Source organism: Pallidibacillus thermolactis (assembly GCF_025660415.1).
GTDB lineage: Bacteria > Bacillota > Bacilli > Bacillales > Caldibacillaceae > Pallidibacillus > Pallidibacillus thermolactis.
The window spans coordinates 115,343-173,013 of the sequence record NZ_JAOUSE010000002.1; the positions used below are offsets into that span (position 1 = coordinate 115,343).

Annotated in this window: 54 protein-coding genes and 1 other annotated feature (2 of these 55 running past the window's edge); of the genes, 2 read left to right on the forward strand and 52 right to left on the reverse strand. The window is 35.9% G+C overall.

The features are described 5' to 3' along the window. The 13 genes from ffh to OEV82_RS01510 form a co-directional block, all read right to left on the reverse strand. Positions 1-364, reverse strand: partial view of a signal recognition particle protein gene (gene ffh, locus OEV82_RS01450; protein WP_173659069.1) — the 5' end (the start) only. 980 nt of this gene lie to the left of the window's left edge; only the first 364 of its 1,344 coding nucleotides appear in the window; its start codon is at positions 362-364; its stop codon lies off the left edge, out of view. Positions 365-375: 11 nt separating this feature from the next. Beyond that, positions 376-714, reverse strand: a complete 339-nt coding sequence (locus OEV82_RS01455) for a putative DNA-binding protein (protein WP_173659072.1) — start codon at positions 712-714, stop codon at positions 376-378. A gap of 208 nt (positions 715-922) precedes the next feature. Beyond that, positions 923-1,936: a signal recognition particle-docking protein FtsY gene (gene ftsY / locus OEV82_RS01460; protein WP_173659074.1), complete on the reverse strand. Its 1,014-nt coding sequence runs from the start codon at positions 1,934-1,936 to the stop codon at positions 923-925. An 82-nt stretch (positions 1,937-2,018) separates the two neighbouring features. Beyond that, positions 2,019-5,579 carry a chromosome segregation protein SMC gene (smc, locus tag OEV82_RS01465; protein ID WP_263060770.1) on the reverse strand — a complete coding sequence of 1,187 codons (3,561 nt, stop codon included), beginning with the start codon at positions 5,577-5,579 and terminating at the stop codon, positions 2,019-2,021. Positions 5,580-5,609: 30 nt separating this feature from the next. After that, positions 5,610-6,359, reverse strand: a complete 750-nt coding sequence (gene rnc, locus OEV82_RS01470) for a ribonuclease III (protein ID WP_173659149.1) — start codon at positions 6,357-6,359, stop codon at positions 5,610-5,612. Between the two features lie 337 nt (positions 6,360-6,696). Further along, positions 6,697-6,936, reverse strand: coding sequence for an acyl carrier protein (locus OEV82_RS01475; protein WP_173659078.1), 240 nt, complete (start codon positions 6,934-6,936; stop codon positions 6,697-6,699). A gap of 99 nt (positions 6,937-7,035) precedes the next feature. Continuing rightward, entirely contained in the window at positions 7,036-7,776 is a 741-nt protein-coding gene (gene fabG, locus OEV82_RS01480; RefSeq protein WP_173659151.1) for a 3-oxoacyl-[acyl-carrier-protein] reductase, read from the reverse strand. Then, entirely contained in the window at positions 7,776-8,723 is a 948-nt protein-coding gene (fabD, locus tag OEV82_RS01485; RefSeq protein ID WP_263060772.1) for an ACP S-malonyltransferase, read from the reverse strand. Before fabD ends, fabG begins: the two co-directional genes overlap by 1 nt. A gap of 34 nt (positions 8,724-8,757) precedes the next feature. Next, positions 8,758-9,741, reverse strand: a complete 984-nt coding sequence (gene plsX, locus OEV82_RS01490; protein ID WP_173659082.1) for a phosphate acyltransferase PlsX — start codon at positions 9,739-9,741, stop codon at positions 8,758-8,760. After that, positions 9,738-10,319, reverse strand: a complete 582-nt coding sequence (gene fapR, locus OEV82_RS01495) for a transcription factor FapR (RefSeq protein WP_173659084.1) — start codon at positions 10,317-10,319, stop codon at positions 9,738-9,740. The genes plsX and fapR overlap by 4 nt, the downstream gene beginning before the upstream one ends. A 143-nt stretch (positions 10,320-10,462) precedes the next feature. Continuing rightward, complete coding sequence (gene recG / locus OEV82_RS01500) at positions 10,463-12,514, reverse strand: ATP-dependent DNA helicase RecG (RefSeq protein ID WP_173659086.1); 2,052 nt, start codon at positions 12,512-12,514, stop codon at positions 10,463-10,465. Positions 12,515-12,730: 216 nt separating this feature from the next. Further along, the gene (locus OEV82_RS01505; protein WP_263060774.1) at positions 12,731-14,404 is read right to left on the reverse strand and encodes a DAK2 domain-containing protein; all 1,674 of its coding nucleotides are present in this window, start codon (positions 14,402-14,404) and stop codon (positions 12,731-12,733) included. Between the two features lie 16 nt (positions 14,405-14,420). Then, positions 14,421-14,783: an Asp23/Gls24 family envelope stress response protein gene (locus OEV82_RS01510; protein ID WP_173659090.1), complete on the reverse strand. Its 363-nt coding sequence runs from the start codon at positions 14,781-14,783 to the stop codon at positions 14,421-14,423. 322 nt (positions 14,784-15,105) lie between these two features. Between OEV82_RS01510 and rpmB the strand changes: the two genes are divergently transcribed. Next, complete coding sequence (gene rpmB, locus OEV82_RS01515) at positions 15,106-15,294, forward strand: 50S ribosomal protein L28 (RefSeq protein WP_173659092.1); 189 nt, start codon at positions 15,106-15,108, stop codon at positions 15,292-15,294. A 134-nt stretch (positions 15,295-15,428) separates the two neighbouring features. Here the strand turns inward: rpmB and spoVM are convergent, their stop codons facing one another. The 16 genes from spoVM to OEV82_RS01595 all read right to left on the reverse strand — a co-directional run bounded on the left by spoVM (position 15,429) and on the right by OEV82_RS01595 (position 32,379). Next, a complete protein-coding gene (gene spoVM / locus OEV82_RS01520; RefSeq protein ID WP_173659153.1) occupies positions 15,429-15,509 on the reverse strand; it encodes a stage V sporulation protein SpoVM in 81 nt (26 codons plus the stop codon). Between the two features lie 151 nt (positions 15,510-15,660). Beyond that, complete coding sequence (locus OEV82_RS01525) at positions 15,661-16,314, reverse strand: thiamine diphosphokinase (protein WP_263060775.1); 654 nt, start codon at positions 16,312-16,314, stop codon at positions 15,661-15,663. Further along, the gene (rpe, locus tag OEV82_RS01530; RefSeq protein ID WP_173659096.1) at positions 16,311-16,973 is read right to left on the reverse strand and encodes a ribulose-phosphate 3-epimerase; all 663 of its coding nucleotides are present in this window, start codon (positions 16,971-16,973) and stop codon (positions 16,311-16,313) included. The genes OEV82_RS01525 and rpe overlap by 4 nt, the downstream gene beginning before the upstream one ends. 2 nt (positions 16,974-16,975) lie before the next feature. Then, positions 16,976-17,857: a ribosome small subunit-dependent GTPase A gene (rsgA, locus tag OEV82_RS01535; protein ID WP_263060776.1), complete on the reverse strand. Its 882-nt coding sequence runs from the start codon at positions 17,855-17,857 to the stop codon at positions 16,976-16,978. 177 nt (positions 17,858-18,034) lie between these two features. Beyond that, complete coding sequence (gene pknB, locus OEV82_RS01540; RefSeq protein WP_173659100.1) at positions 18,035-20,053, reverse strand: Stk1 family PASTA domain-containing Ser/Thr kinase; 2,019 nt, start codon at positions 20,051-20,053, stop codon at positions 18,035-18,037. Between the two features lie 2 nt (positions 20,054-20,055). Then, on the reverse strand, positions 20,056-20,811 hold the full coding sequence (locus tag OEV82_RS01545) for a Stp1/IreP family PP2C-type Ser/Thr phosphatase (protein WP_173659102.1): 756 nt from the start codon (positions 20,809-20,811) through the stop codon (positions 20,056-20,058). Between the two features lie 86 nt (positions 20,812-20,897). After that, positions 20,898-22,238, reverse strand: a complete 1,341-nt coding sequence (gene rsmB / locus OEV82_RS01550) for a 16S rRNA (cytosine(967)-C(5))-methyltransferase RsmB (RefSeq protein WP_263060777.1) — start codon at positions 22,236-22,238, stop codon at positions 20,898-20,900. Beyond that, positions 22,238-23,188, reverse strand: a complete 951-nt coding sequence (gene fmt, locus OEV82_RS01555) for a methionyl-tRNA formyltransferase (RefSeq protein ID WP_173659107.1) — start codon at positions 23,186-23,188, stop codon at positions 22,238-22,240. The genes rsmB and fmt overlap by 1 nt, the downstream gene beginning before the upstream one ends. Further along, positions 23,185-23,664: a peptide deformylase gene (def, locus tag OEV82_RS01560; RefSeq protein ID WP_263060778.1), complete on the reverse strand. Its 480-nt coding sequence runs from the start codon at positions 23,662-23,664 to the stop codon at positions 23,185-23,187. Before def ends, fmt begins: the two co-directional genes overlap by 4 nt. A gap of 47 nt (positions 23,665-23,711) precedes the next feature. Then, positions 23,712-26,135 (reverse strand): primosomal protein N', encoded by a 2,424-nt coding sequence (gene priA / locus OEV82_RS01565; protein WP_173659110.1) that lies wholly within the window; start codon positions 26,133-26,135, stop codon positions 23,712-23,714. 1 nt (position 26,136) lies between these two features. Then, positions 26,137-27,342 carry a bifunctional phosphopantothenoylcysteine decarboxylase/phosphopantothenate--cysteine ligase CoaBC gene (gene coaBC / locus OEV82_RS01570; RefSeq protein WP_173659112.1) on the reverse strand — a complete coding sequence of 402 codons (1,206 nt, stop codon included), beginning with the start codon at positions 27,340-27,342 and terminating at the stop codon, positions 26,137-26,139. Between the two features lie 272 nt (positions 27,343-27,614). Beyond that, positions 27,615-27,821, reverse strand: a complete 207-nt coding sequence (gene rpoZ, locus OEV82_RS01575; RefSeq protein WP_173659114.1) for a DNA-directed RNA polymerase subunit omega — start codon at positions 27,819-27,821, stop codon at positions 27,615-27,617. 2 nt (positions 27,822-27,823) lie between these two features. Next, positions 27,824-28,441 carry a guanylate kinase gene (gmk, locus tag OEV82_RS01580; protein WP_173659116.1) on the reverse strand — a complete coding sequence of 206 codons (618 nt, stop codon included), beginning with the start codon at positions 28,439-28,441 and terminating at the stop codon, positions 27,824-27,826. Between the two features lie 8 nt (positions 28,442-28,449). Continuing rightward, positions 28,450-28,704: an extracellular matrix/biofilm regulator RemA gene (gene remA / locus OEV82_RS01585; RefSeq protein WP_173659118.1), complete on the reverse strand. Its 255-nt coding sequence runs from the start codon at positions 28,702-28,704 to the stop codon at positions 28,450-28,452. Positions 28,705-28,733: 29 nt separating this feature from the next. After that, the gene (locus tag OEV82_RS01590; protein WP_263060779.1) at positions 28,734-29,597 is read right to left on the reverse strand and encodes a YicC/YloC family endoribonuclease; all 864 of its coding nucleotides are present in this window, start codon (positions 29,595-29,597) and stop codon (positions 28,734-28,736) included. Positions 29,598-29,700: 103 nt separating this feature from the next. Then, entirely contained in the window at positions 29,701-32,379 is a 2,679-nt protein-coding gene (locus tag OEV82_RS01595; protein WP_263060780.1) for a cation-translocating P-type ATPase, read from the reverse strand. A 214-nt stretch (positions 32,380-32,593) separates the two neighbouring features. On the opposite strand from OEV82_RS01595, the gene OEV82_RS01600 reads away from it, so the two are divergent. Next, positions 32,594-34,300: an Rqc2 family fibronectin-binding protein gene (locus tag OEV82_RS01600; protein ID WP_173659124.1), complete on the forward strand. Its 1,707-nt coding sequence runs from the start codon at positions 32,594-32,596 to the stop codon at positions 34,298-34,300. A gap of 301 nt (positions 34,301-34,601) precedes the next feature. Here OEV82_RS01600 and pyrE read toward each other — a convergent pair whose 3' ends face one another. The 23 genes from pyrE to ftsA form a co-directional block, all read right to left on the reverse strand. Continuing rightward, positions 34,602-35,225 (reverse strand): orotate phosphoribosyltransferase, encoded by a 624-nt coding sequence (pyrE, locus tag OEV82_RS01605; RefSeq protein WP_173659155.1) that lies wholly within the window; start codon positions 35,223-35,225, stop codon positions 34,602-34,604. A gap of 2 nt (positions 35,226-35,227) precedes the next feature. After that, on the reverse strand, positions 35,228-35,935 hold the full coding sequence (gene pyrF / locus OEV82_RS01610) for an orotidine-5'-phosphate decarboxylase (protein ID WP_173659126.1): 708 nt from the start codon (positions 35,933-35,935) through the stop codon (positions 35,228-35,230). Then, the gene (locus OEV82_RS01615; RefSeq protein WP_173659128.1) at positions 35,935-36,846 is read right to left on the reverse strand and encodes a dihydroorotate dehydrogenase; all 912 of its coding nucleotides are present in this window, start codon (positions 36,844-36,846) and stop codon (positions 35,935-35,937) included. Before OEV82_RS01615 ends, pyrF begins: the two co-directional genes overlap by 1 nt. Then, a complete protein-coding gene (locus OEV82_RS01620) occupies positions 36,843-37,622 on the reverse strand; it encodes a dihydroorotate dehydrogenase electron transfer subunit (RefSeq protein ID WP_263060781.1) in 780 nt (259 codons plus the stop codon). Before OEV82_RS01620 ends, OEV82_RS01615 begins: the two co-directional genes overlap by 4 nt. Continuing rightward, positions 37,619-40,831, reverse strand: coding sequence for a carbamoyl-phosphate synthase large subunit (gene carB / locus OEV82_RS01625; RefSeq protein ID WP_173659137.1), 3,213 nt, complete (start codon positions 40,829-40,831; stop codon positions 37,619-37,621). Before carB ends, OEV82_RS01620 begins: the two co-directional genes overlap by 4 nt. A 73-nt stretch (positions 40,832-40,904) precedes the next feature. Beyond that, complete coding sequence (locus tag OEV82_RS01630) at positions 40,905-42,200, reverse strand: dihydroorotase (RefSeq protein WP_263060782.1); 1,296 nt, start codon at positions 42,198-42,200, stop codon at positions 40,905-40,907. Next, positions 42,166-43,098: an aspartate carbamoyltransferase catalytic subunit gene (locus OEV82_RS01635; protein WP_263060783.1), complete on the reverse strand. Its 933-nt coding sequence runs from the start codon at positions 43,096-43,098 to the stop codon at positions 42,166-42,168. Before OEV82_RS01635 ends, OEV82_RS01630 begins: the two co-directional genes overlap by 35 nt. A 172-nt stretch (positions 43,099-43,270) precedes the next feature. Next, positions 43,271-43,813: a bifunctional pyr operon transcriptional regulator/uracil phosphoribosyltransferase PyrR gene (pyrR, locus tag OEV82_RS01640; protein WP_173659143.1), complete on the reverse strand. Its 543-nt coding sequence runs from the start codon at positions 43,811-43,813 to the stop codon at positions 43,271-43,273. Positions 43,814-44,001: 188 nt separating this feature from the next. Beyond that, positions 44,002-44,913 carry an RluA family pseudouridine synthase gene (locus tag OEV82_RS01645; RefSeq protein ID WP_173659145.1) on the reverse strand — a complete coding sequence of 304 codons (912 nt, stop codon included), beginning with the start codon at positions 44,911-44,913 and terminating at the stop codon, positions 44,002-44,004. After that, the gene (gene lspA / locus OEV82_RS01650) at positions 44,885-45,379 is read right to left on the reverse strand and encodes a signal peptidase II (RefSeq protein ID WP_173659147.1); all 495 of its coding nucleotides are present in this window, start codon (positions 45,377-45,379) and stop codon (positions 44,885-44,887) included. The genes OEV82_RS01645 and lspA overlap by 29 nt, the downstream gene beginning before the upstream one ends. A 147-nt stretch (positions 45,380-45,526) precedes the next feature. After that, positions 45,527-45,844 carry a hypothetical protein gene (locus OEV82_RS01655; RefSeq protein WP_173659533.1) on the reverse strand — a complete coding sequence of 106 codons (318 nt, stop codon included), beginning with the start codon at positions 45,842-45,844 and terminating at the stop codon, positions 45,527-45,529. Between the two features lie 183 nt (positions 45,845-46,027). Beyond that, positions 46,028-48,802 (reverse strand): isoleucine--tRNA ligase, encoded by a 2,775-nt coding sequence (ileS, locus tag OEV82_RS01660; RefSeq protein ID WP_173659535.1) that lies wholly within the window; start codon positions 48,800-48,802, stop codon positions 46,028-46,030. Positions 48,803-48,912: 110 nt separating this feature from the next. Further along, positions 48,913-49,126: a binding site (T-box leader), on the reverse strand. Positions 49,127-49,204: 78 nt separating this feature from the next. Next, on the reverse strand, positions 49,205-49,735 hold the full coding sequence (locus tag OEV82_RS01665; RefSeq protein WP_263060784.1) for a DivIVA domain-containing protein: 531 nt from the start codon (positions 49,733-49,735) through the stop codon (positions 49,205-49,207). A gap of 89 nt (positions 49,736-49,824) precedes the next feature. Next, the gene (locus tag OEV82_RS01670) at positions 49,825-50,598 is read right to left on the reverse strand and encodes a YlmH family RNA-binding protein (RefSeq protein WP_263060785.1); all 774 of its coding nucleotides are present in this window, start codon (positions 50,596-50,598) and stop codon (positions 49,825-49,827) included. A 12-nt stretch (positions 50,599-50,610) separates the two neighbouring features. Beyond that, positions 50,611-50,874: a YggT family protein gene (locus tag OEV82_RS01675; RefSeq protein WP_173659541.1), complete on the reverse strand. Its 264-nt coding sequence runs from the start codon at positions 50,872-50,874 to the stop codon at positions 50,611-50,613. Between the two features lie 3 nt (positions 50,875-50,877). Next, a complete protein-coding gene (locus tag OEV82_RS01680) occupies positions 50,878-51,336 on the reverse strand; it encodes a cell division protein SepF (protein ID WP_173659544.1) in 459 nt (152 codons plus the stop codon). 16 nt (positions 51,337-51,352) lie between these two features. After that, entirely contained in the window at positions 51,353-52,027 is a 675-nt protein-coding gene (locus OEV82_RS01685; protein ID WP_263060786.1) for a YggS family pyridoxal phosphate-dependent enzyme, read from the reverse strand. 2 nt (positions 52,028-52,029) lie between these two features. Continuing rightward, complete coding sequence (gene pgeF / locus OEV82_RS01690; protein ID WP_263060787.1) at positions 52,030-52,851, reverse strand: peptidoglycan editing factor PgeF; 822 nt, start codon at positions 52,849-52,851, stop codon at positions 52,030-52,032. Between the two features lie 217 nt (positions 52,852-53,068). Beyond that, positions 53,069-53,845 carry an RNA polymerase sporulation sigma factor SigG gene (gene sigG, locus OEV82_RS01695; protein ID WP_173659551.1) on the reverse strand — a complete coding sequence of 259 codons (777 nt, stop codon included), beginning with the start codon at positions 53,843-53,845 and terminating at the stop codon, positions 53,069-53,071. 167 nt (positions 53,846-54,012) lie between these two features. After that, complete coding sequence (sigE, locus tag OEV82_RS01700) at positions 54,013-54,735, reverse strand: RNA polymerase sporulation sigma factor SigE (protein WP_173659553.1); 723 nt, start codon at positions 54,733-54,735, stop codon at positions 54,013-54,015. Positions 54,736-54,772: 37 nt separating this feature from the next. Beyond that, positions 54,773-55,696, reverse strand: coding sequence for a sigma-E processing peptidase SpoIIGA (gene spoIIGA, locus OEV82_RS01705; protein ID WP_173659555.1), 924 nt, complete (start codon positions 55,694-55,696; stop codon positions 54,773-54,775). A gap of 327 nt (positions 55,697-56,023) precedes the next feature. Continuing rightward, entirely contained in the window at positions 56,024-57,214 is a 1,191-nt protein-coding gene (gene ftsZ, locus OEV82_RS01710) for a cell division protein FtsZ (RefSeq protein ID WP_173659557.1), read from the reverse strand. A 36-nt stretch (positions 57,215-57,250) separates the two neighbouring features. After that, positions 57,251-57,671, reverse strand: partial view of a cell division protein FtsA gene (gene ftsA / locus OEV82_RS01715; protein WP_263060788.1) — the end only. The gene runs 863 nt beyond the window's last position; the window shows 421 of its 1,284 coding nt (coding positions 864-1,284); its start codon lies beyond the right edge, outside the window; its stop codon occupies positions 57,251-57,253.

Genomic DNA, 57,671 nt, shown 5'->3' on the forward strand with positions numbered 1-57,671 from the left:
CCAACTTACCTGTTGTCGTTGTTTTACCTGCCCCTTGTAGTCCGACCATCATGACAACTGTCGGTGGTTTTGAAGCTGTAGCAATTTTACTTTGTTCTCCACCCATTAATTCTGTCAATTCATCTTTTACGACCTTTATCACTTGTTGACCAGGGGTAAGACTTTTCATGACTTCTTGACCAACAGCCCGTTCACTTACCTTTTTAATAAAGCTTTTAACCACTTTTAAATTGACGTCAGCATATAGTAGTGCAAGTCGAACTTCACGCATCATTTCTTTAACGTCAGATTCAGATACTTTTCCTTTTCCCCGAATTTTTTGCATCGTTTGTTGCAAACGTTCAGATAAACCTTCAAATGCCATCGGACGGCCTCCTAATCTAATTCTTTAATTTCATCTATAATCGATAGAACTTGAGCACGCTCTTTTGGATTTAAACTTGTCTCAACTAATGTTGTTAAGTCATCAAGCAGAGCGTTTCGTTTTTGAAATTTTTCAAAAAGATGGAGCTTTGCTTCATATTCTTCCAGCATTGCTTCCGTTCTTTTTATATTATCATAAACGGCTTGCCGAGAAACATTGTATTCTTCTGCAATTTCTCCTAGGGAAAAATCATCTAAATAATAAAGGGCCATATAGCTTTTTTGTTTAGGAGTGAGTAAAACTTGATAGAAGTCGAATAAAAAATTCATTCTTGTCGTCTTCTCTAACATATGTTCTCCTCCAGTGTTAAGTGAAAAACCTTTACAAATTTATGTTACACAGTAGTTCACCTATTGTCAAATCGATTCACATACAAACTTTTATTTTAGATTCAAAAAGAGGCAAGTAGGAATTTTATGAATGAAAATTAAATTCCACTTGCCATATCACTTACATTTTAGATAAAGTTCATCACTCACCATTTCATGAATATAAAATTTAGAGGTCGCCTCCATCATCGGTTCGTGCATTTTCCTCTTCCACAAGCCCAGCGAATAATCCATAAACATATTGTTCAGGATTAAATTCTTGAAGGTCGTCCATTTTTTCTCCTAAACCAACAAATTTAACTGGGATATGTAATTCTTTGCGTATAGCAATTACAATACCGCCTTTTGCTGTTCCATCAAGCTTTGTCAATACAATACCTGATACGTCCGTAACTTCTTTAAATTGTTTCGCTTGCACCATCGCATTTTGTCCTGTTGTCGCATCTAAAACTAATAAGACTTCATGAGGCGCACCAGGAATTTCTCTTTCAATGACCCGTTTCACTTTCTCTAGTTCTCTCATTAAGTTTACTTTATTTTGTAGCCTTCCAGCGGTGTCACAAAGGAGAATATCGGCATGTCGTGCCCGGGCTGCTTGGATGGCATCATACATGACTGCAGCAGGATCCGATCCTTCTGACTGTTTAATGACATCTACGCCGACTCGTTCACCCCAAACTTCCAATTGTTCGATAGCTCCGGCCCGGAACGTATCTCCAGCAGCAAGAATCACCTTTTTTCCTTCTTGTTTAAATTTATATGCTAATTTACCAATGGTTGTCGTTTTTCCAACTCCGTTAACACCTACAAATAATATAACTGTTAAACCGTCCTGTTGGATATTTAACGTATTAATTTCTTCTTCATCGCCTCTATAAATCTCTACTAATTTTTCAACAATTATATCTCTAACCGCAAGTGGATCTTGAATATTTCTCCTTTTCACTTCCATTTTTAACTCATCAACAAGTTCTAGTACAGTATCAAAACCTACATCGGCTTGGATTAAAATTTCTTCTAATTCTTCAAAGAAATCTTCATCAACTTTGCGATAGCGTGCAACTAGATCATTCACTTTGCTAGAAATATTCTCACGTGTTTTCGTTAATCCATCCTTAAACTTTTCTGTGATTGTATTGGTTTGTTTTGTCAATTTTTCTTTTAACTTATTAAAAAATCCCAATTGTTTCACTTCCTTTATAACTTTTTAAGAGGAACACCGTTTCATAGAAAAAGAAAATCGATGAATAGATATCTCCATGCTACTATACTACCACGGTTTCCTTATCTTCTAAACGGACAGAAACTAATTTGGAAACCCCGGATTCTTGCATCGTTACACCATACAACACATCTGCTTCTTCCATTGTTCCTTTTCGATGGGTAATGACGATGAATTGCGTTTCCTTACTGAAATGTTTCAAATATTGGCTAAATCTATACACATTGGCTTCATCAAGAGCAGCTTCGACTTCATCTAATATACAAAATGGTACAGGTCGTACTTTTAATATTGCAAATAATAATGCGATTGCTGTTAACGCACGTTCACCGCCGGAAAGCAAGTGAAGATTTTGTAGTTTTTTCCCAGGAGGTTGAGCAATAATCTCAACACCAGTGTTTAATAAATCATCAGGATTTGTTAAGCGTAATTCGGCTTGTCCACCACCGAAGAGGGATTTAAATACGGTATCGAATTCAGTTTTTATTCGAGTGAAAGATTCACTAAAACGTTTGATCATTTCCTCATCCATTTCATCGATGACTTGGAATAATGTTTGTTTTGCCGTTTCCAAATCTTGTTTTTGCTCCATTAAAAACTCATATCTTTCAGATACTCGTTTGTATTCATCAATGGCACCTAAATTGACCGTTCCTAACTCTTCGATAGAAAGTTTAATTAACTTTACTTTACGCTTCGCTTCCTCATAACTTATTGATAATGGATATTTTTCTTTTGCACCTTCATATGTGATCAGATATTCTTCTCTCAGAATATTTAAACGGTTTTCTAATTCAACATCTAACCGATTCAGTTTAATTTCTTCGTCCGTCACCATTTGAGAAAGACCTTTATGTTGACGTTTCAATTCCTTTGTTTCTCGTTCTAAGTCTTCGTATTTTTGTTGGATTTCTAAACGTTGCTGACGCCGATGAGCGATTAAATCAATCGTTTGATTTTTGTCAGCTAATTTCTGTTCCGCTACTTGTTGTAATTGGCTTTCCCCAGAATCTTGTGAATTCATTTCATCCATTAATAATTGTAAATCTTGTTCATTTTGTTGTAATTGCCATTTTGCTTCTTCAAAATGTTTTTCTGCATCTGAACGTTGATTTTTTATATGAGTTGCCTGTTCTTCCTTTTTCGCAATTTGGATTTTCAACTCATTAATCTGTTCAATTAGTTCCGATTTTTTTGATTGATCAAGATTTCTTTTAGTTGATAACTCTTGAATCTCTGTATCGATTTCTTTAATTTTTACCGTAATTTCATGAACACGCTGTAAATTTTCTTCCTTTTTACGTTGCAAGTTTTCTAGTTCTTCTCGCAAAGTTTGATCTTCATTATCATATAGGGAAAGTTTCTCATTAATACTACTTTCTTTCCACGTAATTTCCTTCAAGGTGTCGTTTAATTCTAACTCTTGCTTACGGAATTGTTCACCTGCGATTTTTAACTGTTCTATTTTTTCTTCCTGACTACTTAATGCTTGCTTCTTATCCTTTAACTCTTTCTCTAAAATTGCACATTTTTTCTCCATTTCAACAAGTTTGGATCGTAAAGTATCCAATTCTTGTTTTCGACTTAACAGGGAACTTGTCTTTTGTTTTACAGTACCACCCGTCATTGAACCGCCAGGATTTACGACATCCCCTTCCAAAGTGACAACCCGATTCCGATATTGAATGATATGAGCGATTTCATTGGCCCCTTGTAAGTCCTTTGCAACAATGACGTTACCTAATAAGTGACGGACAATATTGGCATATTTTTGATTAAAATTCAGTAATTCAGCCGCAACACCAACAAATGATGGATGGTTCTGAATTTGCTTGATATAACCTTTTGGTATTTCCTTTGGTTTAATTACGGTCATCGGTAAAAAGGTAGCCCGACCATAACGATTTTTTTTCAAAAAGTGGATCGCTTTTCTTGCATCTTCTTCTGTTTGTACGACAATATGTTGAAGACTCGTTCCTAACGCAATATCAATCGCAACAGCATATGTATTATCAACTTGAATGAGTTCAGCAACGGCTCCTTCAATACCGGTCAAGTTTTCTCTTGATTTTAAAACTTCTTTTACTCCCTGATAAAACCCGGCGTAATCATCTTCCATTTCTTCAAGGAGCTCGATCCGTTGTTTTGCCTGCTGAACATATTGTAAAGCTTTGTAATATGTCTTTTCTTCACTTTCATAGGTCCGGAGTAATTGTTCATACTTTTTTTGTTCTTCTCGAAAATCGTGAATCATTTGATTGATTTTTTCTTGAATAACAGATAAATCCTGTTCTAAAGTTTTCTTTTCAGAAAGGATCTCATTGCGATCTTTTATATAACGTTTATTATCATCCGCTAAAGCATCACGCTTGGCTTGGATTTGCCTTGATCTTTGCTCCAAATGTTGAACATCATTGTTAATCGTTGCTTGTTTATTTAAAAGTTCAATATAATCACTTTTTAATGATTCAATTTTTTCTTCAATATCCTCAGAATACGCCTCAAGCAATTTTTGTTTTTCTTTTAATCGTGTTTTATCTTCATTAAGAACCTTAACGATTTCCTTTTGCTGCGTGCTTAATTCTTCTAGTTCCATTTGAAGGTTTGCAAGTTTTTCTTTTCCTTGCGCTATATCTTGTTCAAGTTGTGTTCGATGTTTTTCGTAATTTTTTTTCCGTTCCTTAAGGACTTCTTTACGACCTTCTATTTTCTCCAACTCTTCACTTGTTACAAGTAAAATATGTTGTAATTGTTCAATGGATTCATCCAAAGCCGCTTGTTTATCACGTAATTCTTGTATTTCTGCTTCACTGTTCTGAATCAGTGTAGATAGTTCGATTTCTTTATCACGATTTTCTTCTAACTGCTTTTTTAATGTTTCCCATTGGGTATGAAGTTGTTCAATTTCATAAATTAATAAACTTACTTCATATTTTTCAAGTTCTTCTTTTTTATCTAAATAATCTTGGGCAATTGATGATTGAATTCGTAACGGTTCGATTTGGCTTTCTAATTCATGAATGATATCACGAACTCGATATAAATTCTCTTCTGTCTCTTCTAATTTAACTTCTGCTTTCTTTTTACGCGTCTTATATTTTAAAACACCAGCTGCTTCTTCAAAAATCGCCCGACGTTCTTCTGGTTTACTATTTAATATTTGGTCAACACGTCCTTGACTAATAATGGAAAATGAGTCCCGACCCAATCCTGAATCCATAAGTAAATCAACAATATCCTTCAAACGACATTGTTGTTTATTGATAAAGTATTCACTTTCTCCAGAACGGTATACTCGGCGCATAATACATACTTCATTATAGTCAATAGGCAAAAAATGGTCCTCATTATCTAACGTAATTGAAACTTCTGCAAAATTCAATGGTTTGCGAGAATCGCTTCCGGCAAATATAATGTCTTCCATTTTGCCCCCACGTAAAGACTTAGCAGACTGTTCGCCAAGTACCCACCGAACGGCATCAGTAACATTACTTTTTCCGCTTCCGTTCGGACCTACAACAGCAGTGACACCTGGAACGAAGTCAACTGTTGTTCGCTCTGCGAAAGATTTAAAACCTACCATTTCTAAACGTTTGAGTAGCATAACGTTCCTCCCTTCGCCTAAAATGAATGCTTATTTACTTTGATCATTGTCTGTTGTTTTTTCTTCAAGTGTCGATAGAGCGATATGAGCGGCTTGTTGTTCTGCTTCTTTCTTCGATTTTCCGACTCCTGTTCCATAAGCGGTTCCGCCTATCTTCACTTCAGCAACGAATTCCCGATTATGGGCAGGACCTTTTTCTTCAATAATCAAATATTCAACCGAGCCAAGTCCAAAACGTTGTACATGTTCTTGTAATTGACTTTTAAAATCCATCACATGCGAAAAAGCACCTTGTAGAATTTTTGGAAAAACATGTTTTTCTAAAAAACGAACAACCGTATCCAAACCTTGATCTAAATACATAGCGCCTATAAAAGCTTCAAATGCATCCGCAAGCAAGGCTGGTCTCTGTCTACCGCCTGTTAACTCTTCCCCTTTTCCAAGGCGTAGTAACTCGCTAAATCCAAGTTCTCGTGCAAAAGTAACAAGAGCAGGTTCGCAAACAATGGCTGCTCGCAATTTTGTTAATTCTCCTTCTTCCATAGCTGGATAATGGGTAAAAAGAAAATGAGAGATCGTTAATTCCAAAACGGCATCCCCAAGAAATTCTAAACGTTCATTATCTTGTTCGTGTTTTTTTCGATGCTCATTCACATACGATGAATGGGTAAATGCTTGTATTAATAACGCTTCATTTGAGAATTGAATATTAATTTTTTCCTGGAATTTTTCAAACCTTCTATCTTTATACACTCGATGCGTGGATTTCGATCGTTTCATATTTGCCATAATATACACCTCTTGTCATTTACAAATCAAGTTTAGACTAAAAACAGTCTTTTGGAAAGAGTTTTTTCGTTTCTAGTGTTTCCATAGATGGGGATTTTAAATATGGTGTAGAACAGTTGGCGAGGATATTCCGAAAGTTTACATAATATAATTATGTAATAACACTTTGTACATAAGCATCATTTTTTTTTTTGAAACAATGATCCGTTCAAACCGAAAGAAAACACCCCACTATAAAAGTGAAGTGTTTTCGAGAAATTATACTTCATATATTTGGTTTAAGTGTTAAACACTTATTGTTAACCATAAATCCCTAATTTATGAAAGCTTACTCATTGATTTTGCTTTCTATGTAAGATACAGCATCACCAACTGTGACGATTTTTTCAGAATCTTCATCTGAGAATTGAAGATCGAATTCATCTTCTAGTTCCATGACTAATTCTACAACGTCAAGAGAATCAGCACCTAAATCATCTTTAAAAGTGGCTTCAGGTGTTACTTTTGACTCTTCTACGTCTAAACGGTCTACAATAATTTTTGTCACACGTTCTAATACGTTACTCATGAGTACTTCACCTCCCCTCAAGTAATTTGTACAAGTATACATAATTTTAACGTATTATCCATTATTTTCAAGTCATTCTAGAAAATTTTAATCGCTGATTTACATATACATGCCGCCATTTACATGAATTGTTTGTCCTGTAATATATGCAGCATCATCTGAAGCTAAAAACTTCACTGCTTTGGCAATATCCTTTGGCTCACCAAGTCTAGCTAAAGGAATTAATTTAAATAGTTCTTCTTTTACATCATCAGACAATTGTTCTGTCATATCTGTAGCAATATATCCAGGTGCGACGGCATTAACGGTAATATTGCGAGAAGCCAGCTCCTGAGCTGTCGTTTTTGTTAAACCAATAATTCCTGCTTTTGCAGCGACATAATTTGCTTGTCCCGCATTACCACTAACACCGACAATAGAAGATATATTTACAATACGACCGTATCGCTGTCTCATCATTTGTCTAGTTACAGCTTTCGTTAATAAGAAGACACTTTTTAAGTTCGTGTTGATGACATCATCCCAGTCGTCTTCTTTCATACGCATAATTAAATTATCACGAGTAATACCAGCATTATTGATTAAAATATGTAATGCACCAAAGTGATCAATGGTTTCTTTCACAAGTCGATCAACATCATCACGATTAGCTACATTTGCTTGAACAGCAATACTATCACGTCCAAGTCCTTTAATTTCTTCTACAACTTCATTTGCCTTCTCTACATTACCAGCGAAGTTTACAACAACATTCGCACCATTACGCGCCAATTCTAAAGCAATTTCTCTTCCAATTCCCCGGGAAGCACCGGTAACTATCGCTACTTTTCCTTCAAAAATCATTCATTGTCACCTCGTAATTGTTCAACGGTCTTAATTAGACTAGCTTCATCAAATATGTTATAAATTTTCGCTTTTCGATCAATTTTTCGAACCAATCCGGTTAACACTTTACCAGGTCCGATTTCAATAAATGTATCGACACCTAAATCCATCATAGTACGAATGGATTCTTCCCAACGAACCGGGGAGTACAATTGTTTAATTAATAAATCTTTCATTCGGTCAGCATCGGTTACAGGTTCTGCTGTCACATTAGAAATGACTGGTGTTTTTGCCGATGAGAAATTATGCTTATCTAAAACTTCCTTTAATTTTTGTGAAGCAGATTCCATTAAGCGCGAATGGAAAGGGCCACTTACTTCCAACGGTATTGCCCTTCTTGCTCCATTCTCCTTTGCCAATTGACAAGCTTTTTCCACACCTTCTCTAGTACCGGAAATGACAATTTGCCCAGGACAGTTTAAATTGGCTAATTGAACAGATCCAGTTGTCTCGGTAACTTCATTGGTTATTTCCGTAAGTTTTTCTGCGTCCATTCCTAAAATAGCAGCCATTGTACCTTGTCCATTTGGAACCGCTTCTTCCATAAACTCTCCGCGCTTTCGGACAATTTGAACAGCATCTCGGAAAGAAAGGGAACCGGCAGCAACAAGGGCAGTATACTCACCTAAACTATGTCCTGCAACAAAATCAGCTTCTATATGATATTCTTTTACCTTTTGCAAAATTGCAATGGATGTTGTTAAAAGAGCTGGCTGAGCATTTGTTGTTAAAGTAAGAGATTCCTGCGGACCAGTCATAATTAATTCATATAATGAATCTTGTAACGCATGATCTGCTTCAAGGAATATTTCCTTAACATTTTCATACTTATTGGCTAAATCTTGTCCCATACCAACAGATTGGGATCCTTGTCCAGGAAATAAGAAAGCGATTTTCCCCATCATTTTGCTCCTTTCTTATTATAAATGCGTACAACTATTTATCCTCTATGGCCTCTGTAATTTTTTGTGGTACTTCACCGTTTACCATGTCTCTGGCTTGACGGATAGCTGAGAAAATAGCCTGTTCATCGGAAGAACCGTGCGCTTTTACTACAGGAGCTTGTAAACCGAATAACAATGCTCCCCCATATTCTGAGTAGTCCATTTTATTTTTTAACTCTGCTAGATCATTTTTGATGACAAGAGCGGCCATTTTTGTTTTAAAGCTGCTCATTAAGATTTCTTTTAACATTTTCACTATTGACATTGCCGTTCCTTCGACAGTTTTTAGAATCATATTTCCGGTAAATCCATCGGTTACTGCTACATCACAAACTCCTTCTAGTAAATCTCTCGCTTCCACATTACCAACAAAATGAAAGTTTGCTTTTTCAAACAATTCATAGGCTTGTTTTGTTAGTTCATTTCCCTTATGAGACTCAGTGCCGATATTTAATAATCCGATTCGAGGATTTTGAATCCCCCGAACCTTTTTACTATAAACAGCCCCCATATATGCGTTTTGCAGTAAATGTTTAGGTTTTGCATCCGCATTGGCACCAACATCAAGCAATAGCACACCGTTTCCATCAATCGTCGGTAAAGTAGGAGCAAGTGCTGGTCGTTCAATACCTTTAATTCGTCCTACAACAAATAGTCCTGCTGCCATTAAAGCACCGGTATTACCTGCAGATATACAAGCATCACTACGACCTTCTGCCACTTCTTGTGCAGCTATAACCATAGAAGCGTCTTTTTTTCTCCGTACAGCTCTTACAGGTTCATCATCTCCAGTAATCATGACATCCGTATGGATAATCGAAATTCTTTCATGTTCTATTAAATATTTCGCTATTTGTTGTTTATTTCCTACTAATGTGATGGATAAATCAGGGAAATTATTTACTGCTTTCATTGCACCTTTAACAACTGCTTCAGGTGCATTGTCTCCCCCCATTGCATCAATTGTTATTTTCATTGCTTGTCCACCTTCTCACTTTTTGAACGGTACATAGAAAACTTACCTTTAAAAACGAGTTCTTGATTTACAAAACTTTCAACTACAACAATTGTTCTTCCTTTCGGGTCTTTTTGTTCCACTACTTTTGCCTTTGCAATCACCCGTTCACCCAATTTCACTTGTCGCAAAAATTGTAAATTACTTGATGCTGTCAAAGCAAGTTCATCATTAATCACTGCAACAGCTAACGAATTGGCTTGGGCAAAAAGATGATGTCCTCGTGCAATTTGATTACGACTAAAGACATGTTCTGGCTTAATATCGAGTATTGAGATCGCATGGCGATCTAATTCCATATCAACAATTTCTCCAATGACTTCATCAATCGGTAATGAACGGACCTTTTCTGAAAAATTATGCTGGGCTACGTTTTTAATTCTCTCACGTAACTCAGGTATATTTAATTCTAAACGGTCAAGCCGAATCGTTTGAATACTAACCGAAAATTTTTCTGCCAATTCTTCATCCGTAATAAACGGGTTTTCCTTTAATGTTTGATTAAGAAGTTGTTGCCGTTCTTTTTTACTTAGTTTCATAGTTTCACCTACATATTATGACTAGGTACTAACAGTAGTATATATAACCTGTTTTTTTTATGCAAGAAAAAATTACATTCTTTCTTTTTCATTCTGTTCTTTTATCTAATTTAAACGAATTTTATATGTTTAAGGAAGGTACATTAATCTAGTTTCTCACCATCTAATACACCTGATTGAATAATCATATTCCTTAAGTATTTAAATTCTTCATCTTCCCAAAATTCCTTAGAATGAATAAACTTTTCTGCATCCTGTCTCGCAGTTTCCAAAGCTCGGTAATCATGTACCATATCCGCCACTTTAAATTCCGGCATGCCACTTTGCTTTTTCCCAAAAAAGTCACCGGGTCCCCGTAGCTCTAAATCCCGTTCGCTCAAAACAAAACCATCGTTTGTTTCCGTCATTATTCGCATTCTTTCTTTTCCAACTTCGGTTTTTGGATCCGCTAATAAAATACAATAGGATTGATGTTTACCTCGCCCAACCCTTCCTCTCAATTGATGGAGTTGGGCAAGACCAAAACGTTCAGCATCATAAATGACCATTACTGTTGCGTTTGGTACGTTTACACCTACTTCAACCACCGTTGTGGAAACAAGCACCTGTATTTTATTTTCACTAAACTCTTTCATCACTTGTTCTTTTTCATCAGTATGTAATCTTCCATGCATCAGCCCTACTTGGAAACGTGTACCAAAATAATGAACTAGTTGATGATAAACATCGATCGCATTTTGGACATCGAGTTTTTCCGATTCTTCAATTAACGGACAGATCACATACGCTTGTCTCCCTGCCTGTAATTCTTTTTCCATCATCTGAAGTACTTGTTCAAAATTATTAGGTTTTGCCCAATATGTTTTAATTTCCTTACGCCCTGCAGGCATTTCATCAATAATGGAAACATCCATTTCACCGAAGGCTGTAATCGCTAGCGTTCTTGGTATAGGTGTAGCTGTCATAAATAATGTGTTCGGGTTTTCACCTTTTTCCCTAAGAATGCGACGCTGTTCAACACCAAAACGATGTTGTTCATCCGTGATCACTAAACCGAGTTTGGCAAAGTTCACATCCTCTTGGATTAAAGCATGGGTACCAATAATGATAGGAATCCTGCCAGCTTGTAGACCTTCTAGAATTGCCGTGCGTTCCTTTTTCTTTGTCGAACCGGTGAGCAGAGCCACTTCAACATTAAACGGCTCAAATAAACCCATTAAACTATCCGCATGTTGTTCAGCTAAAATTTCTGTAGGAACCATAAGCGCACCTTGAAAACCAGCAGTGACAGCAGCATATAGACTAATTGCAGCTACAATCGTTTTCCCGGATCCAACATCCCCTTGTAACAGTCGATTCATACGATAAGGAGACTTTAAATCGATTAAGATCTCAGCCAAAACTCGTTTTTGAGCATTTGTTAATGGAAAAGGTAGGTTAGAAATAAAACTTTTCAATTTTTCATTATCATATCGGATCAAAACTCCCTCAGAATTTTCCCTTTGAAACTTTCTAAGTGCTTGAATTTTTAATTGAAATTGTAAAAATTCCTCATAAACAAGTCTACGTCGTCCTTGTTTTAGATCTTGGACGTCTTTCGGAAAATGCATCGCACGAATGGCTTCTTTTCTCGGATATAATCGATACTGCTGTATTAAAAATGCGGGTAGGATTTCTTCTAGTTCATGACCGAACTGATCAAAAGCTGCAGAAATAAATTTACGGATACTATTTACCGTAATATTCCCTTTAACAGAGTATACCGGGCTAAAATCATTGTGGGGTTGATTGTCGTGTCCGATTTTAAATTGTTGAACAGTGATTTGCTGACGATACCGATGCCACTTCCCATTAAGTGTGATTTCTGTATTCATCTTCAGTTTGTTTTTTAAATATGGTTGATTAAAAAATACAGCGGTAATAACGTAACGTTCCACCATAACTTTAACGGTCAACCGGGATTTTTTTCTACCATAGTACTGTATGGTTGGTAAACTAACAATAACACCTTCAACTGTGACACGTTCATCATGATCTACTTCTGCTAAATCACGTATTCGATTATCATCATAACGAAATGGTAAATATAATAATAAATCTTCAACAGTGAAGATATGAAGTTCCTCAAGTAATTTTGCTGTTTCCTCACCAATGCCACGAATGACAGTAACTGGTTGTTTCAACACTTCATTCAATTTTACTAACTCCTTGATTTATTATGTATTTCTTAGTAAAAGTTGGTAATAAATGAAAAAACAAAACATCTTCATAATATGATCATATAACTTTTCATACTTGGATAAATTCGCGATCATTTATCGTTATAAGATGAACTTCAACCATTATTATATTATGAATAGGAAATTATTGAAAACACAAAAAGGGCTGGACAAAAAGTCAGCCCTTTTCAACTATTCAACAGCAAAAATAAAATTGTACAATGGTTGTTGACCATCATGTATTTCTACTTCAACATCTTCATAGTGCTCTTCTACAAATGAAACGATTTGTTCCACCTGTTCAGTTGTCGTTTCTTCTCCTTTTATAATAGTCAAAATTTCACTTTCTTCATCTAACATTTGATGAATTAATTCCTTTGTTGTTTCTAATAGGTTTGAATTGGAAACAACAATTTCTCCTTCTTTTATACCCATGTAGTCGCCTTTTTTGATCGTTAATCCATCGAAATTCGTATCTCGGATAGCATAAGTCACTTGACCGGATTTAACATGGCTTAACGCTTCAACCATAGCCTCTTTATTTTGTTTTAAATCTGCACTTGGATTAAAGGCCAGTAAAGCAGATAAACCTTGTGGTACTGTTCTTGATGGAATAACAACGACTTCTTGTTCAACAAGATCCCGTGCTTGTTCAGCAGCTAATATAATATTTTTATTATTTGGAAGCACAAATACTTTCTCCGCGTTAACTTCTTGAATTGCCTTCACAATATCCTCTGTACTTGGATTCATTGTTTGTCCGCCTTCAATGACAATTTGTGCTCCGATACTTTTGAATAACTCACTGATGCCACTACCCATTGCAACGGTAACAATACCATATTCCGAACGATTTTTAACAGGGGTTGGAGCTTCGACTTTCTTTTCTCCCTCAACAATGGTTGAATGTTGCATGCGCATATTTTCAATTTTTAAATTGATTAATTCACCAAATCGTTGACCGTAGTTTAAAGCATCACCTGGCTGTTCAGTATGTACGTGAACTTTAACAATTTCATCGTCGGCAACAACTAATAAAGAATCCCCTATTTCACTTAAGGCATTTCTAAATTGTTCTTCAGAAAAAGGATTTTCCTTCAATTTATCTTCTTGAAATTTCACCATAAACTCTGTACAATAGCCAAACTGAATATCTTCAGTATCCATGAAGCTTTGCACACTTTTATGATGCTCATTCTTCACAAGCTGTTCCATTGAAACTTCCGGTGTTTCCATATCATCCAATTTTACACCTTTAAGGCTGGCTAAAAAGCCTTCCAAAACAAATACTAATCCTTGTCCACCACTATCAACCACACCGACTTCTTTTAATACTGGTAATAAGTCAGGGGTTCGTTGTAATGATGCTTTCGCTTCTTTTACAACTTCTTCTAATAAGACTGTTAAATCCTTTGTTTGGTTACCGACTTCTTTTGCTCGTTTTGCTACATCTTTGGCAACAGTCAATATTGTTCCTTCAACCGGTTTCATAACAGCTTTATAAGCTGTATCCACACCATCGTTTAACGCTTGGACAAAATCATCAACATATAGCACTTCCTTTTCTTCGATCGATTTCGCGAAGCCACGGAATAATTGAGAAAGAATAACACCTGAATTCCCTCGAGCCCCCATTAGCAACCCTTTAGAAAGTGCTTTACCAACATTTCCTACATGTGATTGTTTGTTATTACGAACTTCCTTTGCACCTGACTGTATGGATAAATTCATATTTGTTCCCGTATCCCCATCAGGTACTGGGAAAACGTTCAATGAATCAACATATTCTGCATTTCGAGACAAATGATTTGCCCCATGAAAAATCATTTCTGCGAAGCGATTCCCATCTATTACTGTAATTGACACATTTTTTCCTCCTTACTTATGGGTTCGTCACCCGAACACTCTGCACAAAAATATTGACTGAATCAGCTCGTACACCAAGTGTTTGTTCTAGTACATACTTAACTTTTGATTGAACGTTATGTGCCACTTCAGAAATTTTCGTTCCATAACTAACAATAATATACAAATCAATATGTATTTGATCATCCTCTTGACGGACAATGACACCTTTGGAATAGTTTTCTTTTCTTAAAATTTCAGAAATCCCGTCTTTAAGTTGTTTTTTCGACGCCATACCTACAATACCGTAACAATCTACAGCAGCACCACCACATATTTGTGCAATTGTATCAGTTGTAATTTCAATATGTCCTAATTTCGTTTTTAATTCGATGGACATGTACGATTCCCCCTTACAAGGTTTTCATTTCGGTTTATGCTTATTTTACTATAATTGTGATCAATAAAAAAGACAAGCCGTCTTTTATAATATAAGCGAAAAAACAAAGGATATGTCAAGTACTTTCACTTAAAAGTAACAAATGATTCTTTTTTAATAAATTTCTTCAAAGTCAAACAAATGAATATCACGAAATGGAGATTCTAACAAGGTTTTTTATTTCTTATCCCCCTTGCATATTAAGGGAATCTATGGTAAAGTATTTGAGTATCTTTAATAGGTTAAAATGTTGATTGAGATGGTTTTTAAGGAGGGAAATAGAATGGCACGTAAATGTGTAGTTACTGGTAAAAAAGCTTCTTTCGGTAACGCTCGTTCACATGCAATGAACGCTACTCGTCGTAAATGGGGAGCTAACTTACAAAAAGTTCGTATTTTAGTTGATGGTAAGCCAAAACGTGTTTACGTTTCTGCTCGTGCGTTAAAATCTGGAAAGGTTCAACGTGTGTAATCGTTTATTAATAAACGTATGGAAAGTTACGTTACGATAATGAAGCATGAACTGTAAAGAAAAAAAGCCCTTGCTATAATGGTAAGGGCTTTTTTTCTTTACACCATGTACATGAAAGCGAATTATAAGACTGGTCAACTTTTTTTAAATGCATTTAAGACGGCTCGAACAAATCCTCCTAAAAATCTTGGCAATTTAATGGTATAAAATTTCACTCTAATATTCCCTCCTCGGTCCCACAAGCATAGGATTCATGCAACTTACCGTTAATCTTTTTTTAAGGTAAGTCTTGTCAACTCGAATATACTAATATCATATTCTGATAACAAAAAATGAGTTCAAAGCATACTAAATTTAGGCATTTTCCTACTTATCACTACTTCTTATTACTAATAATATGCCTTTAGAAAAAGAATAAGTACCATGATTCAAAATAAGTTCATTACTTATACATAATGTGGAACCGAAGAAAATATGACGATTTTCTAATGGATATTTAAAACCTTTTAATGTTAAATTTTCAACATCCTTTGTTATCGGTATAAACGATATATATTTTTTATCAACCATTTTTTCAATTGTATATGTACCCGGCTTTGTCATATAAGCCATATTTTGCTTATCGATGATGGTAATTGGAATATTTCGATTGGATTGTAATGCTTGGTATAACAAGCTTATATTTGCCATGAAATGATCGATACGCCCACCTGTTGCACCGAAAATCTGAATTGCTTCGGGATGATATTCAAATGCTAAATGTAATGCCAATTCCATATCTGTTTCGTCTTTTTCCTCTTGAAATTGATCCAACTTCAATCCGCTATTTCGCAGCTGTTCTAACTCTTCTTCGGTCATTGAATCAAAATCACCGATTGCTTCATCAGGAGTGATGCTGAATTCTTGTAGATATAGTGCCCCGCGATCAACGGCAATCCATTTAATATTTTTGTCTTCTTTGTATATGGATAAATCTGGAATGTATTCTTTCGGACCACCTGCGACAATGTGAATGATCATTTCAGATCACTGATGCTCTGCCGAATTGACTCAATCGCTTCCCTACGATCTTTATTATTAAAAATATAAGAACCGGCAACGAGTACATCAGCTCCAGCCGCAACACAAAGTTTTGCTGTTTCAGCATTAATTCCGCCATCCACTTCAATTTCAAAATGAAGGTTTTGTTCATCACGCCAACGTCTTACTTGTTCGATTTTCTTTAAAACATTCGGAATAAATTTTTGTCCGCCAAACCCTGGATTAACGGTCATTAGTAATACAAGATCAACATCCGTTAATACGTCACGAATCATTTCCACTGGTGTAGCTGGATTTAAGACAACTCCTGCTCGTACACCGGTTTCTTTAATTTGGTGAATGGTCCGATGCAAATGTTTACAAGCCTCTACATGTACAGAAATATAATCGGCACCTGCATGAACAAAGTTTTGAATATAATTTTCTGGATTCTCGATCATTAAATGAACATCAAAATGTAAAGAAGTAACGGGACGGATTGCTTCAACGATTAATGGACCTATCGTAATATTGGGGACAAAGTGACCATCCATTACATCAATATGAATATAGTCCGCCCCAGCCTTTTCTACGTCTTTAACTTCCCGTCCTAGTAATGAAAAGTCTGCTGACAATATAGATGGTGCAATTTTTACCATAATTAATACCTCGGCTTTCTTTGTTGTATTTCTTTTAAAAACAGTAAATAGTGGTTATAACGGAATTCTTCAATTTCGCCTGTTTCCACGGCTTCTTTTATGGCACAATGTGGTTCTTTATCATGTAAACAACCTCGAAATTTACAGTTTGCAAATCGTTCTTTCATCTCCGGATAACAATAAGTTAACTCCTCTGCCTCAATATTACTAAAATCTAGAGAGCTGAAACCCGGTGTATCGGCTACAAGGCCGTTACCAATTTCAAGTAATTCTACATGACGAGTCGTATGTTTTCCACGCCCAAGATGTTTCGAAATGGCTTTTGTTTCTAAATTCAATTCAGGTTGTAAAGCATTTAATAAAGAGGATTTTCCGACGCCTGATTGTCCTGCAAAAACCGTTATTTTATTTTCTAAAAGTGGATAAATATCTTCTAAACCAATCTCATTTTTTGAAGAGGTTAATAAGACATCGTAGCCGATTTTTTCATAAGCTTTTGCATATTGCTTAATATTCAATAGTTCATCGGAATTTGCTAGATCGATTTTCGTAATTACGATAATGGGTTTAATCTGATACGATTCGATAATAACTAAAAATCGGTCTAATAAATGAGGACTAAATTCAGGATCTTTAGCAGAAAAAATTAAAATCGCTTGGTCAACATTGGCAATCGGCGGGCGCACTAATTCATTTTCCCGTTCCTTAATTTCCATTATATAGCCTTCTCGATCATTTTCTGCTGTAAAAACAACATTATCACCGACAAGGGGCGTTATATTATTTTTCCGAAAGACCCCCCTACCTCTACACTGAAAAATCGTATCATTACTTTTTACATAATAAAAACCACTTAAAGCTTTAATAATTTTCCCTTCCGCCATAGCAACACTCCTTTTTTCGTTTAATGTAAATTTTTTCACGAATACATACCCAATCCTATTTTACATTAAAATTTAGATTTATCCTAATATAGATTTGAAAAGTTTTCGATCGATTTCTTTTGAGTAATAAAAAATGGATCTAACTCTCCATGTTTTTTGAGAGTTAGAACCTTTAAGTTATTGCGTATATGGAATTTCTACATTACGAACCACTTCACCGTCTACAACGACACGATACTTTGCCGTTGTATTTGGTGCAATCGTTAACGAGATTTTCCTTGTGACCGATTCGGTAATTTCAAACGTATCGACCGGTACTTCAAAATCTTCGTGATTCATATCTTGAATAAAGATTTGAACTTCTTGTGGTTCTGGACCATCTTCTCCAACTTGACCAGTGTATGCTATCGTGAACTCAATTTCTTCCGTCCGTGGAACTGGTTCAACACCTTTAGAGATGATTACTTTAACAGTATCTCCTTCTTTCAGTTCTGTTCCAGGTTTTGGTTCTTGACTTATTACTAAACCTTCTTGCACTTTATCACTATATTCCTCTTCTTCTTCAATGGTGATACCATGTCTTTCTGCATAATCATTTAATGCAGAGCGGCTATATTGGGTTAAATCAGTTAAAGTAAACGTTTCAACACCTTGACTTACCGTCAAAGTTAAAACTGTTTCATCAGGAATGATTTCTTCACCAGGTTTAGGATCTTGTTCAATGATCGTACCAGGTTCACTGTTATCATAAACTTCATTAAGTTTAATATCGATAAATTCAATCTCTTCATTTTCTAGTTCTTCCAAAACATCTTTATAATTCTGCCCAATTAAATCCAGCATTTCAATTGTTTCTTTACCTGTACTTACATAAATATCAATTTGCGATCCTTCAACTTTTTTCTTTCCTGCTTTTGGGTTTGTTTTAATGACAAAGTTTTCCGGTATTTCATCATGGGGTTGTTCAATTGTTTCTCCAATGACAAACCCAGCATCTTCCAACATTTCAATCGCTTCATCTAACTCAAGTTCTGTAACGTCTGGCACTTCTATTTCCTTAGCCCCAAATATACTTGGAAAGAAAGTGATGATTAGAATTCCAAAGAGCACAATCAATACAGCTGTTGACGTTAGGATGATCGGCCATTTTTTTCGTTTCTTTTTATTTGTTTTTGACTTTTTGGCAGATTTCTTACTTTTTCCTTTCTTTCCTTTTGGTTTAGCTTTACCATTATTATCTTCTTCATCTTCTTCCGATTGTGGAGATATAATCGTTTCTTGAATTTCAGTGAAGTTTTGCGGTTCTTTTATTACTGGAATGGCTTTTGTCGCTTCATCATCTATCGGTAAAACAAAAACTGGCTCATTCAATCTTTCTGGATTTAGGCATGTATTTAAATCATCAATTAATGCTTCCATATCCTCATATCGATAATGTGGATCTTTAGCTGTCGCTTTTAAAACAATATTTTCTACACTTTGTGGGATATCTGGATTCCAGGACCTTGGATGTGGTGTTTCATTTTGTAAATGTTTTAACGCAATGGAAACGGCTGATTCACCTTCAAATGGAAGCTTTCCCGTTAATAATTCAAATAACACGATACCTAATGAATAAATATCCGACTTTTTTGTTGCAAGACCGCCTCTAGCTTGTTCCGGTGAAATATAATGGACGGAGCCCATTACAGAATTTGTATGTGTAATTGTCGTCGATGTTAAAGCAATTGCGATTCCGAAGTCTGTAATTTTAACATTTCCCTTGTTATCTATTAAAATATTTTGCGGTTTAATATCACGATGGATGATGTTATTTTGATGTGCGTGACTGATTGCACTTGTAATTTGCAACATAATATCCACTGCTTTTTCAATCGGAATCGGATGGTGATCTTGGATATATTGTTTTAGCGTCTTGCCTTCAACATATTCCATAACAATATAGTAAATATCTTTCTCTTCACCGACATCGTAAATATTAACGATATTCGGATGAACTAAACTTGTGGCCGACTGAGCTTCACGATGGAATCTTCGAATAAACTCATCATCATTGGCAAAGTCTAGACGTAAAATTTTGATTGCCACGTCTCTTTCTAAAATCATATCCCTTGCTAAGTAGACATTTGCCATTCCACCGCCGCCGATAAAGTCTAATATTTTATAGCGATCGTTAATTCTTTCTCCTATGAGCACAATCAGTCACCAACTTTCCCATCATTCAAATCATTTACAATAATCGCAAGGCTGATATTATCTTCTCCGCCTTTTTCATTGGCAAGATGGATTAATTGATTTGCTTTTTCTTCTAAATTTAATTCCGACTGTAAAATATTTAACAACTCATCATCACTAACTTTATTTGTTAGTCCATCGGAACATAAAAGCAAACTATCACCGGGTTCAAACTCAATTGTCAACGTATCAATTGATACATTTAATTCGGTACCTAACGCCCGTAATAGTACATTTTTTCGCGGATGATGTTCAGCGTCTTCTTTTGAAATTTGACCACTTTTCACTAATTCATTGACTAATGAATGATCATCCGTTAATTGTCGAAATCCATCTTCCGTTAATACATACCCCCGACTGTCACCGATATGAGCAATCGTAATATACTTTTCCGTACAAATGGAGGCCACTAACGTCGTACCCATCCCTTGACATTCCGGATGTTCATTGGCATACTGAAAAATCTCCTCATTAATTTTATATACGTTTTCTTTGAACCAATGTTCTGCAGCTTCGGGAGATTCAATTTGATCCTTTTCTATCCAAAATTTTTTCAATAAATCTGTCGCCATTTTACTCGCAACATCTCCCGCTAAATGGCCACCCATACCATCTGCAACAACGGCTAAAATCTGGTTGGATTGATTAAAAAAGATACCAACATGATCTTCATTATGGTTTCTTACTTTTCCACGGTCTGTACGGTAGACAAATTTCATATTTTCACCTCGTTCTTTTTAGAACAGCCTAACTCATTACAAAAGTACCAATTTTTGTAAATCATGTAAACATCTTCATATTTAAGTTACCGTTTCTTACGAAAACAGGCAATATAAAACCCATCTGAATGCAAATTTTGCGGCAACAATTCGATATCATATTCACGTACAAAAGGTTTGATTTTTTCAGGTACCCGATCTACGATTTCTGTATCACCAATAAAATCTGGATTTAGCTGAAGAAATTTTTTCGCAACTCCTTCATTTTCCTCCTTATCTACCGTACAAGTACTGTAGACGAGAATACCACCTGGTTTAACTAACTGTGCAGCAGATTGTAATATATTGATTTGAATTTTTGCTAATCGTTTAATATCCTCTTCAGTTTTGGAATATTTAATTTCTGGTTTTCCTTTTAATACACCAAGACCTGAACAAGGTGCATCAACTAAAATACGATCAAAGGATTCCTTTTCGAATTGTTGCCCTACTTCTCTTGCATCCATCTGTCTTGTATGTATGTTTGTTATGTGTAAACGTTTCGCATTCTCCTGGATTAATTTGATTTTGTGTTTATGTATATCTAAAGCAAAGATTTCGCCTTGATTGTTCATTTTTTCAGCCATATGTGTCGTTTTTCCACCTGGTGCGGCACATGTATCCAGGATTTTTTCATTTTCCTTAGGCGCAACACAATAAGCAACAATCATTGAACTTTCATCCTGAATTGTAATGGATCCTTTTTGAAAAGCTTTTGACTTCACTAAGTTGCCGCGTACTGATTTTATCGCTTCCGGTATTGCGCGACTTTTTTCTACATGAAAACCTTCACGTTCTAATTCTTTTAATACACAATCTACAGTCGTATGTAGTGTATTTACTCGCGCTGTTTGTTTTGAAGGATTTAAATTTTCCTCACACATTTGACGTGTGATATCAAACCCATATTGGTCTACCCAACGTTTGACTAACCATATCGGATGACTTGTTTCAATGGAAAGTCTTTCAATTGGGTCTTGGATCGTATCAAAGGAGGGAACACCCTCTCTTTGAATGGATCTTAAAACGCCATTAATAAAACCACTAATTCCTTTATTTCCACGTCTTTTCGCAATATTGACCGCTTGATGAATTATCGCATGGTCGGGTATTTTATCTAAAAATACAAATTGATAAACAGAGATTCTAAGGAGCTGTTGAACCCAAGGATCAATCCGCTTTTGCTTTTTAATAAATGGTTTTAGAAAAAAATCCAACGTCATTCTTCTTTGCATCGTTCCGTAACAAAGTTCAGTTAGGAGGCTCGCATCTAAGGAAGAAAAGCGATTTTTTTCAATTGTGGAATTGATTAATAAATTACTATAAGCACCTTGCTTTTCAACTTGGACCAGTACTTCGACAGCGGCTTCTCGAACATTATTACCCATTATTTGCTAGTTCCTCCTAATTTTGTTCCTTTTAACTGCTCCTTAGTTCCTCTTAAAAACTGTTCCGTCGTCATTTTCTTTTTCCCTGCTGGCTGCAGTTCAGTAATTTTAATTGCCGTTTCATTACTTGTCGCAACAACCAAACCATCTTTTTCTATTTCAATGATCGTACCAGGCTCTGCCGTCTGATTTGCAGGGACTTTTTCACCCCACCAAATTTTTAACGTTTCACCATGAAGTGTTGTGAAGGCTACCGGCCATGGATTTAATCCACGAATATGGTTGTAAATGTCTTCCCCAGAACGGTTCCAATCAATCCGTTCATCTTCTCTTTTAATATTGAAAGCAAATGTAGCTTCTTCATCCTTTTGCTGAATGGGTGTAATTTCACCATTCAATAATTTCGGAAGTGTTTCACTTAACAATCTAGCTCCTGCTTCACTTAATTTATCATGTAACGTTCCAACAGTATCTCGTTCATCAATTGGAACTTTAACTTGGCTAATCATATCACCAGCATCAAGTTTTTCCACCATATACATTATCGTTATCCCCGTTTCTTTTTTCCCTTGAAGGATCGCATAATGAATAGGTGCCCCGCCTCTTAATTCAGGTAAAAGCGAAGCATGAACATTAATGCAACCAAACTTAGGTGCATCCAGTAATTTTTTTGGTAATATTTGTCCAAAGGCAGCCGTTACAATTAAATCTGGTTTCAGATCTAGTATTTCTTGTAAAGATTCCTCATTACGAATCTTTTCCGGTTGATAAACAGGTATATGATGTTTCAATGCTTCAACTTTTACAGGAGGAGGTGTAATTTTTCGTTTTCTACCGACTGGACGGTCTGGCTGTGTAACTACCCCAACCACATCAAATCCATCTTTAATTAATTGTCTTAATACTGGTACTGAAAAATCTGGTGTACCCATAAATACAATTTTTGTCATTCTACATCAAGCCTTTCTAGTTCTTCCTCTGTATAAATTTTATCTACTTTTGTTGTAAATAAGATGCCTTGTAAATGATCGAGTTCATGTTGAATTGCCTGTGCTAAAAAATCTTCCGCTTCCATGATATACGTTTTCCCATTTCGGTCTCGATATTTAACCTTGATATAATAAGAACGTTCCACCTCTCCATACTGGTTCGGTATACTTAAACATCCTTCTAAATTCATTTGTATACCACGTTTTTCCATAACTACAGGATTAATAAATTCGATTTTACCATCACCAATATCGACGATCGCCACTTGTTTTAAATGACCAACTTGAGGTGCCGCTATACCAACTCCATCTGCTGCAACCATCGTTTCGTACATATCATCTAAGAACTGTCCTAATTCGTTACTAAATTCTGTAACAGGTTCACACGGTTGTTGTAAAATCGGATCAGGTATTGTTCTTATTTCTAATGTTGCCAAAGTTTATACCCCCAAAACATTGATATAACCGTTTTTTTCCAAAAACATTACATTAATGAATAAGGATTCATATCTATGGATATGGTTAACCCTTTTTTTAACTGATCTTGATAGAAATGATGAATAATCTTCTTTAATGCAGGTGTGATATTTGGGTCATGTTTATATTTTATTAAAACTTGATACCGATATTTATTTTTGATTTTGACAATTGGTGAAGCCGCTGGCCCTAAAACTTTACTTGACGGTAAAAGTTGAGCGCGTAAGAATTGCGCAATTTTTTCTGCAACAGTATAAACATATTGAACGTCTTCATGGTTTATATGAATTAACACTAAATAATAAAACGGTGGGTACTGGCCCTGTTTCCGCATCAACATTTCATGGCGATAAAATTGAAGATAATCATGATTTTTCGCTAACTGAACACTGTAATGTTCCGGTGTATACGTTTGGATAATAACTTCACCTGGCAATTGATGCCTACCAGCACGACCGCTTACTTGGGTGAGTAACTGGAATGTTTTTTCACTGGAACGGAAATCAGGTATATGTAATGAACTATCTGCCGAAAGAACACCAACTAGGGTAATATTAGGAAAATCTAACCCCTTGGCAATCATCTGTGTCCCTAACAATATATCAGCTTTGCCCTGTCCAAAGTCTGTTAATAGCTTTTCATGGGATCCTTTACGACTCGTTGTATCGACATCCATTCGAATAACGCGTGCTTCAGGTAAAACTTTCCCCAGCTCTTCTTCCACCTTTTGTGTACCTGTACCAAAGAAACGAATATGGTTACTACCGCATTCCGGACAAACTTTTGGTGTCCCTGTTTCAAATCCACAATAATGACATTTTAATTGATCCGTTACTTTGTGATAAGTTAATGAAATTTCACAGTTCGGACACTTTACAACAAGGCCACAATCCCGACACATCACAAAGGAAGAATAACCGCGTCGGTTTAACATCAATACAATTTGTTCTTTTTTCGCCAATCGGTCTTGCATTTTTTCAAAAAGTTGCGCAGAAAACATGGATCGATTACCGGATTTCAATTCATTACGCATATCAACGATCTCTACCGTTGGAAGTCGGGACTGATTCATCCGTTTATCCATCGTTAATAGTTTATAAACTCCTTTTTTTGCTCTCGCAAAGCTTTCTAATGATGGAGTTGCACTGCCCAAAACGACTGGACAATGGTGAATTTTACTCCGTTCAATGGCTATATCTCGCGCATGATATCGCGGGATGTCTTCTTGTTTGTAACTATTTTCATGTTCCTCATCAATAATGATAATGCCTATATTTTCGAAAGGGGCAAAAATGGCAGACCTTGCTCCCACAACAACTTTTACTTCTTTACGTTGTATTTTTCGCCATTCATCATATTTCTCCCCTAGAGATAAACCACTATGTAATACAGCTACCAAATTACCAAAACGGCCTTTAAAACGGTTTACCATCTGCGGTGTTAGCGAAATTTCTGGGACAAGAACAATCGCTTCTTTACCTTGATTGATCACTTTTTCAATTGCTTGTAAATATACTTCTGTTTTCCCACTACCGGTTACCCCATGGAGAAGAAAGACCTCTTGTTGTTTTTCTTCTATCGTATTTAAGATCGGTGTAATCGCCTTTTGCTGATCTTCTGTCAACGGTAATGCTTTCGTCTTCTGAAAATACCGATTTACATATGGATCACGATATTGCTCATATTCTTCTTTTTTCAACAGCCCCTTATTGACAAGCGCATTTAATGGAGCCCTTGCATTTGCTACCTTTCGCTCCATTTGGCTTACGGTATGTGGCTGAAAATGCCGTAAAAACACTTGATAAATTTCTTCTTGTTTTTGACTAAGCGGCTTCGATAATTGATTCTTTTTGTTTTGAAAGTGTTCTACATCGTTTGTTGTCGGAACATAATATAAAACTTTCTTCTTATTCCCTTGGTTTTTTACTTCATATGTTACTTCAAACAAGCCTTCCTTTGCTTTGCGATACAAATAAGATGTAGAAACAAACTTTTCGACATCTTTCCATTTTAATCGTTTTTGCTTGTCAAATAGTTTTTTTAAATCCGTTGGTAATTGTTCAAGGGCATGATCATCAATCAATGTTATATATTTTTCATATTTAGCCTTAAGTGCCGGTGGTAGCATCACTTGATAGGCTGCAATTTTAAAACAAAGCGTTTTTTCTGATAAATAATCACCAATATGTAACAACTCTTTATTTAATACTGGTATTACATCCATCGGTTCGATGATTTCTTTTAAGTTTTTTATATCAGATCTTTCTTTTAAACCAACGACAAACCCTTGGATATGCCTGTTTCCAAAAGGAACGACCACACGCATCCCTATTTCAATATGCCCTATGAACTCTTCAGGAATATAATAATCAAACGGCTTATTCGTTTGCAATGTCGGTACATCTACGATGACACTGGCAATTTTTTTCATATTACTCTTTCCTTTTTAGAATTTCAATCACTTCTTTAAAAATTTCTAAAGCAACATCTTGTTTAGATAATTTTGGTAATTCTTTTTTCGTACCATCCGCTTTATATATCGTGACGATATTTGTATCACTACCAAAACCTGCACCATTTGTTGTAACATTATTAGCAACAATCATATCCGCATTTTTATCTTTTAATTTTTTTCTTGCATATTCATCTATATTATTTGTTTCTGCCGCAAATCCAACTAATAATTGGTGTGTCTTTCTTTTGCCAAGTTCCGATAAAATATCTTTCGTGCGAACGAGGTTGATTACCGTAGCACCTTCTTGTTTTTTCATTTTTTGATCATGGATTTGCTCAGGTCGATAATCAGCGACAGCTGCTGTTTTTACTACAATATCGGCTTCATCAAATCTGGCCATTACTGCTTGATACATTTCTTCTGCACTTTCAACATGAACAACGTCTACACCTAGTGGAATATTTAAATTAACTGGCCCTGATATCAATGTCACATGAGCCCCGAGTTTAGCAGCTATACCGGCTATAGCATATCCCATTTTTCCTGATGAAAAGTTTGTCAAATACCGAACGGGATCTATTCGCTCACGAGTTGGACCAGCCGTTACAACAACCTTTTTCCCTTTTAATAGCAGTTCGGTACGGTGGGAAAAATAATTTTTCACATGATTAACAATTGACTCTGGTTCTTCTAAACGGCCTTTTCCGACATAGCCACAGGCTAAATAGCCCTCACCTGGTTCGATAAACTTATAGTCGAACTCTCTTAAAATGGACATATTGCGTTGCACTGCTGGATGTTGGTACATATGAACATTCATCGCAGGTGCAATCCAGACCGGTTTTGTTGTTGCAAGTAATGTCGTTGAAATCATGTCATCGGCTATTCCATTCGCTATTTTCCCGATCATATTTGCTGTTGCAGGAGCAACAATAATTAAATCTGGCCAATCGGCAAGATCAATATGCGCAATTTTTGCAGGATCTTTTTCATCAAAAGTATCTGTATACACATCATTTCTTGATATTGCCTGAAAAGACAGAGGTGTAACAAATTCTAGCGCATTCTTACTCATCATGACTTTAACATTGAATCCTGCTTGCGTAAGTTTACTTGTTAAGGCAATAGCTTTATAGGCAGCAATTCCACCTGTTACACATAAGAGTATATTTTTTCCTTTCACATATGTCCCCTCATTTCTGATCAATTCATATGACAATCTATATTCTTAATTTACTCTTTTTCATCTTATCATAAATAATTTTCAAATCGATAGTATTAAGAAAAGACCGTTCAAACAGCATACTTTATATATATTGAATGTAGTTGAAACTTACAAGCGTTAAAGCGATTGAAAATAAAAGAGGCTATCCAAGTCAAATGACGACGGTTGGATGGCCCCTAAAAAATTAAAACATACTAATAAAATATATGGTTTACAAAAAATGTTTTGTCTTAGTTTTCTTTATTTTCATTTGCTAATTGAATGGCACCGACACTAATTTCTTCTAAAGCTTTACCGACAACTTTATATGCTTTATATTCTTCCAATTGATAGTCTTCGTTATCCTTCATTTGACGAGCACGCTTTGCACCTACTGTAACAAGCATATACTTTGAAGGAACTTTTTCTAATAATGTATCGATTGATGGATATAACATGTTTAATCAACCCCCAAAATCTTTTTAAAACGTTTTTCGACACGATTTCGTCTACAATGTTCAGCAATGACAATCGCTTTAATTTTTTCTACTGCATGTTCAACTTTATCATTTTCAACAACATAATCATATAGATTCATCATTTTTAATTCATTTTTTGCAACTGTCATACGGCTACGAATTAAATCGTCTGTTTCTGTTCCTCTTGTTTTTATCCGATTTTCTAATTCACTTAAAGATGGTGGAATTAAAAAGATGAACAATCCGTCGGGAAATTTATTGCGGACTTGTTTCGCACCTTCAACTTCAATTTCTAAAAAGACATCTTTTCCTTCATTTAGCGTCTTCTTTACATAATCAACAGGCGTACCATAGTAGTTCCCGACATATTCTGTGTATTCTAACAGCTCATCGTTTTTAATCATTGTTTCAAACTCATCTCGAGTCTTAAAGAAATAGTCCACACCATCGACTTCTCCTGGTCTCATCTTTCGTGACGTAACAGAAATCGAATATTCAAATTGAATATCTGGTTCTGAAAATATCGCTTTTCGAACGGTTCCTTTACCGACACCGGAAGGACCAGAAAGTACAATTAGTAATCCTTTTTCGGTTTCCATTGTTCCACCTACCCTTGCTGTTCATCTTCATTTGTATAACGACTAGCGACCGTTTCAGGTTGGACGGCAGATAAAATAATATGTTCACTATCCATAATGATCACCGCCCGTGTTTTACGACCATATGTAGCATCTATTAATGTGCCTTGATCCCTTGCATCTTGAATCATACGCTTAATCGGAGCAGACTCAGGACTGACAATAGCAATTATCCGATTGGAAGAAACGACGCTTCCAAAACCTATATTAATCAATTTCACCATTTGGCCTCCATCCCCAATAACTTTTTAATCTATTCAATATTTTGTACTTGTTCCCGGATTTTTTCAATAATGGTTTTTAATTCCACAACACTTTGGCTAATTTCAATACTGTTAGATTTTGAACCGATCGTGTTCACTTCTCGATTCATTTCTTGCACTAAAAAGTCAAATTTCCTTCCAACAGGTCCCTTTAATTCAAAGGTAGATTGAAATTGTTGTACATGACTTTGCAACCGGGTCAGTTCTTCTGTAATATCCGATCGTTCTGAAAAAATTGCAATCTCCGTCAACACTCGTGAATCATCAATGAGTCCTTCTGTATATTCAGAAATTCTCTTTGTTAATCGTTCTTCATATTCTTTCTGAACGACTGGAATGAGGTCATTGATTTTTTTTAGCTGATCTTTCATTTGATCGATATTCTGATCCAACTGCTGTTTTAAAACTTGTCCTTCTATTATACGCATATTTGTTAAATTTTGCACAGCTTCTTCTACAGCTTGTAAAATAGCTTGGTCAAGTTCCTCATTATCCAATTCTTTTTCAACAATTTCAATCAATTCATTTCGTTGTAAAAGGTCAGACAATTGTATATTTCCGTTGATTTGAAAACGATCTTTTAAATTCGTTATGTATTGATAATACTCATCAATTAAATTCCAGTCAATGGCAAGTTTTCTTTTTACTAAACCTGATCCTTCAATATTAACATAACAATCAACTCTACCTCTAGATACGTATTGTTGACAAATTTTTTTTATTTTATCTTCTAATTGCATAAACTGATGGGGCATTCGAATATGGAAATCTAAATAACGATGATTAACCGAACGTATTTCAACCGATATATAAAAATTTTCATATTCAATTTTACTTTGACCGAAACCAGTCATACTTTTAACCACAATCTCACCTAGTTTCTAATTCGTCGTTTAATTACTATTGTAACATAAAATAGAAAAGGCAAAAGGGATTAATTTCCTTTTGCCCGAATGCTTATTTCTTATGAATAAATAAGGAACCGACAAGAAGAAATGTTGGTATGGAAGCCATCGCAAGAATAAGTAACCAATCTCTAGGCACAATTGGGACCGTATGAAATACGGTTGCTAATGGTGGATAATATATAACCACTAACAATAAGATTACACTTGAAATGACTGCCCAAACTAAATATGGGTTGCCGAATGGGTTTCTTGAAAAAATTGAATGTTCACTGCGACAATCAAACACATGAATCAATTGAGCTAAAACGAGTGTAGCAAAAGCAACGGTTTGTGCATAAGCTAAATCATTTGGATTATTTCTGTATACTACAATAAATGCTATTAATGTGGCAACTCCAATTAAAAATCCCCTAGAGATTACTTTCCAACCAAGCCCTCGAGCAAAAACACCTTCTTTAGGACTGCGAGGTGCCCGCTTCATTACATCATCTTCCGGTCTATCCAAACCTAATGCCATTGCCGGTAAACCATCTGTTACTAAGTTTACCCATAAAATTTGAATGGGAACAAGCGGTAATGGCATTGCTAAAATCATGGCAAATAACATAACTAAAATTTCGCCGACATTGGATGCAAGGAGATATCGGATAAATTTTCGAATATTTTCATATATGTTTCGTCCTTCTTGAATGGCTGCTTTAATTGTTGCAAAATTGTCATCCAATAAGACGAGAGATGAAGATTCTTTTGCCACATCCGTACCTGTAATTCCCATAGCAATCCCGATATCTGCTGCTTTAATCGCCGGAGCATCATTCACTCCATCACCTGTCATCGCTACAATATGGCCATTATTTTGCAATGCCTTAACGATTTTCAATTTATGTTCAGGTGACACTCGAGCAAAAACGGATACTCGGTCTACTACTTCTTCTAATTCTTCCACTGACATGGTATCTAATGTCGCACCATCAAGTACAAGACTGTCGGACCGAATTAAGCCTAACTCTTTTCCGATTGCTTTCGCTGTTATGACATGGTCACCGGTAATCATGACCGTTTTAATACCAGCCTCTTTACATTCTTTGATCGCATCTTTTACTTCAGGTCTTGGAGGGTCAATCATCCCATGCAATCCAATAAACGTTAAATTGTTTTCCACTTCCGATTCATGAACATATGTTGTTTTTGTATTCAGTTTTTTGTAACTGATCGCAATTGTACGTAATGCTTGCTTCGCTAAAGACTCAACTGCCTGTTGCAAACGGTTTATCCATTGTTGTGTTAAATGCTGTTCTTTTCCATTCGCGAAAACCGACTCACTTAATTGAATTAAAATGTCTGGTGCACCCTTTGTAATCGCGAACCGCTCACCTTTTTTATTTTCCACGATAATCGTCATCATTTTTCTCGCCGAGTCAAACGGAAACTCCTGAATAATGGTATATTCGTTCAGTAAATTTTCTCTTGTAAAGCCTGCCTTCAAGCCAGCGACTAATAGTGCTCCTTCTGTCGGATCACCGTCTAATTTATAATCGTTCTTTTTTTCAGTAATTAAATTGGCATGATTACAAAGTATGGCAAAAGAAAGTAATTTCTCAAAATGTACATCTTTCTTAGGATCAACAATATTGTTATTTTTCATGAATTTACCTTCAGGAACATATCCTTGTCCAGAAACATTCCAAACTTCATTATTTGCCCATAAATGGGTGACGGTCATTTTATTTTGAGTCATCGTCCCAGTTTTATCTGAACAGATCACCGATGCACAACCTAAAGTTTCGACTGCAGGTAATTTTCGAACGATCGAGTTCTTCTTAATCATTCGTTGCACACCAAGTGACAAAGCAATTGTCACAATCGCTGGTAAGCCTTCTGGAATTGCTGCAACTGCAAGGGATACTCCTGATAAAAACATCGTATATAGATCATGGCCTTGCATAATACCAATCATAACCACTAATAAAGTTAAAAATAACGCAACAATAATTAAGATCTTCCCTAGTTGCTCTAAACGTCGTTGAAGAGGTGTTGTGAGAGTTTCCGTTGTTTGCAACATATCGGCAATCTGCCCCATCGCAGTTTTCATTCCCGTACCGATGACTACACCTACACCACTACCCCGGGTTACCATCGTTCCCATAAAAGCCATATTGGACATATCACCAATCCCTACATTTTCACCATGAATAACTTCCGTATCTTTACTCGTTGGGACAGATTCACCGGTTAATGCGGATTCCTCTATTTCTAAACTGTTCGCTTCTAAAATTCTCACATCTGCTCCGATACGATCACCACTAGCAAAGCGGATAATATCACCAGGAACAATTTCTTTCGAAGGGATTTTCACCCATTTTCCGTTTCTTAAAACCGTTGCAGTCGGGGCAGATAATTCCTTTAAAGCTTCAAGCGACTTTTCAGCCCGTCGTTCTTGAAAAAAACCTAATATTCCATTTAATAGGACAATAGCCATTATTGCTATGGCGTCAATATACTCCCCTAATAATCCCGATATCAATGTTGCTACAAGTAATACAATAACCATAAAATCTTTAAATTGACTAAAAAATAAAAGCAACGCTGATTGCTTTTCTCCTTCTTGTAATTCATTAAAACCGAATTGTTTTCTTCTCCTTGAAACTTCCTCCTCTGTTAATCCTTTGTTGAAATCTGTCTGGATTTTTTCACGTATTTCTTCTGGATTCATTTCATGGTATCTCATTATTCCTATCCACTCCTCTAATTACTTGTTCGATGGCTGAATTTCGATTAGATGTTGTTTGCTCTTCGTAAAACGTACTTTTTTAACGAAATAAATAAAATTTTATAAACATAAAATGGCTTGTACAAATCTTTCAATAAAGAATATTCAGCATCACCGAAAAAAATGCTATACTTGGGGAAGATTATTAAGAATGTATAGAAGGTGTTAACAAATGTCGTTTGATGGTCTATTTACATATAAGATGGTGAAGGAGCTTTCCCCGCTTTTAAAAGGTGGAAGAATTATGAAAATTCACCAACCATTTATCAATGAAATTATTTTAACTGTTCGTTCACAAGGTAAAAATCATCGGGTATTGCTGTCTGCCCACCCTTCATATGCTCGAGTACAAATTACGTATGAAACGGTGGAAAATCCTAAGGAAGCACCCATGTTTTGTATGATGTTGAGAAAACATTTAGAAGGACAGTTTATAGAGGATATTTATCAAGTAGGATTAGATCGGATTATTATTTTCAAAATAAAAGGTAGAAATGAACTTGGCGATATTTCTTATAAAAACTTAATTGTTGAGATTATGGGACGTCACAGCAATATCATTCTCGTCGATGATGAACGAAATATGATATTAGAATCTATTAAACATATTTCCTATGCTGTTAATCGTCACCGGGCTATTTTACCTGGCCATGAATATATATATCCGCCAGAACAAAATAAAATGAATCCTTTTAAAGCAACAGAAAAAGATGTTTTACAACAGATAGATTTTAATAGTGGAAAATTAGACAAACAGATCATTGCACAATTTGCTGGTATATCACCACTATTTGCGAAAGAAGTCATCTATAATGCCGAAATTGCCAATCGAATTACATTACCGAAAAGTTTTATTAAATTAATGGAATGTGTAAAAAGTGATTATGTTGAACCAACGCTTATAAAAAGTGATAAAAAAGAAGTCTTTTATTATATTCCATTAGAACATGTCGAAGGAAAACGGAAAACTTTTTCTTCATTAAGCAAATTGCTGGATGCCTATTATTACGGAAAAGCCGAACGGGATCGTGTGAAACAGTTAGCCGGCGATCTGGAGAAGCGATTAAAAAATGAAATTGATAAAAATTATACTAAAATGAAAAAGTTAGAGGCGGATCTGAAAGAGGCGGAAAATAGTTCAAAATATCAACGATATGGTGAGCTTTTAACAGCTTATTTGTATATGGTGGATAAAGGAATGGAAGAAATTACCGTTGAAAATTATTACGATGAAAATAAACCGATCACAATTCCCTTAAATCCGCATAAAACACCTTCCGAAAATGCACAATGGTATTTCAATCAATATCAAAAAGGAAAGCATGCTGTTGTCGCTGTTCGTGAACAAATTGAAAAAACAAAAGAAGAAGTACTGTATTTAGAAAATGTTTTACAACAAATTGAATCGGCAGCACCAAAGGATATTGAAGAAATTAAAGAAGAGTTAGCGGAACAAGGGATCATTAAAAAACGAAATACTAAAAAAACAAAGAACCAAAAGACAACCCCTGTCTTAGAAAAATATAAAGCTACGGACGGGACTTTAATTTTAGTAGGCAAAAATAATAAACAAAATGATTACTTAACAACGAAATTAGCAAAAAAAGAAGAAGTTTGGTTACATACAAAAGATATCCCTGGTTCCCACGTTGTCATTCGATCGACTAGCCCTTCTGAACAAACATTGTTAGAAGCAGCGATGCTTGCAGCATACTTCAGTAAGGCACGCGAATCGAGTCAAGTTCCGGTTGATTATACAAAAGTAAAATATGTCCGGAAACCTAGTGGCGCAAAACCAGGTTTTGTCATTTATGATCACCAACAGACGATGTATGTAACACCAAATATCGAATTAGTTGCTCAATTAAAAATGGCATAGATAAAGATAGAAGGTTTTAGGGAAATTCACGGAATAGTGGTCTTTTCGGAAGGTTCGTAAAAATAGATGCTTTTGTAAATGGTGGAAGTTATTGATCCTTTTTTGGTTATATTTTTATTAGCTTTGTCCTAAAAATAACTTCTAGTAAATATACAGCACTGATTTTTCAATGATGGCCTCTCGAGGATATTTCTTTCCTCGAGAAGGCTGATTGCGGACATTTCACCCGGATTTTTTCCTCCGTTTTTTCCATGTGAAAGACATTCTGCTTATCGGGCGATAAAGGTGACTTATATTTGATTCATTCCCCCCATGTTTTCGGGTTTTCTTTCCATTTCAAAATAAATTGTTTTTCCTGCTCAGTTATATTTCCACTTGTGGTGGCTGTATCCAAAAGTGTTGTAAATGTTGTTAATGAATGATAAGGGATCCCAACTTGTTTAAATTGCTCATCTGCGACTGGTAATTCATATGTAAAAATGGAAACGACACCTAATACTTCCACGCCTGCTTCTTGTAAAGCGAGGGCCGCTTTGATCGAACTTATTCCAGTTGAAATTAAATCTTCTATGACAACGGCTTTTTGTCCAGTAAAATACTTTCCTTCAATCTGATTCTTTTTGCCGTGACCTTTGACATTGGATCGTACATAACAAAGCGGTAAATTCATGATGTCCGAAACCCAGGCAGCATGTGGAATACCGGCTGTTGCTGTACCTGCAATCAACTGAACATCGGAAAAATGCGTCTTAATTAATTTTGCCATTCCATTGGCAATTTCTTTTCGTAACGTCGGATAACCTAATGTTAATCGGTTATCACAATAAATTGGTGACTTTATACCAGAAGCCCATAAAAACGGTTCATTCGGATTAAGCGAAATGGCTCCTATTTCCAATAATTTATCTGCTAAAAATTGTTCGATACTCATGATTCAACCAACTCCCATTCCTTTTTCACTGTTAAATATGCTTGATAAGGGTCTTTTTTGTTCGTAATGGAACGGCCGACAACAATCCCTGTTGCTCCCTGTAAACGAGCAAATCTTGGGTCAGCAACGCGTTTTTGATCCCCATCCTGATCACAAGCTAAACGTATTCCAGGAGTAATGATGATCAAGTCTTCATCTATACTTCTAATTAACTTTGCTTCATGAACAGAGCTCACAATCCCATCTAAGCCTGAGTCCTTAGCTAGTTTTGCATAATGATAAACAGAGTCAATTAATCTTTTTTCAATTAATTGTTCACGTCGCATTTGATCTTCCGATGTACTCGTTAATTGTGTTACAGCAATACATTTCGGTCGCTCTCCTCTTGAATTTTCTGCTAGTCCTTCAATAGCCGCCTTCATCATTTCACTGCCACCAGCAGCATGAACATTGACTAAGTCGACATCTAAACACGCTAATCTTTTCATAGTTCGGTAAACGGTATTCGGAATGTCATGTAATTTTAAATCTAAAAAAATCTTATGACCATATGCTTTAATCTCTTTAATAACTTCTGGACCTTCTTGATAAAATAATTCCATTCCTACTTTAACAAAAAGGTTTTCATCGGAAAATTTTTTTAAAAATGTTCGCGTTTCTTCTTTATTTGGGAAATCAAGCGCAATAATAACCGGATATTCCATTAAGCCCAGCTCCTTCCTATAATGTCGGTAATGTGATGAATTTGATATTTGTCTAATAATTTTTCTAAATCGTTAATAATTTTGGGACAAATAAAGGGATCAACAAAATTGGCTGTGCCGACAGCTACAGCACTTGCGCCTGCATAAAAAAACTCTAAAACATCTTCTGCACTTTGAATACCGCCCATGCCAATAATAGGGATATTAACGGTTTGACTTACTTCATAAACCATCCGAATAGCCACTGGTTTAACCGCTGGGCCAGATAAGCCACCTGTAATGTTTGCAAGAATTGGTTTTCCTGTTTTTACGTCAATTCGCATACCTGTCAAAGTATTAATTAACGTAATTCCGTCCGCTCCGCCTTCTTCAACAGCCTTTGCCATTTCTTTAATATCTGCTACATTTGGAGATAATTTGACATATACTGGAACATCTGATACTGCTTTTACTTGTTCTGTTACTTCCTTTGCTACTTCTGGCACAGTCCCAAAAGTAATCCCACCTTGTTTTACATTTGGACATGAAATATTTAATTCTAATGCTTTTACGTTTGAAACTGTAGATATTTCTTGAGCAACATGAATATAATCGTCAACGGTCATACCAGCAATATTGGCGATAATAGGAACATCAAATTGGCTCAACCACAGCAATTCTTCGCCGATTACCTTTTCTAAACCAGGATTTTGTAGTCCGATCGCATTCAACATGCCAGCAGATGTTTCAGCAACTCGCGGTGTTGGATTACCAAAGCGCGGTTCAACAGTTGTTGCTTTGATCATGATTGCTCCCAAGGTACTTAGATCGTACAGTTCAGCAAATTCTCTTCCAAAACCAAAACATCCAGAAGCAGGCATGATTGGATTTTTTAATTGTAAGCCCGGTAAAGATACATTTAAGCGACTCATAAGACAACCTCCCCGGTACGAAATACTGGACCATCACTACAAATTTTTCTATATCCTAAATCATCATCTTGGTTACAAGTATGTCGAACACATGCATAGCAAGCACCAATCCCACAAGCCATACGTTCCTCAAGCGACATAAAGATTTCTTTTTCTGGAAAATTTGCTTCTAACGCCTTTAGCATGGGGGTTGGCCCACATGTATAAAGCCGGTCAAAGGTGATTTGGTATTGCTCAATGACATCTGTGACAAAACCTTTCATGCCGACCGATCCATCTTCTGTTGCAAGATACGTCTTCCCAAAATGTTGGAGCTCATTTTGCAAAATCACCCCTTCTTTTGTTTGAAAACCGAGGACATGGATAACTTCAATTCCGCGCATCACCAATTGCTTTGACAATTCAAGTAAAGGTGGTGTGCCAATACCACCACCGACAAGCAAAGCCTTTTGCCCCCGTTTCATATCGTAAATGGGAAAACCATTTCCTAGCGGTCCGATGATTGTAAGTACATCCCCTTTTTGTTTACGTGATAAAAGTTCAGTTCCTTTTCCTTCAATTCGATAAATTAATACCAATTGTTGTTTATCTTGATCAACATGAGCGATACTTATGGGTCTTGGTAATATCGGATCTGTGCTATCGGTAATTTTTACGTTTACAAATTGACCTGGTGTTGTTACTTTGGATACAAGATCACCAAATAAAACTAATTTAAAAATGTTTTTTGCAATTTCTATCTGTGCTTCTACTACCATCTTTTCAACGGTTATCATTGATAAACCAGCTCCCTGTTTTTCTTTGATGAAGCAATCGGGCTAACAGAAAATATGATTGATTCGAGAACATTTAAAATTGCATCAACTGTATCCAAGGAGGTTAAACAAGGAACGGAATTCTCTACAGCCTCTCTTCGAATTTTAAATCCATCTCGTTCCACTTCTTTTCCTTTTGTTAAGGTGTTGACGACAAGTTGTGCTTGACCGCTGCGAATCATGTGAAGTAAATTGTTTTGTCCGTTGTCACTGATTTTATCGATAGGTATAGCAGAAATATTTTTTTTCTGTAAATACTTGGCAGTCCCTTTCGTTGCTAAAATTTGATAACCAAGTTTTTGGAATCGTTTTGCTAAAACACTCGCTTCTTCCTTATCTTTATCTGCGATTGTCATAATAACGGATCCGTACGTTTTTATTTTCATACCGGATGCTACAAGGGCTTTATATAGCGCTTTTTCCAACGTTTTATCTTTCCCCATCACTTCACCAGTTGATTTCATTTCGGGTCCTAATGAAATATCGACTCTGCGAAGTTTGGCAAAGGAAAAGACCGGAACCTTTACAAATACACCATCATGGACTGGGATTACTCCCGTCTTAAACCCTAATTGTTCTAATGTTTTACCTAACATTATGTTCGTGGCAATTCTCGCCATTGGAATATTTGTAATCTTACTTAAAAACGGGACAGTTCGACTTGAACGTGGGTTTACTTCAATGACAAACACTTCATCTTGAGAAACGACAAATTGGATATTTAGTAAACCTTTAATATTTAATGATTTTGCTAGTTTAATAGTGTAATCCACAATCCTATTTTGAATATCTTGTGAAATACTTTGTGGTGGATATACGGCAATCGAATCACCACTGTGAACTCCTGCCCGTTCAATATGTTCCATAATGCCAGGGATTAAGACATCCTTTCCATCACTGATTGCATCAACCTCAATTTCTTTTCCTATTAAATAACGATCAATTAAAACGGGTTGATCAGGATTTTCTTTGACAGCATGTTCCATATAGTGTAAAAGTTCTTTTTCATGATAAACAATTTCCATAGCCCTTCCCCCTAAAACATAGGAAGGTCGTACAAGTACCGGATACCCGATCTCGTTTGCAATTTGCACAGCTTCATCAACGCTAAGTGCTGTATTACCTTTCGGTTGTGGAATTTCGTTTTCCTGCAACATTTGTTCAAATAACTTTCGATTTTCAGCCCGATCCAAATCTTGTAAGCTTGTACCAAGTATATGAACGCCTCGTTCTGCCAGCTGTGCTGCTAAATTAATTGCCGTTTGTCCTCCAAATTGAATTGCAACGCCCTTCGGTTGCTCATGTTCGATCACATGCATTACATCTTCAATGGTTAGCGGTTCAAAATACAATTTATCCGAAATACTGAAATCTGTTGATACCGTTTCTGGATTGTTGTTTATAATAATCGCTTCATAACCCGCCTCTTTAATTGCCCAAACTGAATGGACTGTTGCGTAATCAAATTCAACCCCTTGACCGATGCGAATCGGTCCTGAGCCGATGACTAATATACTTTCTTTATCAGTTCGGATTGATTGATTTTCCTTATCAAAAGTACTGTAATAGTAGGAGTTCACTGCTTCTTTTTCTTCTACGCACGGTTGTATCGTCTTAAAAATTGGCAGAATGCCATGATGTTTTCGTAGATGATAAACGTCTATTTCTGGCAAGTTCCAAATTCGGCTGATCGTTTTATCGGAAAAACCATGCTCTTTCGCTTCCTTTAAAACTTCTATATTGTTTACATTTTGTTTTAATTTATTTTCTAATTGAATGATATTTAAAAATTTTTGCAGAAAAAATTTATGAATGCTGCTCCATTGATGAATCGTATCTATGGAAAAACCCCTTCTTAATGCCTCACCAATATAGAATAAACGTTCATCGCCTGCTTTTTTTATCCGTTTTTCGATTACTTTTTCATCAAGTTCTTCGATTTCAGGTAATTCTAAATGGTATACTTTAGCTTCTAAAGAACGAACCGCTTTTAATATCGATTCCTCAAAGTTTTTTCCAACCGCCATTACTTCTCCAGTTGCTTTCATCTGTGTTCCTAATGTTCGATGGGCCGATTCGAATTTATCAAAAGGAAAGCGCGGTATTTTCGTAATTACATAATCTAGTTGCGGTTCATACATCGCTAAATTTGTTCCTGTAACAGGATTTGTCATTTCATCCAGCGTAATTCCGACTGCTATTTTACTTGCGATTTTGGCGATAGGAAATCCAGTTGCTTTCGATGCTAAAGCGGATGAACGACTAACCCGCGGATTCACTTCAATAAGATAATATTGCAAACTGTCTGGATGAAGCGCAATTTGTACGTTGCAGCCCCCTTCAATTTCCAATGCACGAATAATCTTTAATGAAACACGACGTAAAAGTTCTCTTTCTTCCGCAGATAATGTTTGACTAGGTGATACGACAATGGAATCACCAGTATGAATACCAACTGGGTCGATATTTTCCATATCACAAATAACAATCGCTTGATCTTTACAATCACGCATAACTTCAAATTCAATTTCCTTATATCCGGCAATACTTCTTTCTAGTAAAACTTGGTGAGCGGGACTTAGTTTTAATCCATTTGTGACAATCTCAACGAGATCCGCTTTATTATTACAAATTCCACCCCCAGTTCCACCTAGTGTAAATGCTGGACGTACAATGACAGGAAACCCAATTTTCTCAACAAACTGATAGGCTTCCTCTAAATTATGGACAATTGCACTTTCAGGTACAGGTTCGCCGATTTTTTCCATTAAATCGCGAAATTGTTGGCGGTCTTCAGCTTGTTGAATTGAAGAAAGTTTCGTACCTAAAATTTCTACCTGAAATTGTTCTAAAATGCCAGATTCCGCTAATTCGACCGCTAAATTTAAAGCCGTCTGTCCGCCAAGTGTTGGAAGAAGTGCATCGGGTCGTTCTGTTCGAATAATACGTGTTAAAAATTCTACGGTCAGTGGTTCAATATAAATTCGATCTGCAATTTCCGGATCGGTCATGATTGTAGCTGGATTCGAGTTCACTAAAATGACTCTATATCCTTCCTCTTTTAATGCTAAACAGGCTTGGGTACCAGCATAGTCAAATTCTGCTGCTTGGCCGATGATAATTGGACCAGAACCTATCACTAAGATCGTTTCAATATCTGTTCTTTTCATTTACGTCATTCCCCCTATTGACAATGTCTTTTGTTATATAAAAAATTCCATTATTTAAAAATTTTATTGGAAATTATTGTTGGACAAGTTCTCTTTCCCATACAATTTTTCCGGTAGCAATCGTCATAATTGGCCATCCTTTACAATTCCATCCTGAAAATGGTGTATTCTTTCCTTTTGAGGCAAATTCGTCCGGATTAATCACTTTCTCCAAGTTTAAGTTCAGTAACACTATATCGGCAATCGCTCCTTCTTCCAGTTTGCCATATGGCAACTGAAACACTTCTGCAGGTTTTGTCGTCATCAAATCAATCAATTGTTTTAAAGTTAATTTCCTCGTCTCAACAAAATGTGTATATAAAAGTGGAAATGCAGTTTCTAACCCAACGATGCCAAAGGGAGCATTTTCCATCCCTAGCGCTTTTTCTTCTTCAGTATGTGGTGCATGATCGGTTGCAATAAAATCAATCGTTCCGTCAAGCAATCCTTCGATTAACGCTTCCTTATCTTCCTTACTACGAAGAGGAGGATTCATTTTAAAATGGCTATGATTGCCTGGAATATCATCTTCACAAAGTAACAAATGGTGTGGAGATACTTCTGCTGTCACATTTATTCCAGCCCTTTTCGCTTCGCGTACAACTCGTACCGATTCTTTTGTACTAATATGACATACATGGTAATGACATCCTGTTGCTTCAGCTAATAAGACATCCCGTGCAATTTGAGTTGATTCGGCAATGGATGGAATTCCCTGTAATTGTAACCGTTGATCAATTGTTCCTTGATGTACTACACCGGAATAAACAAGGGACATATCTTCACAATGGGCAACAATAGACTTGTTTAATTTGGCTGCTTGTTTCATCGCTTCGTACATTTGACCAGCTGTTTGAACTCCAACACCATCGTCGGTAAAGGCAAATGCGCCAGCATCTGTTAAAGCTTTAAAATCATTTAATGTTTCACCTTTTAAATTTTTCGTTATTGCTGCATATGGCAGAACACGAACATGGGCAGTTTCTTTAATCCTTTGATTTAACCATTCTAATTGTTCTTTTGTATCAGGTACTGGGTTTGTATTGGGCATGGCACATACTGTCGTATATCCACCTTTGGCTGCCGCAAGTGTGCCTGTTTCAATGGTTTCTTTCTGTTCACCACCTGGTTCACGTAAATGGACATGAACATCAATAAACCCTGGTGCTACAACACAATTTTCAGCATCTATAACTTTGTAGTATTGTTCGTGTTCTACAGATAATTCGTCGGAAATTTTTTCAACCACACCTTTATTGATCCAAACCGTTTTCTTTTCTAAGTCACCTTTTTGATTAACGAGCCATCCATTTTTGATTATGATTTTCATACCCGATCTCCTCCGTAAATGTTTCTAATATATTTTTTAATACACTCATCCGTACATAGACCCCGTTACGCATTTGTTTAAATATACGAGAGCGACTACATTCCACTAATTCTGATGCAATTTCCACATTGCGATTTACCGGTGCTGGATGCATAATGATACTGTTTGCTTTCATCTTTTTTTCCCGCTCAACGGTCAAGCCGTAAATTTGATGGTATTCTTCTTTTGTCAAATCTAAAGTTTGCGCATGTCGTTCATGTTGAATTCGTAACAACATAACAACATCAGCCGTACAAATCGCTTCATCGATCTCTACATACGGTCCAAAACACTTCATTGACTCATCGAACCATTCAGGTGGTCCTGAGAAACGAATTTTTGCTCCAAGTCTTGTTAGTGCATTTGCATTTGATCGAGCTACTCGGCTATGACGGATATCGCCAATGATGGATACTTGTAAATCTTTAAATTTGCCAAATTCTTGTTTAATCGTCAGTAAGTCGAGTAAAGTTTGAGTTGGGTGATTGCCACATCCATCACCGCCATTAATAATCGGAATTTGACAAGTTTTTAATTCTTCAAAATAACGTTCCTTTTCATGGCGGATAACGACCATATTTACGCCCATTGATTGTAATGTTTTTACTGTGTCATATAATGTTTCTCCCTTTAAAACACTGGAGGTTCCGGCTTCAAAAGGAATAACTTCCAAACCAAGTTTGCGTTCAGCCATTTCGAAACTACTTTTCGTTCGCGTACTCGGCTCGAAAAATAAGTTCGCAACAAAAATCTGTTGTTTCGGTCTCCAACGTTTACCTTTGGCAAACTCACTGGCATCCCGTAACATACTTTCGATTTCCAATACGGATACGTCATCAACGGTTAATAATTTTTTCAATTTTCACTTAATCCTCCTTTATACAAAAAAACCTCTTTCCAGATGGAAAGAGGTCATACAAAAAGATAGATCGCAATTTGTCTGTACTAAAAAAGTATAGACTACGAGCTACACTCTTCATATCGTCCCCCTTTCCAGCCTCTCTGGACTGTCTTTAAAAGGGTCCTTATATTTAATTTTTTTCATGGATACTTACTTGGTCTTGTTCATCCACTTCTAATAGTTCAACAACAATTTGTTCTGTTCTAGAAGTTGGGATATTTTTCCCTACAAAGTCGGCGCGTATCGGTAGTTCACGATGGCCACGGTCAACTAATATTGCAAGTTGTATTTGTGCAGGGCGACCGAAATCCATAATCGCATCTAAACCAGCGCGAACGGTTCTACCAGTGTATAATACATCATCCACTAATACGACTTTTTTATCTTTTATATCAACTGGTATATCTGATCCTTTTACAATCGGTTCTTGATCCTCACTTTTAATCGACAGATCATCACGATACAGCGTAATGTCCAATTCACCGACTGGAATTTTAGCACCTTCTATTTGTTCAATTTTTTCAGCAATTCTTTTCGCTAAATAAATTCCGCGTGTACGGATGCCAACAATGACAATATCTTCAATTCCTTTATTTCGTTCAATAATTTCATGGGCTATACGTGTCAAAGCTCTACGTATTGCCTGTTCATCTAGGACGACAGCTTTTTGCATTGGATTCCCTCCAAAGTCATTTTATACAAAAAATCCTGCTACAGAGAGCAGGAGGTATCCATAACTATCATTATGTACCGACTCCTTCCCAGCCTCTCTGGACTGCTTTAAAGGTTCAATTTCCTTTTCTATTTTAGAATAAAGTTTACATACCGTTTTGTCAACGTTTTTTTGATCATTCGATTCATTTATTTTCGTTTATGTAAAAAGTCTAATAAACGACAGAAATCTTCTGGTGCTGGACGATTAAATTCTAAATATTCCTTCGTTCGCGGATGATGAAAACCTAATACGCCTGCGTGTAATGCTTGTCCTTCAATATCTAATGTTTTTCTTGGACCATATTTCGGATCTCCAGCTAATGGGTGACCAATATATTTCATATGAACTCGAATCTGATGGGTTCTTCCCGTCTCTAATTGACATTCGACATGAGTATAGTCATTGAAACGTTCTATAACTTTAAAATGAGTTACAGCATGCTTTCCATTTTCTACAACGGCCATTTTTTGCCGGTCTGTTTTATCACGTCCAATGGGTGCATCAATCGTCCCAAAATCATGGGGTATATTCCCATGAACTATAGCCTCATATCTTCTTGTTACTGTTTTTTTAACAAGTTGTTCAACTAATGCTTCATGGGCTAGGTCGTTTTTGGCCACCATTAAAAGACCAGAAGTATCCTTATCAATACGGTGAACAATTCCTGGTCGCATTACACCATTTATCCCTGATAAATCTTGACAATGGGCCATCAAACCATTAACTAATGTACCAGATGTATGCCCTGGTGCAGGATGGACGACCATTCCGCGAGGTTTATTCACAACAATGACATCTCGATCTTCATAAACGATATCCAAATCCATTTCTTCCGGTTCAATATTTAATGGTACAGGTTCAGGGACATTAATCACTATTTTATCATTCGGTTCACATTTGTAATTCGCTTTTACTTTATTACCATTTACAAGAACATTTTCTTGCTTGATCCATTCTTGAACTTGAGTTCTTGACCATTCTTCATCAAGAGTTGTTATCAACTTATCAATGCGTATACCAGCTTCTTCTTCACTTACGAGATGATAAACTTTCTCCATCTTCTTTCTCCTTCTTTTTCTTTCGTTCATCAAAAATCATATAAATAATCAATAAAAACACACCAATTGTTAAACTCGAATCCGCAATATTAAAGATTGGAAAGTGATATCCAAAAATATTAAAATGGAGAAAATCAACGACTTCCTGCCGATATATACGGTCGATAAAGTTTCCAATCGCTCCACCTAACATTAAGGCGAGTGCTGTACCGAATAGGGGCTGACCTTTCACATGTTTTTGTATGTAATAAATGAGAAAAATAACAACGAGGATCGTTACTATATAGAAAAACCACATTTGCCCCTGTAGTATACCCCAAGCAGCACCTCGATTTCGATGGGATGTAATGTAGAAAAAATTTTCAATTACAGGAATACTTTCTCCTAATTCCATTGATTTCACAATCATCCATTTTGTGAGTTGATCAATGCCGATCACGACAAGTGCAATCATATAATAAAGCAACTTTTCCCCTCCAAACTAAAAAGTAAGCTCTTTTGCATTTTAGCATAATTTGTCACAGTTTGCGACGATTACTATATATAAACAATTGATAATAAAAATTAGGGTTGACGATTGGAAATAAAAAGATTATGTCAACATCGTCAACCCTTAAAAATGGGGGAATTTTACTTGGTAAGGTGGAAAAACTGGCTTTTTGAAATATTTTAAAATAGAATTGACTTCACTGATTGAACGTACATTAGGTTGGAAAGATAATAATTCTAACGGAATTGAAGTCCCTGTTTCTTCACAAACGCCAAACTCACCATCTTCAATTTTTTTAATGGTAGCTACGATATCGTGCAATTCTTCTTCTGCCATCTGTTTTACATACGGTGACAATTGTTGGTTTAAAAGACGTTCTTCTAGATCTTCTTTCATAGCCAACAGTTCCTGATAAAGTGAATTCAGCAATGTGTTTTCCATGAAAAACCTCCCTTATACGTTCAATAGAATCCATAATCTATTTTTTATTGTATGTATAGTATGACCGAATGTGACAAGGAAAGTTTGAAAAAAATATTGATATTTTGACGTTTCAAGGAAATATAGTTATTTTTTTCAAAGAGAAAAGGGGCTGTCATTCTAGCCCTTTTTCGAATTTTAACATTATTTCACTATGTTACTGTAATTTTTTTCCACAACATCAGCACAACGCGGGCATAATGTTGGATGTTTGTCGTTTTTACCGACATCCGGTGTTACGACCCAACAACGTTCACATGTTTCACCTTCAGCTTTTGTTACTACGATTGCGGCATGTTCAAGTTTCAATGCTTCATCTGGCGCTTCTTCATAACTGCCTGCAACTTCAAAGTCAGATACGATAAATATCTGTCCGATATTTTCATCAATCGAATCTAACAATGGTTTTATATGTTCACGAACATACAACGTAACTTTTGCGGTTAAAGATTTACCGATAATTTTGGCGTTACGTGCCTCTTCTAAAGCCTTTAAGACTTCATCACGAAGCTCCATGAATTTCGTCCATTTTTCTTCTAATTCAACAGCCTTTGGAATTTCCTTATATTCAGGAATATCGGTTAATTGTACACTTTCTTCTTCTACTCCTGGGATGTAGCCCCAAATTTCATCTGCTGTATGCGGTAAAATCGGTGATAACATTTTTGTTAGTGCAACTAAGCATTCATAAATGACCGTTTGCATTGAACGACGAACAAGGTTATTTTCCGCCTCAATGTAAAGAACATCTTTAGCAAAGTCTAAATAGAACGCACTTAAATCGAGTGTAATAAAATGGGTAAGGTCATGATATATTTCCGAGAATTTATAGTTTAAGTAGTTTTCACGTACCTTTTTGATCAATTTATTCAATTTCACGAGCATAAATTGATCCACTTCGCGTAAGTTTTCAAAGGATACCGCATCCTTTTTCACATTAAAGTCGTTCAAGTTACCAAGCATGAATCGTACGGTATTACGGATTTTTCGATACACTTCCGAAATTTGTTTAAAGTGATCCATCGAAACACGTACATCTTGTGTATAATCAACGGATGTTACCCATAGGCGAAGGACATCCGCACCATATTGTTTTGTTACTTGTTCAGGTACAATGACGTTACCAACGGACTTAGACATTTTTTTACCTTCACCATCGACTGTAAAGCCGTTAGAAACAACACCTTTATATGGAGCGACTCCGTTTACGGCCACGCTAATAATTAAACTAGAGTTAAACCAACCACGATATTGGTCAGAACCTTCTAAATAAATATCAGCAGGAAATTGTAATTCTTCTCGTGTACGTAATACACCATGGTGAGAAGAGCCTGAATCGAACCATACATCCATAATATCCGTCTCTTTAGTAAACTCACCATTCGGACTACCTGGATGAGTAAAGCCTTCAGGAAGTAAATCTTTTGCTTCACGTTCAAACCAAACGTTTGAACCATGTTCTTCAAATAATTTCGCCACATGTTCAATGGTTTCTTCAGTAATAATGGCTTCTCCATTTTCCGCATAAAAGACTGGAATAGGTACACCCCATACCCGTTGACGAGAAATACACCAATCACCACGGTCGCGGATCATGTTATATAGTCTTGTTTCGCCCCATTGATTATACCAAGTAACATTTTGAATTTCTTTTAGCAATTGTTCACGAATCGGTTCAATGGATGCGAACCATTGTGGTGTAGCACGGAAAATAACAGGTTTTTTCGTACGCCAATCATGCGGATAGGAGTGAGTAATGAAATTCAGTTTTAATAAAGCCCCTACTTCTTTTAGTTTTTCTGTAATGGCTTTATTTGCTTTATCGTAAAAAAGTCCTTCAAATCCTGGTGCTTCTTCCGTCAAATGTCCTTTTTCATCGACCGGTGCTAAAACACCTAAATTATATTTTTGACCAATATAGAAGTCGTCTTCCCCGTGTCCCGGAGCGGTATGAACGGCTCCTGTACCTGCATCTAAAGTGACGTGTTCACCGCACATCACAAGAGAATCACGATCATAAATCGGATGTTTTGCAACGACGTATTCTAACTCTTTTCCTTTCACTGTTTGAACAACTTTATAGTCTGTCCATTCAATTTCTTCTGCCACAGTTTTTAATAAATCTTCAGCAATTAGGAATTTACGGTCCCCAACGTTTACAACAATATAGTTAAACTCAGGGTGAACAGAAATACCTAAGTTAGCTGGAATTGTCCATGGTGTCGTTGTCCAAATCACAATTTCAGTATCATTATCTAAAACACCTTTTCCATCTTTTACTGGGAAAGCAACATAAATCGATGGTGAACGTACATCTTTATATTCAATTTCCGCTTCAGCAAGAGCTGATTCAGAAGATGGAGACCAATAAACAGGTTTAGAACCTTTATAGATTAAACCTTTTTTCGCCATTTCACCAAAAACGCGAATCTGTTGTGCTTCAAATGTTGGATGAAGCGTTAAATATGGATTTTCCCAGTCTCCTCGAATACCAAGGCTTTTAAATCCTTTTCGTTGAATATCAATTTGTTCGTAAGCATATTGTTCACAAAGTTTCCGGAACTCAGAAACAGTCATTTCTTTCCGATTAACACCTTTTTTCGTTAATTCTTGTTCAATCGGAAGACCATGTGTATCCCATCCTGGAACATATGGCGCATCATAGCCTAACATTGACCTTGAACGTACGATGATGTCTTTTAAGACTTTATTTAAGGCATGCCCCATATGAAGACTACCGTTCGCATATGGTGGTCCATCATGAAGAACGTATTTTTGGCGTCCATTCGTCCGTTCTTGTACTTTTTTATAAATGTTCATTTCTTCCCATTTCGCCTGAATTTCAGGTTCTTTTTTCGTTAAATTCCCTCGCATTGGAAACTTTGTTTTTGGCATTAATAATGTTTCTTTATAATCCAAATCTCTTACACCTTCCTTTTATTATCTTCATTCATCATTAACCATTTAAAGAAATTCTAATCATTTGTAATCATAACGATTTTACAATAATAGAAAAACCTTCTCATCCCCTTTGGGACGAGAAGGTTTTTCCCGCGGTACCACCCAAATAGGCAAAAATTGCCCACTTGTATATAATAACGTGTAGTCACGCTTGTACTTACTATTACTTCAGCACAAGAACTCCAGGGTGATGTTCCAACTTCCCTTTTAACCGGACTCCCACCATCACCGGCTCGCTAAGTAAAAGAGTTGAAGTCGTACTGTCCCTATCTTCGTTTCATAATATGAAATTTTCCCCATTAAAATATTGTATAACGAATTATATGCAATATTTACTCATTCGTCAATACTTTTCATGTTTTAGTTATTTTGTGTGCTAAAATGTAATTCTTCTTCAGCAATTGACTTTAACTCTGTCGCATCAATATCAAATTCCATTAATTGATCCCAATCTTTACTATTGACCATTTCAAGCTGAGCCTCGATCAACATTTTAAATCGGTTACGGAAAACTTTTGATTGCTTCTTCAAATCTTCTATTTCCAACGCAATTTTTCTTGCTTTTGAAAGTGCCTCATTAACAATACGATCCGCATTTTTTTCTGCCTCACGTATAATTAATTTCGCCTCTTTTTGTGCATTGCTTTTTACTTCTTCTGCAGCTTCTTGAGCAACAAGGATTGATTTGTTTAATGTTTCCTCAATATTACTGAAGTGTTTTAATTTTTCTTCTAAATCCTTTACACGTTCTTCTAAATCCTTTTTGTCGCGAATGATGATCTCATAATCTTTAATTACTTGGTCTAAAAATTCATTTACCTCATCTTCGTCGTAACCTCGAAAAGACTTGGAAAATTCTTTGTTATGTATATCTAACGGCGTTAACGGCATAAAGCCACCTCCAAAGTAAGATCATATTATTTTATATTATAAACTATTTTTCGACAGTTTGTGATAATTTTCCTGCTAAACGATTAGATTTAATGAAAAAATTCAAGTGTGATCCGCCACTTATTTTTTCTCGTTTGTTCCCCTATTGAGGCTAATTTCATACGTCCAATTTTTCTAGCAGAAATTAGATCTCCTTCTTGTAATTGATATGACGGTGATTCGACTATTTTAAAATTCACTTTCACCTGTCCATTTTCAATTAACTTTTGTGCTTTTTCACGAGAAAGACGACTTGCCGTCGATAAAACTGCATCTAACCGTAAAGAAGAAACAGTAAAATCATGTTCTTCCGTTTGTTCATTTACCTGTATAGCTTGAGATAAAGAACATGCTTCGAGCCTAACTTTCGCTTTACCAACGTGATGAAAATGTAAGCGAACATAGTCTGCAATTTCTTTTGCACAAAGGAATTGACTGCGTTTTTGCTCCATTAAAATATCACCAAATTTTTCCCTTTTTAAGCCTATCCCCATTAAACTCCCTAAAATTTTCGGATGGGTCAGTTGAATAAATTTTTCTGGGTAATGAATTTCAAATAATTGAATTTGAAATTCGTCTTCATTTGGTTGTAAATAATCTGGATATAGAAGCGCGCGTTTACGTTCCGCACCTTGAATTCCACCGAAAAATTGAACCTTACATTCTCCATTATGACCAACAATGGATTGAACAATAAACTGTTCCCGCGGATCTAAAAAATCGGTTAATTTTGGCGCGTAGTTCATTTCAACGTAACTTTTCCAAGTGAGCACTTGGTCAATAAATTCTTTTTCTTCTAGGCGGAAATGTTGATATATTGACATGCTGACTCCTTATTAAAAAATCATGATTAGAAGTTGGATCAAACCAATTTTAGCAAATTGAAGAACTAAAATCGCAACAATTGGTGATAAATCAAACATACCTAAAGGCGGAATAAATCTTCTAAATGGCTCTAAATAAGGTTCTGTAATTTTTCCTAAAAATTCGCCAATGGCCGTTTCTCTTGATCCAGGAATCCATGACATAAAAATATAGATAATTAATGCAATAAAATAAATTTCAAATAGCACATCGATAATTCGAATTATTTCAGTCAATTGTTACCACCTCGTATCGTCAAATTCTTGCTCTGTAAACATATCTGAAATATTTCCTGTTACTTCTACATTGTCTGGCGTACACAAAATAATATTTGTGCCGACTTTTTGTATTTCTCCACCTAATGCATAGACGGTTCCACTTAAAAAGTCCACAATTCTTCTTGCGTGGTTTTTATCAATTCTTTGTAAGTTCACGACAACCGCACGGCGATTTTTAATATGATCAGCAATATCCTGTGCATCAGCAAATACACGAGGCTCTGATAAAATTAGTTTTGATTGACTCTTTACACTTTCAAGCCGAACAACATTTTGCTTCATTTGATTAGTATTGTCTTGAATGGCAGTTTCTTTTGGTGCAGGATTTTTATCATAATGGTTATCATATTCATCATCATATTCTTCATCATACGATTCATCTAAAAAAAACCAATTTTTAATTTTAGATTTTATTCCCATTTCGGTCACCTCCAAACTATTCACCTACTAGGGCCGTACCAATTCGAATATAAGTCGCACCTTCTTCAATGGCAATTTCATAATCATTTGACATTCCCATTGATAATTCTCTACATGGTGCATTGTTGAGTGATAATAATTGAATGTCTTGTTGTAACTGTCGGAGTTTTTTAAAACAGGAACGAAGGATCATTTCATCTTTCGTGTGCGGCGCCATTGTCATTAAACCTATTACACGAATATTAGAGTATTGTTGCAGCGATTCAATAAACGGAATTGTGTCCTCTGGCGAAAGACCATGTTTTGATTCCTCTCCACTAACATTTACTTGTACAAAACAATTAATTGTTTTGTTTGCTCGCTTATTGATCTCCTTAGCAAGCGATAGGCGATCAAGTGAGTGAATATAATCGACTTTATCAATAATATTTTTAACTTTCCTTGATTGTAAAGTACCAATAAAATGCCAAGTTGGTTCATTACCTAACGCTTCATATTTATTTAAAAACTCTTGATCACGGTTTTCACCTAGATGAGTGATTCCTGCTTCCATCGCTTCTTTTGTTCGCTCAATGGTTGAGTACTTTGTAACAGCAATAATTTTTATATCTCGAGGATCACGGCCTACTTTTTTACAAGATTGTGTTATTTTATCTCGAATGACTGCTAAATTACTTTCTACACTTCTCAAGGCTAATCCTCCTTTAATCCTATAAAGCCCATCATTCGCCCGGTTTTTCCCTTTTCGCGGCGATGAGAAAAAAATACTTGATGATGACAGCTCGTACAAAGACTTGTAACATCAATTTGATGCTCTTTTACACCACATGTTGTTAATAACATCTTATTTAATGATTTTAGGTCAAGCTGATATTGGTTAGTATTCACTTTTTTATAAAACTGTGTTTGATTGGGAATATTCATTTTTTCTACCTCATGAATGACGTTGTCATCTACAATATAACAATGTTTACAAATGGAAGGACCGATGCAAGCATAAATAGACGCAATGTCAATACCTAATTCCTGCCATTGTACAAGTATAGTTTGTACAATCTCCTTGACAGTACCTTTCCATCCTGCATGCACAATGCCAACAAAATTTTCCTTTGGTGCATAAAAATATATCGGCACACAATCGGCATACATTAACGCTAATAATGTTCCAATTTTATCTGTGTAAACACCATCACAATTTTTAATACTAGTCGAATAATTTGAAGCGCCTTTTCCCCAATGGTGCTCATTTACATATTGGACGCTGTTTCCGTGCGTCTGTTCTAAACAAACCCATTGAGATAATGGGAATTGAATACTTTCAGCAAGTTGATTTCGATTTTTTACAACGGTGTCTCGGTCGTCACCGACATGCAGACCTAAATTTTGACTTTTATAATGTGATAGACTGAACCCATCATTTTTTGTTGTAAAACCCGCTATCAGTTTAGGATTCATTTTTTTCCATTTTTCAATAAGGAAATAGGATCGTTTATGAAGAATGAACGGTTCAGCCATTTCATCACCTGCTTGTTAAGTTAATGTATAATTAAGTACGTATAGACAGTTATATGGTAAACTTATAAAAGAATCTCTTTCTAAGTTTACCATAGAAACTAGAAAAACTTAACAGTATTTGCTATCAGATAATAAACTTTCTTTCTCTAATATAAATAATAAAGGACTTCTGCATATACGACAGAAAGTCCTTTTTATTGTAAACGATATTTATTTTTTATTGTATATTTTTTGCCATTTGTTTGATCGCAGCTTTTTCCAAGCGGGAAACCTGTGCTTGTGAAATACCGATTTCTTCGGCCACTTCCATTTGTGTTTTTCCTTGAAAAAAGCGTTTTTTCAAAATCATTTTCTCACGTTCATTTAATCTACGTATCCCTTCTTTTAAAGCAATTTCATCGATCCAATTTGAATCTTTATTTTTTTCATCACTGATTTGATCAACAACATAAATTGGATCTCCACCATCATTATAAATAGGTTCAAATAAGGATACAGGGTCTTGAATTGCATCTAGAGCAAAAACAATTTCTTCTTTCGGTACATCTAATTCTTTTGCGATTTCCTCTGCAGTCGGTTCCTTTGATGACTCAGCCATAAGTCTTTCACGCACTTGCAAAGATTTATAAGCAATATCCCGCAATGATCGGGAAACACGAATTGGATTATTATCCCGTAAATATCTACGAATTTCACCAATGATCATTGGAACCGCATAAGTTGAAAATCGAACATTTTGGCTTAAATCAAAATTATCAATAGATTTCATAAGACCGATACAACCGACTTGAAACAAGTCATCAACATATTCTCCACGATTATTAAATCTTTGGATGACACTTAATACGAGACGTAAATTACCATTAACTAATTTTTCTCGAGCAGATAAATCACCCGCCTGCATTTGTTTAAATAATTCTCTCATTTCCTCATTTTTTAAAACGGGTAATTTAGATGTATCCACTCCACAGATTTCTACTTTGTTGCGCATCATCGTCTGTTCCCTCCTCACAGGAGTGCTTTACAATTTTCAGTATCTCCGCGGGAGGGAAAAATATGCAGCATAAAAAAATAATAAATGACCCTAATAAGGGTCAAAACCAAGATTATCAATGTCTATTTGGTTGGCAAAAAATTTTAAAATAATTTATTAAATAGTTGTTAGACCATTTTCTCAAATTCTTTCCGAAGTCTTTTAAAAATACGCTTTTCAAGCCTTGAAATATAGGATTGGGATATTCCTAGCATATCAGCGACATCTTTTTGCGTTTTCTCTTCGCCACCCCGGAGTCCAAATCGTAACTCCATAATTTGTTTTTCTCGATCAGATAATGTATGCAAGGCCTTCATTAACAATTTTCGATCCACTCTCGCTTCTAAATCCTTTGTAATGATATCATCATCAGTACCAAGAACATCAGATAAAAGCAGTTCATTTCCATCCCAATCTATGTTTAAAGGCTCATCAAAGGAAACTTCTGACCGGACTTTATTATTTCTGCGCAAGTACATTAAAATTTCATTTTCTATACAACGGGAAGCATACGTAGCTAGTTTTATTTTTTTCTCCGGATTAAAAGTATTGACACCTTTAATCAAGCCAATTGTACCTATACTAATTAAATCTTCAATATTTATCCCTGTATTTTCAAATTTTTTTGCAATATAAACAACTAAACGTAAATTTCTCTCAATTAGCATCGAGCGTGCCGTTTCGTCTCCTTTTGGGAGTTTACGAATTAAAATTTCTTCCTCTTCTTTTGAAAGGGGTGGCGGCAAAGCTTCACTACCCCCGATATAAAATATCTCATCTGCCTTCTTTATATGTAGCTTCCTCAACAGCTTTGACCAGTAATAAGATAAATAAAATTTTAATTTTTTCATAGCGAACTCCCTTCTTATCTTTTTTATATAATAAAAGTTAAGATACTTGTTGGCTCTTTGCGATCGTGATAATTTTTGGGTGGATAATACTGTCAAAAGTATCATCGCTAGAAAGTTTTTGATTGACTATTCCTATTAATACTTTTTCTGTTTGCAGAACTTCTTTATCTTGATAAAGAATTACTTTATCCGGACGAAAGGTTACGATAAGTTGATGGTCCTGACCAACAACACGATACGGCACGACAGATAGCCGATTCATCCATTCAACTGGAACCACATTTTCGTCATCCAAAAACTGATTTACATTTTCAAACACTGATCGTAATTCATTTGGTAAATATTCTGATAAAGAATCTAATGATACAATCATGACAGGTCTTTTTGTTAACGGGTCATAAAGTTGATTCCCACTGTCAACTAAGCCTTTTAAACGAATCGGCTGATGAAAAATAAAAACATCAAGATCAATGAGCTGGTCAGCTTGAATCTTTACATTTTCAAACTGTTCAAACGTATTTTTTGATAAATACCAGACAATCGGAAATCCTAAAATAACAAAAATCCAACTAATTGGGTCACCAAAACCTTGAATATAAGGTAAAAATAAAGCATTTGCTAGATTGTAGTCGAAATTCATTAAATAATGGACACCAATCATCGCACCTCCTGTGGCAAATGTTACGAGATAAAATACGGCTAAATTGACTAAGAAGTATTTCATCCGTTTAAATCCAAAGGCTATAATAACCATGAGGATTGATATGAAGATTTTAAAAATCGTCGATGAAACCATTGCAAATGGCGTCAAAGGTGCAAATATAATTAAAGAACCAAAAAATCCACCGAGAAATACCCGCCATTTTTTGGTCCTTCGTTTTAATATGAATCTTGTCAAATAGAGTAGGAGGCTATCGAACAAAAAATTTAATAACCAGATAATATCTAAATACAAAGTCAACGGCTAGTGCTCCTTACCATGTTTAAATTTTTACAAAACCTTATTCTTTTAACTATACAACTTTATGAATAAGTATATTCTGTTTTTTCGAAAAAGTGTGTCACTTTATGTCATCGAAATGTAGGAACTTTTTAAGAAAAATCAATGATTTTGTCATATCATACCGAATTGATTTGGAAGGAAAACGGATCGAAGAAATGTTTCAGAGTTTCAGAATGCAAAATAATATAGTTCAAGGTGGTAAACTTTGAGAGGGATATCATCAATAAAAAAGATTACCCATCTTAAGGATTTGTACACTCTTTTAAATGGGTAATCTTTTTAATTTCAAAGTCTTCTTTTGTTACGGTTGCGGAGAAACGCTGGGATATCTAGCATATCATCTTGATAATCTACGTTTGTATTATTGCGAGATGATTCTTGATAATGTGGCTCTTCTTTTACCGGTTCTCTTCTTTGCTGTTGAATTTGACTATGCGTTTGTGTTTGTGTTTTAGGTTGTGTAGTGGTAGAATTTTTCGCTTGTCCAGCATTAGAACGTGTAGTAGGTTTTGCTTGTTTTAATTCTTCATTAAAACCTGTGGCAATAACTGTTACAACTATTTCATCTTTTAAGTTTTCATTTATCACAGAACCAAAGATCATGTTTACTTCTTCGTCAGATGCAGAAGAAACAATTTCTGCTGCTTCTTGAACTTCAAATAGACTTAAGTTCGATCCACCAGTAATGTTCATAATTACGCCTTGAGCGCCGTCAATAGATGTTTCCAATAAAGGACTGTTAATTGCTTTTTTCGCTGCTTCTGCGGCACGATTTTCTCCAGATGCAATGCCAATTCCCATTAAAGCAGAACCTTTATTAGACATAATGGTTTTCACATCGGCAAAGTCAAGGTTAATAAGTCCAGGTACAGCAATTAAATCGGAAATTCCTTGTACACCTTGACGTAAAACATTATCTGCTTCTTTAAAAGCTTCCAACATTGGTGTACTCTTATCAACGATTTCCAGCAATCTATCATTTGGAATGACAATTAATGTATCGACAGCGTCTTTCATTGTCGTAATACCATTTGATGCATACGTTTGACGTCTTTTTCCTTCAAATGAGAATGGTCGTGTTACAACACCTACTGTTAAAGCACCAAGTTCTTTCGCAATTTTAGCAATAACAGGTGCTGCACCTGTACCTGTTCCACCACCCATTCCAGCAGTGACGAACACCATATCTGCGCCTTTTACGACTTCTTCGATTTGTTCTTTACTCTCTTCTGCCGCTTTTTTACCTACTTCAGGATTAGCACCCGCCCCTAATCCTTTTGTCAATTTAGCACCGATTTGAATTTTTATATCTGCTTTTGACAAATTTAAAGCTTGAGCATCAGTATTGACGGCAATAAATTCAACTCCTTGAACACCGTGTTCGATCATCCGATTAACTGCATTGTTTCCGCCGCCACCGACACCAATTACTTTAATTGTCGCTAATTGGTCGATTTGTGATTCAAATTCCAACATGCAATAATCCTCCTAATTCCAAATTCCTTGTATTTTCTATTCAAAAAAAGAGCCTAGGAACTTTTTCATCTTTGATGAAAATTTTCTTTCTTGTTGTGGTTCAGTATGGTTTACATTCGCTTGTGGTTTTGCCGTTTTACGTTCCTGTTGCTCAACTGGTACAACGGCGGTCTCTGATTCTTTCCCTTGTAATCTAGTATTCTTATAAGCATATTTAATAATTCCTACTGCTGTTGTATATTGAGGTTCTCGAACTCCAATATAATCAGGGATAGCGACACGAACGCGATTTTGGAATATGGCTTGGGCAAGTTCAGGCAACCCTTGCATCATTGCAGTACCACCCGTTAGTACAAAGCCACCTGGAAGATCTTCAACACCCATTTTTTGAATTTCATAGATTACGAGTTCAGATAGCTCAACTAATCGCGCTTCAATAATTTCAGCTAGAAATTTT

Excerpts from the sequence above, each read along its gene's own strand:
- sigE (WP_173659553.1), bottom strand. The coding sequence starts at position 54,735 with ATGAAAAAATTAAAATTTTATTTATCTTATTACTGGTCAAAGCTGTTG.
- OEV82_RS01645 (WP_173659145.1), bottom strand. The coding sequence starts at position 44,913 with ATGGAGAAAGTTTATCATCTCGTAAGTGAAGAAGAAGCTGGTATACGC.
- rpoZ (WP_173659114.1), bottom strand. The coding sequence starts at position 27,821 with ATGTTATATCCATCAATCGATACATTATTAGAAAAAGTTCCTTCAAAG.
- fabD (WP_263060772.1), bottom strand. The coding sequence starts at position 8,723 with ATGGGGAAAATCGCTTTCTTATTTCCTGGACAAGGATCCCAATCTGTT.
- pyrF (WP_173659126.1), bottom strand. The coding sequence starts at position 35,935 with ATGGAATATCCGGTTATTATTGCGCTTGATTTCCCAAATAAAGAAGAA.
- ftsZ (WP_173659557.1), bottom strand. The coding sequence starts at position 57,214 with ATGTTGGAATTTGAATCACAAATCGACCAATTAGCGACAATTAAAGTA.
- remA (WP_173659118.1), bottom strand. The coding sequence starts at position 28,704 with ATGGTGAAATTGATTAATATAGGTTTTGGAAGCGTCGTTTCTTCCAAT.
- OEV82_RS01670 (WP_263060785.1), bottom strand. The coding sequence starts at position 50,598 with ATGTCAATATATCAACATTTCCGCCTAGAAGAAAAAGAATTTATTGAC.
- pgeF (WP_263060787.1), bottom strand. The coding sequence starts at position 52,851 with ATGGCTGAACCGTTCATTCTTCATAAACGATCCTATTTCCTTATTGAA.
- fapR (WP_173659084.1), bottom strand. The coding sequence starts at position 10,319 with ATGAAACTAAGTAAAAAAGAACGGCAACAACTTCTTAATCAAACATTA.
- OEV82_RS01595 (WP_263060780.1), bottom strand. The coding sequence starts at position 32,379 with ATGAGATACCATGAAATGAATCCAGAAGAAATACGTGAAAAAATCCAG.
- OEV82_RS01510 (WP_173659090.1), bottom strand. The coding sequence starts at position 14,783 with ATGTCCATCGAATTAAAAACGAAATTAGGACATATTGAAATTACAACT.
- OEV82_RS01545 (WP_173659102.1), bottom strand. The coding sequence starts at position 20,811 with ATGAAATTTGTCTACCGTACAGACCGTGGAAAAGTAAGAAACCATAAT.
- OEV82_RS01475 (WP_173659078.1), bottom strand. The coding sequence starts at position 6,936 with ATGAGTAACGTATTAGAACGTGTGACAAAAATTATTGTAGACCGTTTA.
- smc (WP_263060770.1), bottom strand. The coding sequence starts at position 5,579 with ATGCTACTCAAACGTTTAGAAATGGTAGGTTTTAAATCTTTCGCAGAG.
- OEV82_RS01525 (WP_263060775.1), bottom strand. The coding sequence starts at position 16,314 with ATGATCATTCACATTGTCGCAGGTGGTCCGAAAGAATACATTCCAGAT.
- OEV82_RS01615 (WP_173659128.1), bottom strand. The coding sequence starts at position 36,846 with ATGAGTCGCTTAAATGTATCTTTACCGGGCTTACAATTAAAAAATCCA.
- rsgA (WP_263060776.1), bottom strand. The coding sequence starts at position 17,857 with ATGGCGGAAGGGAAAATTATTAAAGCTTTAAGTGGTTTTTATTATGTA.
- plsX (WP_173659082.1), bottom strand. The coding sequence starts at position 9,741 with ATGAAAATAACAATTGATGCAATGGGGGGAGACAATGCACCTGAAGCA.
- gmk (WP_173659116.1), bottom strand. The coding sequence starts at position 28,441 with ATGGAAACCGAAAAAGGATTACTAATTGTACTTTCTGGTCCTTCCGGT.
- pyrR (WP_173659143.1), bottom strand. The coding sequence starts at position 43,813 with ATGCAAAAAGCTGTCGTCCTAGATGAACAGGCAATACGTAGAGCTTTG.
- OEV82_RS01600 (WP_173659124.1), top strand. The coding sequence starts at position 32,594 with ATGTCGTTTGATGGTCTATTTACATATAAGATGGTGAAGGAGCTTTCC.
- OEV82_RS01590 (WP_263060779.1), bottom strand. The coding sequence starts at position 29,597 with ATGACTGGTTTCGGTCAAAGTAAAATTGAATATGAAAATTTTTATATA.
- rpe (WP_173659096.1), bottom strand. The coding sequence starts at position 16,973 with ATGGTAAAAATTGCACCATCTATATTGTCAGCAGACTTTTCATTACTA.
- OEV82_RS01655 (WP_173659533.1), bottom strand. The coding sequence starts at position 45,844 with ATGGAAAACACATTGCTGAATTCACTTTATCAGGAACTGTTGGCTATG.
- sigG (WP_173659551.1), bottom strand. The coding sequence starts at position 53,845 with ATGATGCGCAACAAAGTAGAAATCTGTGGAGTGGATACATCTAAATTA.
- OEV82_RS01620 (WP_263060781.1), bottom strand. The coding sequence starts at position 37,622 with ATGATAACCGTTGAAAAGATGGTAGTAGAAGCACAGATAGAAATTGCA.
- OEV82_RS01630 (WP_263060782.1), bottom strand. The coding sequence starts at position 42,200 with ATGAAAATCATAATCAAAAATGGATGGCTCGTTAATCAAAAAGGTGAC.
- OEV82_RS01455 (WP_173659072.1), bottom strand. The coding sequence starts at position 714 with ATGTTAGAGAAGACGACAAGAATGAATTTTTTATTCGACTTCTATCAA.
- rnc (WP_173659149.1), bottom strand. The coding sequence starts at position 6,359 with ATGAAACGATCGAAATCCACGCATCGAGTGTATAAAGATAGAAGGTTT.
- fmt (WP_173659107.1), bottom strand. The coding sequence starts at position 23,188 with ATGACAAAAATTGTATTTATGGGTACACCAGATTTTTCAGTACCAGTA.
- OEV82_RS01665 (WP_263060784.1), bottom strand. The coding sequence starts at position 49,735 with ATGCCGTTAACGCCGTTAGATATACATAACAAAGAATTTTCCAAGTCT.
- OEV82_RS01680 (WP_173659544.1), bottom strand. The coding sequence starts at position 51,336 with ATGGGAATAAAATCTAAAATTAAAAATTGGTTTTTTTTAGATGAATCG.
- priA (WP_173659110.1), bottom strand. The coding sequence starts at position 26,135 with ATGAAAAAAATTGCCAGTGTCATCGTAGATGTACCGACATTGCAAACG.
- rsmB (WP_263060777.1), bottom strand. The coding sequence starts at position 22,238 with ATGGGTAATAATGTTCGAGAAGCCGCTGTCGAAGTACTGGTCCAAGTT.
- carB (WP_173659137.1), bottom strand. The coding sequence starts at position 40,831 with ATGAAAAGAACAGATATTGAAACGATCTTAGTGATAGGTTCTGGTCCA.
- rpmB (WP_173659092.1), top strand. The coding sequence starts at position 15,106 with ATGGCACGTAAATGTGTAGTTACTGGTAAAAAAGCTTCTTTCGGTAAC.